The organism is Methylobacterium sp. J-068, assembly GCF_022829445.1.
GTDB lineage: Bacteria > Pseudomonadota > Alphaproteobacteria > Rhizobiales > Beijerinckiaceae > Methylobacterium.
The window spans coordinates 55,891-99,841 of record NZ_JAKSXY010000073.1 but is presented as its reverse complement, the minus strand read 5'-3'; the positions used below and the strand labels follow the sequence as shown (position 1 = coordinate 99,841).

At 70.5% G+C, this 43,951-nt stretch carries 41 protein-coding genes and 2 pseudogenes (1 of these 43 cut by a window edge); 28 read left to right on the top strand and 15 right to left on the bottom strand.

Annotated elements, in window-relative coordinates:
• Nucleotides 1-231: pseudogene (locus MKK54_RS11530) on the top strand (IS110 family transposase); the annotation flags it as partial.
• A 300-nt stretch (nt 232-531) separates the two neighbouring features.
• Nucleotides 532-1,647, top strand: a complete 1,116-nt coding sequence (locus tag MKK54_RS11525; RefSeq protein ID WP_244010934.1) for a DUF2125 domain-containing protein — start codon at nt 532-534, stop codon at nt 1,645-1,647.
• Here MKK54_RS11525 and MKK54_RS11520 read toward each other — a convergent pair.
• Entirely contained in the window at nt 1,641-2,606 is a 966-nt protein-coding gene (locus tag MKK54_RS11520; RefSeq protein ID WP_244010931.1) for a prephenate/arogenate dehydrogenase family protein, read from the bottom strand. The genes MKK54_RS11525 and MKK54_RS11520 overlap by 7 nt on opposite strands.
• Nucleotides 2,599-3,717: a pyridoxal phosphate-dependent aminotransferase gene (locus tag MKK54_RS11515; RefSeq protein ID WP_244010930.1), complete on the bottom strand. Its 1,119-nt coding sequence runs from the start codon at nt 3,715-3,717 to the stop codon at nt 2,599-2,601. The genes MKK54_RS11520 and MKK54_RS11515 overlap by 8 nt, the downstream gene beginning before the upstream one ends.
• Before the next feature lie 530 nt (nt 3,718-4,247).
• On the opposite strand from MKK54_RS11515, the gene MKK54_RS11510 reads away from it, so the two are divergent.
• On the top strand, nt 4,248-5,246 hold the full coding sequence (locus MKK54_RS11510; protein WP_244010928.1) for a Hint domain-containing protein: 999 nt from the start codon (nt 4,248-4,250) through the stop codon (nt 5,244-5,246).
• A 37-nt stretch (nt 5,247-5,283) separates the two neighbouring features.
• A complete protein-coding gene (locus MKK54_RS11505; RefSeq protein ID WP_244010926.1) occupies nt 5,284-6,189 on the top strand; it encodes a methyltransferase domain-containing protein in 906 nt (301 codons plus the stop codon).
• Nucleotides 6,190-6,238: 49 nt separating this feature from the next.
• On the opposite strand, the gene MKK54_RS11500 is transcribed toward MKK54_RS11505, so the two are convergent.
• Nucleotides 6,239-7,102 (bottom strand): chorismate mutase, encoded by an 864-nt coding sequence (locus MKK54_RS11500; protein ID WP_244010924.1) that lies wholly within the window; start codon nt 7,100-7,102, stop codon nt 6,239-6,241.
• Between the two features lie 334 nt (nt 7,103-7,436).
• On the opposite strand from MKK54_RS11500, the gene MKK54_RS11495 reads away from it, so the two are divergent.
• The gene (locus MKK54_RS11495) at nt 7,437-8,648 is read left to right on the top strand and encodes a homoserine O-acetyltransferase (protein ID WP_409564164.1); all 1,212 of its coding nucleotides are present in this window, start codon (nt 7,437-7,439) and stop codon (nt 8,646-8,648) included.
• Nucleotides 8,649-8,659: 11 nt separating this feature from the next.
• Entirely contained in the window at nt 8,660-9,346 is a 687-nt protein-coding gene (gene metW, locus MKK54_RS11490) for a methionine biosynthesis protein MetW (protein ID WP_409564166.1), read from the top strand.
• Nucleotides 9,347-9,378: 32 nt separating this feature from the next.
• On the opposite strand, the gene MKK54_RS11485 is transcribed toward metW, so the two are convergent.
• The gene (locus MKK54_RS11485; protein ID WP_244010919.1) at nt 9,379-10,146 is read right to left on the bottom strand and encodes a methyltransferase domain-containing protein; all 768 of its coding nucleotides are present in this window, start codon (nt 10,144-10,146) and stop codon (nt 9,379-9,381) included.
• A gap of 11 nt (nt 10,147-10,157) precedes the next feature.
• Nucleotides 10,158-11,408 carry an amidase gene (locus MKK54_RS11480; RefSeq protein ID WP_244010955.1) on the bottom strand — a complete coding sequence of 417 codons (1,251 nt, stop codon included), beginning with the start codon at nt 11,406-11,408 and terminating at the stop codon, nt 10,158-10,160.
• 142 nt (nt 11,409-11,550) lie between these two features.
• Between MKK54_RS11480 and MKK54_RS11475 the strand changes: the two genes are divergently transcribed.
• The 7 genes from MKK54_RS11475 (at nt 11,551) to MKK54_RS11445 (ending at nt 16,949) form a co-directional block, all read left to right on the top strand.
• Nucleotides 11,551-12,612 carry an extensin family protein gene (locus tag MKK54_RS11475; protein ID WP_244010918.1) on the top strand — a complete coding sequence of 354 codons (1,062 nt, stop codon included), beginning with the start codon at nt 11,551-11,553 and terminating at the stop codon, nt 12,610-12,612.
• Nucleotides 12,613-12,748: 136 nt separating this feature from the next.
• Nucleotides 12,749-13,216, top strand: coding sequence for a hypothetical protein (locus tag MKK54_RS11470; protein WP_244010917.1), 468 nt, complete (start codon nt 12,749-12,751; stop codon nt 13,214-13,216).
• A gap of 71 nt (nt 13,217-13,287) precedes the next feature.
• Nucleotides 13,288-13,893, top strand: coding sequence for a ribonuclease T2 (locus tag MKK54_RS11465; RefSeq protein WP_244010953.1), 606 nt, complete (start codon nt 13,288-13,290; stop codon nt 13,891-13,893).
• 65 nt (nt 13,894-13,958) lie between these two features.
• Complete coding sequence (locus MKK54_RS11460; RefSeq protein WP_244010916.1) at nt 13,959-14,804, top strand: 23S rRNA (adenine(2030)-N(6))-methyltransferase RlmJ; 846 nt, start codon at nt 13,959-13,961, stop codon at nt 14,802-14,804.
• A 1-nt stretch (nt 14,805) separates the two neighbouring features.
• Nucleotides 14,806-15,504 (top strand): spermidine synthase, encoded by a 699-nt coding sequence (locus tag MKK54_RS11455; RefSeq protein ID WP_244010915.1) that lies wholly within the window; start codon nt 14,806-14,808, stop codon nt 15,502-15,504.
• Nucleotides 15,505-15,866: 362 nt separating this feature from the next.
• Nucleotides 15,867-16,592 (top strand): peptidoglycan-binding protein, encoded by a 726-nt coding sequence (locus tag MKK54_RS11450; protein WP_244010914.1) that lies wholly within the window; start codon nt 15,867-15,869, stop codon nt 16,590-16,592.
• Nucleotides 16,593-16,628: 36 nt separating this feature from the next.
• Nucleotides 16,629-16,949: a hypothetical protein gene (locus tag MKK54_RS11445; protein ID WP_244010913.1), complete on the top strand. Its 321-nt coding sequence runs from the start codon at nt 16,629-16,631 to the stop codon at nt 16,947-16,949.
• Nucleotides 16,950-17,159: 210 nt separating this feature from the next.
• Here MKK54_RS11445 and MKK54_RS11440 read toward each other — a convergent pair whose 3' ends face one another.
• Nucleotides 17,160-18,593 carry an FAD-linked oxidase C-terminal domain-containing protein gene (locus MKK54_RS11440; RefSeq protein WP_244010912.1) on the bottom strand — a complete coding sequence of 478 codons (1,434 nt, stop codon included), beginning with the start codon at nt 18,591-18,593 and terminating at the stop codon, nt 17,160-17,162.
• 302 nt (nt 18,594-18,895) lie between these two features.
• On the opposite strand from MKK54_RS11440, the gene MKK54_RS11435 reads away from it, so the two are divergent.
• Nucleotides 18,896-19,258 (top strand): c-type cytochrome, encoded by a 363-nt coding sequence (locus tag MKK54_RS11435; RefSeq protein WP_244010911.1) that lies wholly within the window; start codon nt 18,896-18,898, stop codon nt 19,256-19,258.
• A gap of 239 nt (nt 19,259-19,497) precedes the next feature.
• Here MKK54_RS11435 and MKK54_RS24520 read toward each other — a convergent pair.
• Nucleotides 19,498-19,980, bottom strand: a pseudogene (locus MKK54_RS24520) (MarR family winged helix-turn-helix transcriptional regulator); the annotation flags it as partial.
• 190 nt (nt 19,981-20,170) lie between these two features.
• On the opposite strand from MKK54_RS24520, the gene MKK54_RS11425 reads away from it, so the two are divergent.
• Nucleotides 20,171-20,593 carry an organic hydroperoxide resistance protein gene (locus MKK54_RS11425; RefSeq protein WP_244010910.1) on the top strand — a complete coding sequence of 141 codons (423 nt, stop codon included), beginning with the start codon at nt 20,171-20,173 and terminating at the stop codon, nt 20,591-20,593.
• A 25-nt stretch (nt 20,594-20,618) separates the two neighbouring features.
• Here MKK54_RS11425 and hisS read toward each other — a convergent pair whose 3' ends face one another.
• From hisS to secB, 4 genes are all read right to left on the bottom strand, one after another.
• Entirely contained in the window at nt 20,619-22,127 is a 1,509-nt protein-coding gene (gene hisS, locus MKK54_RS11420; RefSeq protein ID WP_244010909.1) for a histidine--tRNA ligase, read from the bottom strand.
• Nucleotides 22,128-22,207: 80 nt separating this feature from the next.
• Complete coding sequence (locus MKK54_RS11415; RefSeq protein ID WP_244010908.1) at nt 22,208-22,699, bottom strand: DUF3429 domain-containing protein; 492 nt, start codon at nt 22,697-22,699, stop codon at nt 22,208-22,210.
• Nucleotides 22,700-22,769: 70 nt separating this feature from the next.
• Nucleotides 22,770-24,035 carry an MFS transporter gene (locus MKK54_RS11410; protein WP_244010907.1) on the bottom strand — a complete coding sequence of 422 codons (1,266 nt, stop codon included), beginning with the start codon at nt 24,033-24,035 and terminating at the stop codon, nt 22,770-22,772.
• Between the two features lie 169 nt (nt 24,036-24,204).
• Nucleotides 24,205-24,717 carry a protein-export chaperone SecB gene (gene secB / locus MKK54_RS11405; RefSeq protein ID WP_244010906.1) on the bottom strand — a complete coding sequence of 171 codons (513 nt, stop codon included), beginning with the start codon at nt 24,715-24,717 and terminating at the stop codon, nt 24,205-24,207.
• 528 nt (nt 24,718-25,245) lie between these two features.
• Between secB and MKK54_RS11400 the strand changes: the two genes are divergently transcribed.
• From MKK54_RS11400 to MKK54_RS11360, 9 genes are all read left to right on the top strand, one after another.
• Complete coding sequence (locus MKK54_RS11400) at nt 25,246-25,977, top strand: Tim44/TimA family putative adaptor protein (RefSeq protein ID WP_244010905.1); 732 nt, start codon at nt 25,246-25,248, stop codon at nt 25,975-25,977.
• Nucleotides 25,978-25,999: 22 nt separating this feature from the next.
• Nucleotides 26,000-27,190 carry a murein transglycosylase A gene (locus tag MKK54_RS11395; protein WP_409564163.1) on the top strand — a complete coding sequence of 397 codons (1,191 nt, stop codon included), beginning with the start codon at nt 26,000-26,002 and terminating at the stop codon, nt 27,188-27,190.
• On the top strand, nt 27,187-27,813 hold the full coding sequence (locus MKK54_RS11390) for a Smr/MutS family protein (RefSeq protein ID WP_244010904.1): 627 nt from the start codon (nt 27,187-27,189) through the stop codon (nt 27,811-27,813). Before MKK54_RS11395 ends, MKK54_RS11390 begins: the two co-directional genes overlap by 4 nt.
• Nucleotides 27,814-28,095: 282 nt before the next feature.
• The gene (gene rho, locus MKK54_RS11385; protein WP_244010903.1) at nt 28,096-29,436 is read left to right on the top strand and encodes a transcription termination factor Rho; all 1,341 of its coding nucleotides are present in this window, start codon (nt 28,096-28,098) and stop codon (nt 29,434-29,436) included.
• A 198-nt stretch (nt 29,437-29,634) separates the two neighbouring features.
• Nucleotides 29,635-30,963 (top strand): tRNA uridine-5-carboxymethylaminomethyl(34) synthesis GTPase MnmE, encoded by a 1,329-nt coding sequence (gene mnmE / locus MKK54_RS11380; protein ID WP_244010902.1) that lies wholly within the window; start codon nt 29,635-29,637, stop codon nt 30,961-30,963.
• A 144-nt stretch (nt 30,964-31,107) separates the two neighbouring features.
• Nucleotides 31,108-32,991 (top strand): tRNA uridine-5-carboxymethylaminomethyl(34) synthesis enzyme MnmG, encoded by a 1,884-nt coding sequence (gene mnmG / locus MKK54_RS11375; RefSeq protein ID WP_244010901.1) that lies wholly within the window; start codon nt 31,108-31,110, stop codon nt 32,989-32,991.
• Nucleotides 32,981-33,619 (top strand): 16S rRNA (guanine(527)-N(7))-methyltransferase RsmG, encoded by a 639-nt coding sequence (gene rsmG / locus MKK54_RS11370; RefSeq protein ID WP_279597306.1) that lies wholly within the window; start codon nt 32,981-32,983, stop codon nt 33,617-33,619. The genes mnmG and rsmG overlap by 11 nt, the downstream gene beginning before the upstream one ends.
• Nucleotides 33,616-34,464, top strand: coding sequence for a ParA family protein (locus MKK54_RS11365; protein WP_244010900.1), 849 nt, complete (start codon nt 33,616-33,618; stop codon nt 34,462-34,464). Before rsmG ends, MKK54_RS11365 begins: the two co-directional genes overlap by 4 nt.
• A gap of 66 nt (nt 34,465-34,530) precedes the next feature.
• Nucleotides 34,531-35,430 carry a ParB/RepB/Spo0J family partition protein gene (locus tag MKK54_RS11360; RefSeq protein WP_244010947.1) on the top strand — a complete coding sequence of 300 codons (900 nt, stop codon included), beginning with the start codon at nt 34,531-34,533 and terminating at the stop codon, nt 35,428-35,430.
• A 37-nt stretch (nt 35,431-35,467) separates the two neighbouring features.
• On the opposite strand, the gene holA is transcribed toward MKK54_RS11360, so the two are convergent.
• From holA to leuS, 3 genes are all read right to left on the bottom strand, one after another.
• Nucleotides 35,468-36,496 (bottom strand): DNA polymerase III subunit delta, encoded by a 1,029-nt coding sequence (holA, locus tag MKK54_RS11355; RefSeq protein ID WP_244010899.1) that lies wholly within the window; start codon nt 36,494-36,496, stop codon nt 35,468-35,470.
• Between the two features lie 25 nt (nt 36,497-36,521).
• A complete protein-coding gene (gene lptE / locus MKK54_RS11350; RefSeq protein WP_409564162.1) occupies nt 36,522-37,082 on the bottom strand; it encodes an LPS assembly lipoprotein LptE in 561 nt (186 codons plus the stop codon).
• A 141-nt stretch (nt 37,083-37,223) separates the two neighbouring features.
• Nucleotides 37,224-39,830, bottom strand: coding sequence for a leucine--tRNA ligase (leuS, locus tag MKK54_RS11345; RefSeq protein ID WP_244010898.1), 2,607 nt, complete (start codon nt 39,828-39,830; stop codon nt 37,224-37,226).
• A gap of 256 nt (nt 39,831-40,086) precedes the next feature.
• Between leuS and MKK54_RS11340 the strand changes: the two genes are divergently transcribed.
• On the top strand, nt 40,087-40,797 hold the full coding sequence (locus tag MKK54_RS11340; protein WP_244010897.1) for a YggS family pyridoxal phosphate-dependent enzyme: 711 nt from the start codon (nt 40,087-40,089) through the stop codon (nt 40,795-40,797).
• Nucleotides 40,798-40,800: 3 nt separating this feature from the next.
• Here MKK54_RS11340 and MKK54_RS11335 read toward each other — a convergent pair whose 3' ends face one another.
• Nucleotides 40,801-41,229 carry a MarR family winged helix-turn-helix transcriptional regulator gene (locus MKK54_RS11335; RefSeq protein ID WP_244010896.1) on the bottom strand — a complete coding sequence of 143 codons (429 nt, stop codon included), beginning with the start codon at nt 41,227-41,229 and terminating at the stop codon, nt 40,801-40,803.
• Between the two features lie 126 nt (nt 41,230-41,355).
• On the opposite strand from MKK54_RS11335, the gene MKK54_RS11330 reads away from it, so the two are divergent.
• The 3 genes from MKK54_RS11330 to MKK54_RS11320 form a co-directional block, all read left to right on the top strand.
• Nucleotides 41,356-42,666 (top strand): MFS transporter, encoded by a 1,311-nt coding sequence (locus MKK54_RS11330; RefSeq protein WP_244010895.1) that lies wholly within the window; start codon nt 41,356-41,358, stop codon nt 42,664-42,666.
• Between the two features lie 327 nt (nt 42,667-42,993).
• Nucleotides 42,994-43,716, top strand: coding sequence for an amino acid ABC transporter permease (locus MKK54_RS11325; RefSeq protein ID WP_244010894.1), 723 nt, complete (start codon nt 42,994-42,996; stop codon nt 43,714-43,716).
• A 40-nt stretch (nt 43,717-43,756) separates the two neighbouring features.
• Nucleotides 43,757-43,951, top strand: partial view of an amino acid ABC transporter permease gene (locus tag MKK54_RS11320; protein WP_244010893.1) — the start only. 498 nt of this gene lie beyond the right edge of the window; only the first 195 of its 693 coding nucleotides appear in the window; it begins with the start codon at nt 43,757-43,759; its stop codon lies off the right edge, out of view.

Here is a 43,951-nt window from a genome sequence, read left to right as displayed (position 1 = left end):
CATCCCGGACGCCACGCCATCGCGGGCGGCCGACCGTGTCTGCGCACCGCGTTCTACATGGCCGGCATGGTCGCGGCCCGAACGTGCCCGGCCTTCAAGGCCCCCTACAGGGCCATGCGAGACGCCGGCAAACCCGCCAAGGTGGCCATCGTCGCCACCGGCCGCCGCCTCGTCGTCCTCGCCAACGCCCTCATCCGCGACGACAAAACCTTCGCCGAAAGCCACCTTATCGCTTGACCCGCAATACAGTCGCCGCTTGATCGAAGCGGAGACAGTCTCGCTCAGCCCGCGTGGCGCCTGAGCGAAGCCCAAATCCGCCATCCCGAAGGGATCGAACGGATTTGGTACGAACAGACTGTCGACGCCGCGAACTGAGCGCGGCGTTTCTCCTCCGCGCCTCGGGCGCGTGATCGATGTTCGAAGGGCCTGGCCGCCATGCTTTCGCCGTCGAGACCCTGCCAAGCCTTGTGAGCCGGAACGCCCTGAGGCAGGGCGTGACCTCCCTCAGGCGACGCAGGATACGAATACCCGATGGCGCAGAGTCCGACCCCGGCCCGTTCCCCTTCCGGCAACTCTCCTTCCGGCAAGTCTCCTTCGCGCAAGGGGCTGTTCCTTCCCTACATCCTCCTCGGCACCCTGGTGATCGCTTGGTCGATCGGCTGGTTCTACATCCGCCACCGGGCCGCGACCGAGATGGATGCCTGGCTCGCGCAGGAATCGGCCGCGGGACGGACCTGGAACTGCGCCGACCGCTCGATCGGCGGATATCCGTTCCGGATCGAGCTGCGCTGCGCTTCCCTCGCCTTCACCCGCTCCGACAGCCACTTCACCCTCGGGCCGGTGACGGCGGTGGTGCAGGTCTACCAGCCGCGACAGGGCATCCTGGAAGTCGGCGGCCCCTTCCATGTCGAGCAGGGCGACCTCACGGCGGACGCGACCTGGACCTCCCTGGAAGGCAGCTTCCACGGGGCTGCCGACGGTTTCGTGCGGGCGTCCCTGGTGGTGGACGGGGCGAAGGGCAGCGTCCACGGCGCCGGGGCGGCGCCGATCGATTTCGACACCCGGCACCTCGAATTCCATGCCCGCCCGACGCCCGGCCGCTTCGACGCGGACGGTGCCGTCGACACCAGCCTGCGCGTGAGCGAGATCCGCCTGCCGCTCGCCGACGCGGCCCTCGGCAACTCCGACCTGGCCGACCTCGCCCTCGACGCCACGATCAACCGCGCCACCACCCTGCGCACCGGCACCGTGGCGCGGGAACTCGAGGCCTGGCGCCGGGCCGGCGGCAGCCTCGACCTCGCGCTCCTGTCGCTGGCCAAGGGCGAGCGGCGGCTCCAGGCGAAGGGCACGCTCGACCTCGACGCGGCGCATCGGCCGCAGGGCCAGCTCGACCTGCGCGCGGCCGGGCTCGAGGCGCTGGTCGGTCAGGTCATGGGGCAGCGCTTCGGCGCGGAGAAGGGGGCGCTCATCGGCAACCTCGTCGGCCAGCTCCTCGGCGCACGCCGGGACCGGGCCGGGACCGAGCCGGGTGCCACGGCCCCGAACGAGGCCGCCCTCAAGGCCCTGCCGCCCTTACGCCTCGCCGAGGGCCGGGTGACGCTCGGACCGTTCCCGATCCCGAACGTGCAGCTTCCGCCGCTCTATTGAGCGGCGCCGGGCTTCGGGGCTTCGAGGCTTCGGGCTCGCTCGGGCTCGCTCGGGCGGGCACGCCCGAAATCGGCCTCCGCCGTCTCCTGGCCCATGGCGACGATGCCCCGGCGGATGGCGCGAGTGCGGGTGAAGAGGTCGTGCAGCGCGTCGCCGTCGCCCCAGCGGATGGCGCGGGCGAGCGCCGCCAGATCCTCGTTGAAGCGCCCCAACATCTCCAGCACCGCGTCCTTGTTGGTCAGGAACACGTCCCGCCACATGGTCGGGTCGGAGGCGGCGATGCGGGTGAAATCGCGAAACCCGCCGGCGGAGAACTTGATCACCTCGGATTGCGTCACCGCCTCCAGGTCGGCGGCGGTGCCGACGATGTTGTAGGCGATGAGGTGCGGCACGTGGCTGGTGATCGCCAGGACGAGGTCGTGATGCTCCGGCGTCATCGTCTCGACGATGGCGCGCAGGCCCTCCCAGAACCGGGTCACCCGCGCCGTGGCCTGCGCGTCCGCGTCCTCGGCCGGGGTGAGGATGCACCAGCGGCCCGAGAACAGGGTCGAGAACCCGGCATCGGGGCCGGAATACTCGGTGCCGGCCACGGGGTGCGCGGGCACGAAATGCACGCCCTCCGGCAGGTGCGGCGCCACGGCCGCCACCACCGCGGCCTTCACGGAGCCGACGTCGGACACGATGGCGCCCGGCTTCAGCGCGGGCCCCAGGGTCGCCGCGACCGCGCCGACGGCGCCCACCGGCACGCACAGGATCACGAGGTCGGCCCCGGCGGCCCCGGCCCCGAGGTCGTCCGTGGCGAGATCGGCGAGGCCGAGGGCGCGCACCCGCTCCAGCACGGACGCGTCCCCGTCGATGGCGACGATGCGCCGGGCGAGGCCGAACTGGCGGGCCCCGCGCGCGATCGACGAGCCGATCAGCCCGAGGCCGACGATCGCGAGGGTGTCGAACTCAGGCACCGGGCTCGCCCCGCGTGAAGGCGGTCAGGGCCTCGAGGAAGGCCGTGTTCGCCGCCTCGCTCCCGATGGTGACGCGCAGGGCGCCGGGCAAACCGTAGGAGGAGACGCGGCGCGTGATGACGCCCCGCGCCGTGAGGAAGCCGTCGGCCGCCTCGGCGTTGCGTCCGGGCGCGTCGGGGAAGTGGACGAGGATGAAGTTCGCGACGCTCGGCGTCACGCTCAGGCCGAGGCCCCGCACCGCTTCCGTCATGCGGGCGAGCCAGGTGTCGTTGTGCGCCACCGCCGCGGCCACGTGCGCCTCGTCCGCGATGGCCGCGGCCCCCGCCGCGATGCCGGCGCCCGACAGGTTGAACGGCCCCCGGATGCGGTTGACCGCATCGATCACCTCGGCGGGGCCGACCATCCAGCCGATCCGCAGGGCCGCGAGACCGTGGATCTTGGAGAAGGTCCGGGTCATCACGACGTTGGCGGATTCCAGCACGAGGTCGAGCCCGGCGCTGTAATCGTTCGCCCGCACGTACTCGGCATAGGCCCCGTCGAGGACGAGGAGGACGTGGGGCGGCAGGCCCGCGTGCAGGCGCCGCACCGCGTCGAAGGGCAGGTAGGTGCCGGTCGGGTTGTTGGGGTTGGCGAGGTAGACGATCTTGGTGCGCGGCGTGAGGGCGGCCAGCAGCGCGTCGACATCGGCGCGCAGGTCGCGCTCCTTCACCACCACGGGGGTGCCGCCGGCGGCCAGGATCGCGATCCGGTAGACCAGGAAGCCGTGCTCGGTGAAGATGCCCTCGTCGCCCGGGCCCAGATAGGCGTAGGCCAGGAAGGACAGGAGCTCGTCCGAGCCCGCGCCGCAGACGATGCGCGCCGGATCGAGGCCGTAGCGCGCGGCGATGGCCTCGCGCAGGCGCGTCGAGGTGCCGTCCGGGTAGAGCGCGAGCTTGGCGGCTTCCGTCCGCATCGCCTCCACCGCCTTCGGGCTCGGGCCCAGGGGCGTCTCGTTCGAGGAGAGCTTGTGCACCGTGGCGAGGCCGGGCGCCCCGCTCTTGCCGGGCACGTAGGCCTCGATGGCGAGGACGCCGGGGCGGGGCACCGGGCGCGGGGACGTGGAAGAGGACATGGTGGCGGCCGGTTGGTGGGCGAAGCGCCCGTCTCATGAAGCGCCCGTCTAACAAAGCTTGCCCGGCTTTGCGAGCACGGGGCACCGCGATCCTGGGCGGCTCGGGCGACGGGCGGCACGACCGTCGCGAGGCTTCGGGCACCGTCGCGCGTCGGGCTCGACGGGCCCGCGCGACTCTCTTGCCCGGTCATCCGTTTGATCCCTTCGATCAAGCGGAGACGGTCTCGCGCGTACTGGGCGGCAATTGTCCGAAACCTATGGCGTGATGAGGGCCCGTGTCCTTGATCGGAACGCTGCAAAAATGGCACATCACTGCGGAAAGCGGGGACGATGCTTTGCATCGTCCCGACAAAGACCCTGTTCGGGCAAATCCGGCAAATCGATCGGGGAGTTTCGCCATGGACGCATCAGGGCGTTCGCAACATAAAAACAGGGCCGATGACGGGTGCCGGATCGTCCAGATGCGCACGAATGCGCACGTTCCTCCGTCGCGAACCCATCGTTGAAATGCCTGTTTGGAGGAACGGATCGTGGCGATTAACTTCAGAAACACCGTCTACGGCGCGGGCTTCGTCGGCACGGACGACGGTGCTCCGGCCGCGTCCTTCGGCATCGACGATGTGTCGACCTCCGCGATCACCGTGAATGGAACCGTGAACGCGGTCGGCGACACCGTGACGGCGACGGGCATCTTCCCGGCGGAGTCCACCTCCACGACGAAGACGCTGTACGCCACGCAGTACGATTCGACGGGCATGATCCTGTTCTCGGACAGCCCGAACGCCGCCAACGCCACGACGCGGTACGTGCTGTCCAACACGGCGCTGGCCGCGCGCCAGCGCGTCACCTTCGACAGCAACAACACCGTGGGTGACTATGCTCCGGTCTGCTTCGTCACCGGCACCGGCATCCGGGTGATCCGCGACGGGATCGAGGCCGATGTGGCGGTCGAGGACCTGCGCGTCGGCGACCGGGCCGTCACCGCCTCGGGCGCGATCCGGCCGATCACCTGGATCGGGCACCGGGATCTCGACGGGCGGGGCCGCGCGCTCGCCCACAGCCAGCAGCCGATCCGTGTGCGCGCCGGTGCCTTCGGCCCCGGCCTGCCGGCCCGCGACCTCTCGCTCTCGCCGGGCCACCCCGTCCTGGTGGGCGCCGAGGCCGGCGCGCAGGGCGGCCACCTCGTGCCGATCATGTGCCTGATCAACGGCACCAGCATCGCGCGCGAGCCCGTCCAGGCCGTGACCTACTGGCACGTTGAGCTCGACGCCCACGACATCCTGCTGGCCGAGGGCCTGGCCGCCGAGAGCTACCTCGACTGGGGCGATCGTCCGTTCTTCGAGGAGGGTTCCGACCACGCCCTGCACAACCCGGACTTCGTCGTGCCCGGCCTGACGGCGCGCTGCCGGCCGGTGGCGGTCGACGGCCCCATCGTCGAGGTCGAGCGGATGCGTCTCGATGCCGTGTTCGCGGGCGAACTGGCGGCGCATTGCGCCTGGGACGACGCCGACGCCCTGATGGCCGGTTGAGGCCGACGGGCCGTCGCCCCGCCGAGGGAATGAATCCATGGTCGGCGATCCGCTCTCGCTCGATGCCTTCCTGGCACGACGCGGCGCGGATCGCCGGCTGGCCCGCTTGACCCACGACCTGCCCCTCCCCGAGGCCGTGGGCCTGGAATTCGGCCCCGGCGACAGGCCCACGGCCCTCCCCGAAGGCGTGCGCGTCGCCTATGTCGACCGTAACCCTGACGCCAATGCCGGATTGCCGGGGGCTCCACCGATCGACCACGCCTGGACCGGCGCGGGCTCGCTCGCGGCGGCTCTGGGCGACCGACAGGCGCCCAAGGGCTTCGACTTCGCCATCGCCGCGGGGGTTGCGCAGTTCGTCCCGAACCTTCTCGGCTGGCTGCGCGGCATCCACGCGGTGCTCCGGCCGGGCGGAGTGTTCAACCTGTCGCTCCCCGACCGGCGCTTCATGCGCGATGTCGGCCGATCGCGCAGCACCACGGCCGAACTGGTCGAGGCCGACCTGCTCGGCCTGACCCGGCCGAACCCGCGCCAGCGCTTCGCGCATCTCTTCGAGAGCCGCATCGTCTCGACCGACGGGATCTGGGCCGGCGAGACCACCGCGACGGCGCCCCGGATGGCCGGGCCGGAGGCCCTCGCCGAGGCCTACGCCCGGACGCGCGACGCGCTGCTCTCGGACGCGGACGAGCCCTGCCATTGCTGGGTGTTCACGCCGCGCGTGTTCCTCGATCTGGTCGCGGACGCGACGCGCCTCGGCCGGTTTCCCTACGTGCTGAACAACGTCTCCTCGACGGAGCCGGGCAAGAGCGAGTTCTTCGTGTCGATGCGCCGGGACGTTCAGGAGGAGCCGGACGCGCTGCGCGGGCTGCAGGAGGCGGCGCTCGGCCATCTGCGTGGGGTGCTCGACCGGCAGGCCCGCAACGCGGCGCAGATCGCCCGGCCTTGAGGCCCTGTCCCCCGCTGGGCCGGGCGGCCCGCACCCTGAAAGCTTACCGCTAGACCCGGAACCGGGCGGCGTGGCTGCCGATCTCGTCGAGGGCCTGCGGCGCGGCGCCGGCGCGGGTCAGCGCGTCGTGCAGCTGCCGGGCACCGACGCCGCCCGGAACGGCGAGGAGCAGGCAATGGTCGTCCCCGCGCGCCGCGCGGGCCACCACCTCGCCGTAGAGGTCCTGCAGGGCGCGGGCCGCCTCCGGTGCCCAGGCGCTGACGCGGGTGGCGTGCAGGACCCAGTCGCGCTGGGCCGCCGCCGGATCGTCGAGGGGGTTCGAGACCACGAAGACGGGGGTGCCCGCCGGGTGCGTCGGCCGCTCGATGAAGGGCAGTCGGGCGATGACCTTGGGCCTGCCCGCGCCGACGAGGCCCTCCCACCACGGCGCCGCCTCGGAGGACGCGCCCGAACCGTCGGGATCGAGGCGGAAGATGCCGAGGTCGCCGCGCGAGGCCGCCACCGCCTCGATCACCGCGAGGCAAGTCGGGTGCGGCCGGTAGGGCACCGTGAAGCCGAAATGGAAGCGGGCGGAATCGCGCATCGGCGCGTCGCCGCCCGAGATGTCGGCATGCACCGAGAACGGCGCCTGGACGTAGGTGAAGGTGGCGATGATGACCCGCCAGATGCCCTCCACGGTATCGAGCGGCAGCAGCCCGCGATGGCGCTCGGCGACGCGGCGCATCATCGAGGCCTCGCGTCCGGGCCGGAAGGCCGAGCCGCTGGCCGAGGTGCGCTTCACCGCGATCAGCCGGTCGATGATCGAGCCGCGCTGGATCAGGAGCGCGTGCATCTCGGCATCGATGCGGTCGATCTCGGCGCGCAAGTCCCCGAGGTTGTCGAGGGGCGGCGCGGGTCTCGTGGTGAAGCGCATGCTGGGCTCGCGAGGGTCCGGGGGTTAAGATCGGCAAGACCGGCAACGGGGTCTCGCCTCCCCGTCATCGCCGTCCGGTCTACGATCGCACGCGCCGAAGGGCCAGAGCCGTTTCCGCCAGAGCGCGAACGGCGGCCGGGTTTTGAAGGGGGGGCCCCGCGCCGATGCGCCTCCGGAGCCGGCATGCCGGCACCGCCCTTTCGTTGACGCGCGAGGGTGCGCACACTACCTCAACGCCTCGGGTCGCATGGTCCTCCGGCGAATGGCATACCAAGCCGGCCGCCCGTCTCCCGGCTGGATCGACGCACCGCCTCCTCCAACCCGTTTCATGACCATGTCGCTGGATACCGCCCTCAAGCCAGGCACGCCCGAAGACGAATCGGCGCGCGCCGACGCGCCGGGCGTGGAGGTGTCCCAGGCCCGCGAGCCGAAGGGCTCCGTGGCGCGGTTCGGCCCGGACGAGCCCCTGGCGATGGATGCGGGCGTGCAGCTCGCCCCCTTCCAGATCGCCTACCAGACGGCGGGCACCCTCAACGCGGACCGCTCCAACGCCGTCCTGGTCTGCCATGCGCTGACGGGCGACCAGCACTTCGCCCACACCCATCCGGTCACGGGCAAGGGCGGCTGGTGGGAGTCCCTGGTCGGACCGGGCAAGCCGGTCGACACCGACCGCTACTTCGTCGTCTGCTCCAACGTCATCGGGTCCTGCATGGGTTCCACCGGCCCGGCCTCCATCGATCCGGCCACGGGCCGGGCCTACGGGCTGGACTTCCCCCTGGTGACGATCCGCGACATGGTCCGCGCCCAGGCGATGCTGCTGGACCGCCTCGGCATCCGCGATCTGTTCCTGTGCATCGGCGGGTCGATGGGCGGCATGCAGGTGCTGCAATGGGCCGCGAGCTACCCCGAGCGGGTCTTCGCCGCGATGCCGATCGCCACGGGCCCGCGCCACTCGGCGCAGAACATCGCCTTCCACGAGGTCGGACGGCAAGCGATCATGGCCGATCCCGCTTGGGCGGAAGGGCGCTACCTCGAGGCCGGTACCCGGCCGGCCAAGGGGCTCGGCGTCGCCCGCATGGGCGCGCACATCACCTACCTGTCGGAGCCGGCGCTGCATCGGAAGTTCGGCCGGCGCTTCCAGGGTGGCTCGGCGCCGACCTTCTCGTTCAACGCCGACTTCCAGATCGAGAGCTACCTGCGCCACCAGGGCTTGAGCTTCGTCGAGCGTTTCGACGCCAACGCCTACCTCTACCTGACCCGCGCGATGGATTACTTCGATCTCGCCGCCGACAAGGGCGGCGTCCTCGCCAACGCCTTCAAGGGCAGCAAGACCCGGTTCTGCGTGATGTCCTTCACCTCCGACTGGCTGTTCCCGACCTCGGAATCCCGCGCCATCGTGCATGCGCTGAACGCGGCCTCCGCGCCTGTCGCCTTCGTGGAGGTGGAGAGCGACAAGGGCCACGACGCCTTCCTGCTCGACGAGCCGGTGATGTTCGCCGCCGCGCGCGGCTTCATCGACGCCGCCGCCCGGGCGCGCGGCCTGTGACGCGACCCGAGATTTCCGCTCACCGGCCCTGGGAAGTGGCCGAGACGCTGCCGCATGCCGAGGCCGGCAGCACCCGCGTCGATCACCTCGTCGTGCTCGACCTCGTGCCGCCGAACGCTCGCGTCCTCGATATCGGCTGCGGCGACGGCGCCCTGCTGGCGCTGCTGCGAGACCGGCGCGGCGTCGACGGGCGCGGCATCGAGCTCTCACGCGAGGGCGTGAATGCCTGCCTCGCCCGGGGCCTGCCGGTGATCCAGGGCGATGCCGATACCGATCTCGCCAATTACCCCGACGACGCCTTCGACGTGGTGGTCCTGTCCCAGACCATCCAGGCGACGCGCAACCCGCGCATCGTGCTGGAGCACCTCCTGCGGATCGGCCGGCAGGTCATCATCTCCTTCCCGAATTTCGGCCATTGGCGGGTGCGCTCGGAACTGGCTCTGCGCGGGCGCATGCCGGTCACGGCCCTGATGCCCGAGGAATGGTACGAGACCCAGAACATCCATCACTGCACGATCCGGGACTTCGTCGGCCTGTGCCGGACGGTGAACGCCGCGATCGAGAAGGCCACCGCCCTCGACGCGCGCGGCCGGCCGATGCGGTTCTCGATGCCCTGGTGGGTCTGGAACCTGATGGGCGCGCAGGGCGTGTTCCTTCTGCGTCGCGGGCAAGCGACCGACGGCAAGCCGGGCGCCTGACGCGAGTGCCCCGCCGTTGCACGTGAAAACCCTTAACCCTGTTCGCGCCGCCGGATGAGCAGGGTCGCGACCTCGTAGGTCACGCGGGCACCACCCGCCTCGAAAAGCCGCAGGACCCGGCGCAGGGCGCCCGCCGACAGGATGTCGCGGGTCCCCGGCGTCCCGGCTCCGATCGCCCGCAGGGCGCCGAGAAAGGCGCGGCCATCGGCGTGGACTTCGATGACGGGCTCGCCGGACACCGCGAGCGTGCAGCCGGGCAGCGACAGCCCGGCCAACTCCGCCAGCGCCGGGTAGCGCGGCGTCGCGGCCTCGAGACCGAGCGCCGCGTGCGCGGCGCGCCACTCGGCGAAGGTCCCCTCGGCCAGCGTCGCCACCGCCATCAGGCCGCCGGGCGCCAGGAGCGCGGAGAGGCGCGCGAGGGTCCCCGGCAAATCCTCGAACCATTGGGCCGCGAGGCTGGAGGCGATGAGATCGAAGCCGGGCGCGAGGCAGGGCCGCTCGGCGTCCATCACCGTGACATGCAGGTTCGCCGCACCAGTGAGCCGGGCGCGGCAGCGCTGGATCATGGCGGGGGCGATGTCGCTGGCGACGAGGATGCCGCGGCCCCTCTGCCGCGCCAGGGCGGCGGTCAGCAGCCCCGTGCCGCAACCGACCTCCAGGATGCGCGGTGCCGCCGCGCGCGACGCGCCGGCGATGCGCTCGGCCAGTCGCGCGGCGACCTCGGCCTGGATCGCGGCCGCCCCGTCATAGCCCTCGGCCGCGTCGAAGGCCCGGGCCACGGCCTGCTTCCAGGATTGCATGGCGGCTCTCGTCAGGCGCTCAGCGCCGCCTCGATCATGCGTGCGACCGCGAGCGCCCGGCCGTCGTCGCCGAAGCGCGCCACGACCTGCACGCCGAGGGGCAGCCCGTTTCCCGGGACCGGAACGGTGACGCAGGGCACGCCCATCAGGGTCCAGAGCCGATTGAAGCGGGCATCGCCCGTATCATCGAGGCCGGCCGGGGCGCGGCCCGGGGCGGAGACCGTCAGGATGGCGTCCATCTCGCGGAACAGGTCCTTCAGGACGCGCCGGGCGCGATGCGCGCTGCGGCGGGCGTCGTCGTAGGCGGAGGCCGGGAGCGCCTGGGCCGCGTCGAGCTGCGCGCCGAGTTCCGGGCTGAGCCGCGCCCGATGGTGCGCGTATTCCCAGGCCAGAGCCTGGCGCGCCTCGAAACGCTGGATGACGGGCTGGCGCGCCCAGGCTTCCGGCAGCGGCGCCGGGAGGGTCAGATCGGTGATCCGGGCGCCGGCGGCTTCCACCGCGCGGGCGGCCTCGTACAGGGCCGCGAGCGCATCCGCGTCGGGCGCGCCCCCGAAATCGTGAAAATCTTGGAAGTCTTGGAGGCACAGGCCGATGCGCGGAGCGCCCGGTGATCCGTCGAGATCGATGGCCGGCCGGTCCGCGATCAGGCTCAGGGCCCGGGCGATGTCCGGAATGCCGGCTCCGAACAGGCCGAGCGTGTCGAGGGCCCAGGAGACCGTCTTGACGCCGACCGTGGGCAGCAGGCGGAACGAGGGCTTGATCGCCGCGACCCCGCAGAATGCGGCGGGCCGGATCACCGAGCCCCCCGTCTGGGTGCCGACCGCCAGCGGCACCATGCCGGCGGCGACAGCGGCGGCCGAACCCGCCGAGGACCCGCCGGGCGTGTGCCTGGGATCGCGCGGGTTCACGGTGGCGGTGGGGTCGTGGCCGGCGAAGGGCGAGGTCGTGGTCTTGGCGAGCGGCACCGCGCCCAGCGCCCGCAGCCGGGCGACGATGGCCGCATCCGCCTTCGGCTGCCAGCCGGCATAGATGGCCGAACCCATCTGCGTCGGCAGGTCGGCGGTGTCGATGATGTCCTTGATGCCGACCGCGATGCCGGCGAGCGGACCCGCCTCGGAGACCGCCGGGTCCGGGTGCCGGCAGACGAGCGCGCCGACCGCCGGCTCGCGTGCCGCGATGGCCTCCTCGGCGAGGCGGATGGCGCCCGCGGGATCGAGGCGGCCGGCGTCGATGCGGGTGCGCAGATCGACGAGGGACTGCATATCGGGAGGCGTTCGCATGGCCGCTTGGTCCGGCCCGACGCGTCCCCTGTCAACACCCTTCCACAGCCCGCAGGCACAAGGTGTCGGTCTCGCGCCGCATCGTTGACGCATCGTTTACGGAAAGGCGCGCATCCTCCCCACCATGTGGCGTAGCGTATTCGCGTTCTCGGCCCTCACGCTGTTCGGCGCGGGCCTCACCGGCTGTGCACTCAACAAGTTTGAGCAGCGCGAGCCCTGGCGCGACCAGACCGAGCAGGCCTGCAACGCCAAGCGGCTCGTGGAGACGACGGAATTCGTCACGCCCGCCAAGGAGATCAGCGGGCCGGGCGTCTGCGGCATGCTGCAGCCCTACCGCGTGACGCGGCTCGGCAAGGGCACCGTGGCCCTGAAGCAGCGCGTCACCCTGGCCTGTCCGGCGCTCGCCGAGGCCGAGGCCTGGCTCGCCGACACCATCCAGCCGGCCGCGAACCTGTATTTCGGGCAGCCCGTGGCCGAGATCAACGCGGGCACCTATGCCTGCCGGGGCCGCAACAACCAGGCCGGCGCCAAGCTCTCGGAGCATTCCTTCGGCAATGCCGTCGACGTGATGTCGTTCAAGCTGGCGGACGGCTACGTCATCACCGTGAAGGGCGGCTGGCGCGGGACCGAGGCCGAGCAGGGCTTTTTGCGCGAGGTCTTCCTCGGGGCGTGCCAGCGCTTCAGCACGGTGCTGGCGCCCGGCTCCAACGTCTTCCACTACGACCACATCCACGTCGACCTCGCCCGGCACGATCCGCGCGGCCTGCGCCGCATCTGCCAGCCGCTGATCAAGTTCGCGCCCCAACTCGGGGCCGACGGGACACCGCGCGCCACCGCCCGGCCGCGTCCGCCGGAGCGACTGCCGGCGCCGCCCCAGGCCCCGATCGACGTGGAGGAGGACGATCCCTACGGCGTGACGCCGATGTCGGCGCGGCAGCCGGCCCGGCCGGCGCCCTCGCAGATCGCCCGTGCGCCGGCCCATCCGGCGCCCTCGCAATTCGGCCTGGCGCCCCCCCGTCCGCCCGCGCCCCCCGTTGCCTACGCCGCCGCACCGCGTCCGCCCGCCTCGCGCTTGCCACCGTCCCGCGTCGCCACTGCCCATCCTCAGGAGAACCTTGCCCCGGAGGATTACGCCTCCGAGCCGCTCTCGCTCGCCGCGCCCGGTCTCAGCGATCCGATCTACTGAAGGTCCGGCCGGGAGGTGTGCCCGGCGAACCCCAGGGGCGCGGGAAAGCGACGTGACGCCCGGCCACGCGCTTGACAGGCCGGGCCGAGCCGCCATCGTCCCGGAAGATCTACGGACACCAGCGGAAGACGCCGGCATGCGCCCGACCCCCCTCTCCACCGCCTTCGCCCTCGGCCTCGTCCTGGCCGGTGCCCTCCAGCCGGCGCTGGCCCGCTCCGGCCGCGAGGAGATCACGCCCGCCGAGGAGCGCGAGTTCAACTTCGAGGCCGACATCCCCGGCTGCCAGGCGCCCGAGGTGCTGGAGCGGCTCTCGTCGCACTTCGCCGAGAAGGAGGCGAAGTTCTGGAATTCCTCCCTCACCATCCTGCGCTACGAGCACATCGAGCGCACGGCCTGGCGGCCCTGGGGCCTCGACTACTACCCGCGCCGCTTCTGCAGCGCCGTGGCCACGACCTCGGACGGCGTCCGCCGCAAGGTGGATTACTCGGTGCGTGACGGGCTCGGAATCATCGGGGCCGATTGGGGCATCGAGTTCTGCGTCCACGGCCTCGACCGCAACCTCGCCTACGCCTACGCCTCGGCCTGCCGCGAAGCCCGTCCGTGAGCCGCGCGCCCCGGCGCGCCCTGCGCCTCGTTCTCGCCGGCCTGACGCTCGCGGTCACGGTTCCGGGGGTGATGGCGCAAGGCTTCGAGCGCGGCGGCACGCCGGGTTCGTTCGACTTCTACGTCCTCGCCCTGTCCTGGTCGCCGACCTATTGTGACGGCCCCGGCGCCCAGCGCGAGGCGCAGGGGCAGTGCCGGCCGGGGCGCGGCCTCGGCTTCGTCGTGCACGGCCTCTGGCCACAATACACGCGCGGCTATCCGTCGAACTGTTCCTCGGTCGAGCGCGCCCCGACCCGGCAGGCCATCGCGGTGGCCGGCGAGGTCTATCCGAGCGAGGGGCTCGCCCGGCACGAGTGGCGCACGCACGGCACCTGCTCGGGCCTCGATCCGGTCTCCTATTTCCAGGCGGCGCGCGAGGCCCGCGCGGCGGTGACGATCCCCGAGGCGTTCAAGGCGCCCGAGGGCGGGACCCGCATGGCGCCGATCGAGATCGCCCGGCAATTCGTGGCCGCGAACCGGGGCCTGCGGCCCGACATGATGTCGGTCACCTGCCGGAGCGGGCAGCTCCAGGAGGTGCGCATCTGCTTCTCCAAGGACCTGCGCGGGTTCACCCCCTGCCCCGAGGTGGCGCGCCAGAACTGCCGCGCCGGCGAGGTGGCCGTCGAGGCCGCGCGCTAGGACCTTTCCGCGATCCATCCGCAGGCGCGGTGGCGGACGCGGATCCATCAGACGGGCCCCGAGCCATGAACTACCGCCACGCCTTCCACGCCGGCAACTTCGCCGACGTCCTGAAGCATCTCGTGCTCGCGCGCGTGCTGGCGCATCTCTGCCTGAAACCCTCGGGGTTCCGGGCGATCGACACCCATGCGGGCCTGGGCTTCTACGACCTGACCGGGGACGAGGCCGGCCGCACCGGCGAATGGACCGAGGGGTGGGGCCGCCTCGCGACCCCGTTTCCCGAAGCCGTCGAGGCGCTGCTCGCCCCCTACAGGGCGGCGGTGGCGGCGACGCGGGAGCGGCACGGGGCGCACACCTATCCGGGCTCGCCCGCCATCATCCGCGAGTTCCTGCGCACCATCGACCAGGGTGTGTTCGTGGAACTGCACCCTCAGGACGCCGAGACCCTGCGGGCGCGCTTCAACCAGGATTCGCTCTCGAAGGTGATGCATCTCGACGGCTGGACCGCGCTCAACGCGCTGATCCCGCCCCCTGAGCGGCGCGGCGTGGTGCTGATCGACCCGCCCTACGAGGAACTCGGCGAGATCGACCGCCTCGGCGCGTCCCTCGCCCGGGCGGTCGCCAAGTGGCCCACCGGCATCTATCTCGGCTGGTATCCGATCAAGGACGTCGCCAAGGTCGACCGCATGGTGGCCGAACTCGATCGCGGCCTCGCGCGGCCGGCCCTGCGCCTCGACCTGATGGTCTCCGAGCCCGACCCCAACCGCCTCAACGGCAACGGCCTCATCGTCATCAATCCGCCCTGGCGCCTGGCCGAGGAGGCCTCGCTGTTCCTGCCCGCTTTGGCCGAGCGGCTGGCGCGGACCGATTACGGGGCCTATCGCTGCGAGGCCTTCGGTGCGGACGCGTAAGATGACCGCCCCGGCGCAGCCGTCCGCGAACGGCCCATGGATCGCGCTCGACAGCGCCGTCATTCCCGGCACCGGCAAAGCGATGCGCCTGCTGCGATGCGACGACGCCTTCTCGATCGAGGTCGAGGCCGGGGAGCTGATGAACGACCGCGACCGCGGCTCCGAACAGGCCCTGGCGACGCGCACCTGCGCGCGGCTGGCGGACCACGCCGCCCCGAGGCTCCTCATCGGCGGCCTCGGCATGGGCTTCACCCTGCGGGCCGCCCTCGATGCCCTCGGCCCCGAGGCCGAAGTGGTGGTCGCCGAACTGATGCCGGCGGTGATCGGCTGGGCCCGTGGCCCGCTCGCCCATCTCTTCGCCGGCAGCCTCGACGATCCGCGCGTCACCGTCGTCGCGGCGGACGTCAACCGTCTGATCCAGTCGGGACCGGCCCGCTTCGACGCCATCCTGCTCGACGTCGACAACGGCCCGCAGGGCATGGTGCGGCGCGAGAACGACCGCCTCTACGATGCCTGGGGCCTCAAGCGCGCCCGCCACGCCCTTCGGCCGGGTGGCCTCCTCGCCGTCTGGTCGGGCGGCCCCAACCGCCGGTTCAAGGCGCGTCTGCGCCTCCACGGTTTCGCGGTGGAGGAAATCCGCTTCGCGGCCCGTACGCCGGAGGGCAGCCGACACGTGCTGTGGATCGGAAAGCGGGCGTAGGACCGGGCCGCGATCGGCGCGACGCATCGCGGTCCGTCCGCTCGGCCGCGCCAGCGGGGCTTGATGGCACGCCGTTCGGCGCGGCCCTCGGCGTTCGGGTTCGCCGGTCGGCCCTCCGGGGTGGAACCAGCCCCCCGCGATGCCCAAGGACGCGGGACCAGCTTCGGGGGGGGTATTTCTAAACCTCAAGTTTATTATTGCTAACAAAATAAATCTATGGTGAGTTTTGGTCTCGCCGGGTCGATCGGATACGCGGCGATTCTCGGACGAGAGCAGCCATGTCCAAATGGACCGAAACCATTCCCTTGGACGCGTCGCGTCGAGACCTGAACGGCCCGCTGCGCGGCGCGCGAAATGCGACCATGCTCAAAGTCCTGGGGGCTCCGAGGGCGCATTACACGCAGCAATGTCAGGACCCGACCAATCCCGACCTGATCGAACTCGTCGTTCGTGAGGATGTCGGTCCGTTCAAGGTCAAAGGCTTGCGGCCGGCGGTCGAAACCCTGCGCACCATCCTGGCGGAGGTGAAGGTCGACCAACCCGAGATCTACGGATTGCTCGGCCATGTGGGGATGCTGTGCTGCCGCTACGTCCGCAACAGCACCAGCGCCATCAGCAACCATTCCTGGGGAACGGCCATCGATCTCACCATAGACGGCGTCCTCGACAAGCGTGGCGACGGGCGGGCGCAACGGGGGTTGCTCGCCATCCATCCGATCTTCAACAAGCACGGATTCTACTGGGGTGCCGCCTTTCCCACCGAGGATGCCATGCATTTCGAGGCGTCGGACCAGTTGATCCGGGACTGGCACGGGACCGGCCGCCTCATCGCCGGACCCGCGCATGCCAACTCCGCCGATGCCGGGGACGGCGTGGTCGAATTCGGCGACCGTGGACCCGAAGTGGTCGAGGTCCAGCGCCGGCTCGCCCAAGCGATCTCGGGCGAGATCGACGCCGACGGCATCTTCGGTGCCGCGACGCGCGCTTCCGTCATGGAATTCCAGCGCCGCAACGGACTGACGATCGACGGCATCGTCGGCGACGCCACCCTGGCCCTGTTGCGGCGATCGACCCCCGACCCGGCGTGAACCTCCGGTTCAGGCATGAGCGAAGAGGAGGCGGACATGGCTGAAGCGCGTTCGGTGGATTACATGGTCAACGCGGTCCTGGGCGATCCGGCGACCAAGGCGAGATTGGTGCAGGACCCGGACGATGTCCTGCGCACGGCCGCCGCGCAGGCCAAAGTCGCGATTCCGATCCTCGGCGACAAGATGGTCTACCGCATGGTGGTCGGCTTCCTCGGCGGCGTCGTGGTCATCGTCGCGGTCGGCCTGATCGTCCTGGCCTATGCGGGCAGGACGGGGACGCCCGAGGGGCTGATCGCGCTCGGCTCCGCTGCCGTGGGCGCCCTCGCGGGCCTGCTGGCGCCGGCCCCGTCCCGCTGAAGCCGACCCGGACCCTCAGACGGCGGGCGCTCGATCCGCGCCGAGATCCGCAGGGCGCGGTCGTCGGACCGAGTCCCCGTCACGACCCCGCCGCATCGAACCGTCCGCGCGCGCCCGCGTTCGTTGAAGCGGCCCGCCCGCCAGCACGATCGGCACCAGCGTCGTCCACGTGTCGCCGATGCGGTCGAGGACGTCGCGCGCCGGGGGCCCTCAGGCGGCCACCCGGCCTTCCAGCGGAAAGACCTTGGCGGGGTTCATGAGCCAGCCGGGGTCGAAGACGTTCCGCACCCGCATCTGCTGGTCGAGATCGGCCTGGGCGTACTGGAAGCGCATGAGCTCGCGCTTCTCGATGCCGACGCCGTGCTCGCCGGTGAGGCAGCCGCCGACCTCGACGCAGAGCTTGAGGATCTCGTCGCCGGCCGCCTCCGCCTTCTGCAGCTCGCCCGGCTTGTTGATGTCGAACAGGATCAGCGGGTGCAGGTTGCCGTCGCCGGCATGGAACACGTTGGCGACCCGCAAGCCCTTCTCCGCGCAGATCGCGCCGATGCGCTCCAGGACCCGGGGCAGCTGGCCGGTGGGGATCGTGCCGTCCATGCAGATGTAGTCGGAGATCCGGCCCGTGGCGCCGAAGGCCGATTTGCGGCCCTTCCAGATCGCGGCGCTCTCGGCCTCCGACTTCGAGACCCGGAGGCTTGTGGGGTTGAAGGCGCTGGCGATGGCCTCGATGCGGGCGAGCATGGCCTCGCACTCGGAATCCGAGCCCTCGACCTCGATGATCAGCATGGCCTCGGCGTCGCGCGGGTAGCCGGCCTGCGCGAAATCCTCGGTGATCAGGATCGCCTCCCGGTCCATGTACTCGATCGCCACCGGGATGATGCCGGCGCCGATGATGGCGGCCGTGCAGGCGCCCGCATCCTCCACCGAGCCGAAGCCGACCAGCGCCGGCCGCGCGCCCTCGGCGCTGCGCAGGATGCGCACGGTGGCCTCGGTGACGATGCCGAGCTGGCCTTCCGAGCCGCAGACGAGGCCGAGGAGGTCGTAGCCGGCGGAATCGAGGTGCTCGCCGCCGATCTCCACCACCGTGCCGTCGTTCATCACCAGGGTGACGCCCAGGAGGTTGTTGGTGGTGACCCCGTACTTGAGGCAGTGCGCGCCGCCGGAATTCATCGCGATGTTGCCCGCGATGGTGCAGGCGAGCTGGCTCGATGGGTCCGGCGCGTAGAAGAAGCCCTCGTGGCTGACCGCGCCCGAGATGGCGAGGTTGGTGATGCCGGCCTCGACCCGGGCCGTGCGGTTCTCGTAATCGACGTGCAGGACGCGGTTCATCTTGGCGACGCCGAGGATCACCGCGTCCTCCTGGGCGATGGCGCCGCCGGCGAGCGAGGTGCCGGCGCCGCGCGGCACCACCCGCACCCCGTTGGCGTGGCAATAGGCCATCACGGCCGAGACCTCGGCGGTGGTGGAGGGCAGCACCACGGCCAGCGGCATCTTCCGGTAGGCGGTGAGGCCGTCGGTCTCGAAGGCGCGGCGCTCGTCCTCCGTGGTCACGAGGGCCTCCGGCGCCACCAGGGGCGCGAGCCCGGCGATGATCGCGTCGCGGCGGGCGACGATGCCGGCATCGGGGACGGGAAAGGCGATCGACATGGCGCTCCTCCGAACGGTTCGCCGCTTCAGCATCCGCTCATCCGGCACCGCCTATAGAAGGGCGGCGGAGGAAGGACGAGCGATGGGCGGCCGGTTGGACCGGAGTGTAGGACAAACCCGGCCCCGGCGCACCCGGTGCGCGCATCGCGTCGGCCGAGGGAACCGAACGCCGCCCGGAGAGCTTCCTTTCGCCGCAGCCCGCGCCACCAACGTTCGGACGTTCTTAGTCTCGATCTGTTCTAAACGCGCAAGCTCTGCCATAAGCCCAGGCGGCTGAAGCCGCTCCACGGAGGAAACATACGATGCGTCATCTCATCCTCGGCGCCGCGCTCGCGATGCTGCTCCCGATTTCCGCCCAGGCCGAGGGCGATGCCGCCGCCGGCGAGAAGGCGTTCGCGCCCTGCAAGGCCTGCCACAACTTCGAGAAGAACGGCGTCGGCCCGACCCTGAAGGGCGTCGTCGGCTCGAAGGCCGGCGAAGGCGCCGACGGCTACGCTTTCTCGGCGGCCATGAAGAGCTCCGGCATCACCTGGGACGAGGCCAATCTCCACGAGTGGCTGACCGACCCGAAGAAGAAGGTGCCCGGCACCAAGATGGTCTTCCCCGGCATCAAGGATCCGAAGAAGGTCGACGACGTGATCGCCTACCTCAAGACCAAGTCCTGAAAGACCAAGTCCTGAGATCGCGAGGCCCGATCGCGATCCGGTCTGTCCGTCACGCGCGGGCCGACCGGGTCGGGTCGGACCCGCTCACGGCGCAACGGAATCCGTTTCGTCGCCGGGCCTGATCAGGAAGCCGTTCCCGCCCGCGCGGGGGCGGCTTTTTTCGTGGGCCCCTTCGTCATCGCTGCCTTCGCCCCGGACGGCCCCGGATCGGAGTCCGCGGATGGCGGCTCGCCGTCGTCCAGTCCGGCATGCAGCGCGCCCCGCAGGTTGACCAGGATGTCGAGGAGGGCCCGGCGCCCGTCGAGATCGAGACCGGTGAGGCCGCCGGCCTCGTTCGGGACGCATTCCATCCGTCCCCGCAGGTCGCGGCTCTTCTCGGTCAGGAAGATGCTCACCTGACGCTCGTCGGCCCGGTCGCGGGCGCGGCGGACATGCCCGGCCCCCTCCAGGCGCTTGAGCAGGGGCGTCAGGGTGCCGGAATCGAGGAACAGGCGCTGACCGATCTCCTTGACCGTCAGACCCTCCTCCTCCCAGAGCACCAGCAGGACGAGATATTGCGGGTAGGTCAGGTCGTGCCCGGCCAGGAGCGCCCGGTAGGCTCGCCCGAAGGCATGGGCCGCCGCGTAGACCGCGAAGCAGAGCTGGTTGTCGAGGCTGAGGGCATCGGCGGCCCGCGTCTCCTCGAGCGTGGGTTCGAGCGGGCGGGTCTGCCGTCCCGGCATGGCGCGGTGTCCTTCCTTGGGGGTCGACCGGGCGGAACCGGCAGCGTGTCATGATCTTATGCAATATTCATATTGCGCACAATCGAGTCCTGTGCGACAAGAAATCAAGATTGTGCGCAATCGATATTGGCCCGATCACCGCCGGGCCGCCGCGTCCGATCCCCCTTTTTCGACGAGCAGGAGAGCGAACATGAAGGCACTCTACACCGCACACGCCCATGCCACGGGTGGACGCGAGGGCTCCGCCGCCACCGACGATGCCAAGGTCGACGTCAAGCTCTCCACCCCGACGGAGCTCGGCGGTGGCGGCGGCGCCGGCACCAACCCCGAGCAGCTCTTCGCGGCCGGATACGCCGCCTGCTTCCTCGGCGCGGTCAAGTTCGTGGCCGGCAGGGACAAGATCAAGGTGTCCGAGGATTCGAAGATCGAGTCGAGCGTCGGCATCGGCCCGCGCGATGACGGCACCGGCTTCGGCCTCGTCGTCGCCCTCAAGGCGACCCTGCCGGGTCTCGACCGGGCCGTTGCGGAAGACCTCGTGAAGCGCGCCGACGTGGTGTGCCCGTACTCCCACGCCACGCGCGGCAACATCCAGGTCGACATCTCGGTGGCGTAAGCCGCCTCGGCCGCGGGGCGGGACGTCAGAAGTGGCGTCCCAGCACCTCGCGCACCCGCTCGACCATCTCGGCGACGGGCACCGAGAACTGGGCCGGGCGTGCGGCCTTCCACTCCGCGTTGCTGGTGATGGCCGCCGCCGCCCTGGCGCCTTCGATCAGATCCTTGATCTGGACCTCGCCGGCCTCGCGCTCGTTCGAGCCCTGGATGATCGCGCACGGGGCGCCGCGCCGGTCGGCATATTTCATCTGCGCCTTCATGCCCGAGCCGCCGAGATAGAGTTCGGCCCGGATGCCGGCCTCGCGCAGGGCCGTGACGAGGCGCTGGTAATCGGCGACGTTGTCGCGATCCAGGACGAGGACGACGACGGGGCCGGGCTTGGCGATGCCCTCCAGGAGCGGGCTCTTCACGAGCTGCAGCGCCGAGAACAGGCGCGAGACGCCGATCGAGAAACCCGTGGCGGGCACGGGCTCGGAGCGGAACCGCCCGACGAGGCCGTCGTAGCGCCCACCCCCCGAGACCGAGCCGAAGCGCACGGTCTGCCCGTCCTCGTTGGTGACGGGGAAGGTCAGCTCCGCCTCGTAGACGGGACCGGTGTAGTATTCGAGCCCGCGCACCACGGAGGGGTCGATACGGATGCGCCCCTCGTAGCCGGCCGCCGTGAACAGCGCGGCCATCTCGGCGAGTTCGCGCACCCCGTCCGAGCCGACGGCGCTGCCCGACAGGGACGTCTCGAAATTGCCCAGGGTGGTGGCGTTGTCGGCGGGCGCCGACCCGGCTCCGGTCCAGCCCGTGAAACCGAGGACTCGCGCGATCGCATCCTCCGCCAGCCCGGCGCCCTTGGTGAAATCGCCGCTCTCGTCCTTGCGGCCCGCGCCGAGAAGTTCGCGGACCCCGGCGTCGCCGAGCCGGTCGAGCTTGTCGATGGCGCGCAGCACGGTCAGGCGCTGGCCGGCCTTGTCCGGGCCCGCGAGGCCGATCGATTCCATCAGGCCGTCGAGCACTTTCCGGTTGTTGACCTTCACCACGTACTGGCCGGTAAGCCCGAGCTTCTCCAGGGTGTCGGCCATCAGCATGCAGATCTCGGCATCGGCCGCCACCGAGCCGGCCCCGACGATGTCGGCGTCGAACTGCATGAACTGGCGGAAGCGGCCCGGCCCCGGCTTCTCGTTGCGGAAGACGTAGCCGGCGCGGAAGCTCCGATAGGGCTTCGGGATCGCGTCGAAGTTCTCGGCCACGTGCCGGGCGAGCGGCGCGGTCAGGTCGTAGCGGAGCGAGAGCCAGGATTCGTCGTCGTCCTGGAACGAGAACACGCCCTCGTTCGGCCGGTCGAGATCGGGCAGGAACTTGCCGAGCGCCTCGGTGTACTCGACGAAGGGCGTCTCCAGCGCCTCGAAGCCGTAGAGTTCGAAGCTCTGACGGATGGTCTCCAGCATACGGTGCTGGGCAGCGATCTCGTCCGCGCGCCGGTCGACGAAGCCGCGCGGCAGGCGCGGCTTCAAGGTGTCGGCCTTCTGGGAATTGGCCTTGGCCATGGGAATGCGTGTCCGTCGGGGCTGTTCGGGGTCCCGGGGGCTCTATCGCGGGTGGCCGGGGGCGGCAAGCGCTTGACCCGTCAGAGCTTCAGGACGAGGAGCGCCGAAAGTCCGAGGATCGCGAGCGGGATCTGCGCCGGGCGCAGGCGCGCGAAGAACAGCGGCGCCTCGCCCCGCCGGGCCGCGATCGGATCGAGCACTGTGATGCCGGCGAATCCGAGGATGAGCAGGATCAGCGCGGCTACGGCTTGGTCCAGGGTGGCGAACACCAGGGCGGTGAAGCCGAGGCCGAACAGCCCGAGCATGGTGGCGATCTGAGCCAGCGTCGCGCCGCCCTCGGTGCGGAAGCTGACGCCACGGCGCACGCCCGAGAGGAACAGCAGGATGGCGCAGCCCCACAGGATGGTGAGGGCCGAGGCCACCTCTGCGAGCGCATCGCCCGGCCGAAGCCAGGCCACGGCGGCGCCCGCGAGGAAGGGCAGCATCGGCCCGTAGCCGAACACGATGCTGAGCCAGGGCACGGCGCGTGGCTCGGTGACGCGCAGCGTCCGGCTGTCGGGGTGGTCATCCATCGCGGTGCGGGTCCTTGCGTCTCGGTCTCCCCGCCAACCGCGGCACGGCCGGCCTGTTCCGGCGACCGGATCAGGCGCCGTGCGGACGAGGCGCAGACGCGTCGCCACGCTTCGGCGGCGCCGCGTCATCGGCGGCGGCCTTCCCCTTACCGCCCCGACTCTCGGCGGTGGTGTCGAGCCAGAGGACCAGGGCCAGAGCGACGAGGGCGGGAGTGCCGAGCGCCAGGAAGGCGCCGGTCCAGCTGAGCACGGACTGGGCGAGGCCGCCGTACCAAGCCGAGAGCGCGCCGCCGATGCCCTGGATGGCGTTGAGGGAGCCAAGCGCCGTCTGGGTCCGGCCGGACCCCCAGGTCAGATCGGCGACGATCACTGGCACCGCGACGCCGATGATGCCGGAGGCGACCCCGTCGAGGATTTCCGCCGAGATCAGCCAGAGGGGATCGTCGATGAAAGCCGAGAGCGCGGCGCGGACCGGTAGGACCGCGCAGGCGGCGAGGAGCAGTTGGCGCCGGCCGCGCCGGTCGGCCAGCGAACCGGCGAACAGCGCGACGGGGATCATCACGAGCTGCGCCACCATGACGTAGCGGGCGGTCCAGCTCGTGGCATCGGCCGCCGTGGCGACGAGCTTCTGGCCCAGGAGCGAGAGCATGCCGCCATTGCCGAGGTTGAACAGGGCGAGCGCCACGGCGAGGACGAGGAGCTTGCGGTTGGCCACGATGCTGCGCAGGCCCGCGCGCTCCGGCTTATCGTCCGTATCCTCCTGCCAGCCGACGGCGCGGCGTTCGCTGTAGCACCGGGCCGGCGTCGTGAGCGTGGCGACGATCGCCAGCACCGCCATGCCGCCCAGCACCCAGAAGGCTATGGCCGGGCCGAACCAGCCGGTGCCGACGCTGATGCCGCCGGCGGCGATCAGGATGCCGAGATGGTTGAACGCCTGGTTGCGGCCCTGCTGCTTCGGGAAGCGGTCCTTGCCGACGATGCCGAGGGTGAGGGCGGTGACGGCCGGCAGCAGCAGCGTTCCGCCCGCGGCCGCCAGCATCTGCGCGGTGAAGACGCTGACGGAGCCACGGGCCGGCAGAAGCAGCAGGGTGCCGCACAGGATCGCCCCGCAGGCCAGGGCGATCAGCAGCCGGGGACGTCCGAGCCGGTCCACCAGGGCGCCGAAGGGGCCGCTGAGCAGGAGCGAGCCGATCCCCACCAGGGTGGTGACGAAGCCGACCCGCGCCGGGCTCCAGGATGCGGCTTCCGCGAGCCAGGTACCGAGAAACGGCCCGAGTCCGCCCTGGATGTCGCCGGTGAAGACGTTGATCAGGGCGAGGTGATGCGTGGCGAGCATGCGATCCTGGTGCTGGCGTGTCCGGCCGGCCAGGAATCGAGAGACGAAGGACCCGGGCCGGGTGCCGATAACGGTCAGGCCTCGGGTTCCGATCCGACTCGGATTTCGATCCCCGCGCGGCCGCCGCGCGGGGCTAACCCGCCATCCGGCGGGGGGGGCGGCGTGCGCCTCAGGAAGCGAGCGGACCGCCGGCTTCGCCCTGGGCCTGGGCTTCCATCGCCTTCTGGCGGTAGAGGCCGACGAAGTCGATCGGGTCGATGTAGAGGGGCGGGAAGCCGCCGTTGCGCACGGCCTCGGCGACGATCTGGCGCGCGAAGGGGAAGAGCAGGCGCGGGCACTCGATCATCACGGCCGGGTGCAGCTGGTCCTGGGGGATGTTGCGCATGCGGAAGATGCCCGCATAGGTCAGCTCGAAGGCGAACAGGACCTCGCCGCCGATCTTGGCATCGCCTTCCAGGGTCAGCTCGACCTCGAAGTCGACATCGGCGATCTGCTTGGCGTTGACGTTGACCTGGATGCTGATCTGCGGGCCGCTCTCCTGCGGCTGCAGCGAGCGCGGCGCGTTCGGGTTCTCGAAGGAGAGATCCTTGGTGTACTGCGCGAGCGCGTTGATCGTGGGGGTTCCGTCGTCGGGCTGCGCCGTGGCGCCACCGTTGCCGTTCGGTGCCGGGTTGTCGGCCATGGCGTTCTGTCCTCTTCCTGGATCTTCGGGCGCCGGAGATCTCGGGGCGCCGGAGGGGCGGTGTCGTGCGAGTCGACGTCTTGCTTGCGTCGAGCCTCGGCCGACGTGACGCATCGCGGTGACGCGCCTGCCGGTGAATCGCGCCTGACGCGAGCCGCGACGATGCGATCACCCGGCGGGCGCGGAAAGCGCGCTATCATGCCCGCCTGGACGGAACAAGGACAAGGCCCCGCGCGGCGCGGCCGGGCGATGGAGGCCGATCCGAAACCCGTATCTCGCCTGGAACCGCTCGGCGGGATGCCCCATATCCCCCGTGACGCCGGAGGCTCGGGCCGGCTCGCGACGGCGTCTCGAGATCGCTCGGTCCGAGACGACCCGGCTCGATCCTTGCGCGGCACTCGGCTAAAGCGCGATAGGGTCGGGCGTGTCGGCCGGATCCGCCGGTCGGGCGTTTCAGCCGAGCGCCGGGCCGGGTTTCGGAGCCCGTTGGAACAACGTATTCGTGCGACGGCCACGATCGGATCAGTGATGCAGGACTCCTTCGACTTGACGACCCTGATCTTTCTCGCGCTGGCGGTCTTCGTGATCTGGCGGCTGCGCTCGGTCCTGGGACAGAAGACCGGTGCGGAGCGCTCGCCGTTCAAGCCGGTGGATCGCAGCCGCACCGAGCCGCCGGCCGCCCGCGGCGACGGCGACAACGTGGTGCGCCTGCCCGGTGCCGACCGGGTCCAGCCACCGGCCGATCGCGGCCAGACGGCGGTCAAGACCGAGGCCCGGGACTGGCGCGGCATCGCCGAGCCCGGCTCGGCCATCGCGCAGGGGCTCGAGGCCGTGGTGCAGGTGGAGCCGAACTTCGATCCGCGCGCCTTCGTGGAGGGCGCCAAGAGCGCCTACGAGGCCATCGTGATCGCCTTCGCCAAGGGCGACCGCAAGACCCTGCGCAGCCTGCTCTCCCGCGAGGTCTGCGAGGGCTTCGAGCGCGAGATCGACGCCCGCGAGGGCCGGCGCGAGACGGTGGAGACCACCTTCGTCTCCCTCGACAAGGCCGAGATCGTCGCCGTGGACGTGAAGAACCGCGTGGCCCAGGTCACCGTGCGCTTCCTCTCCCACCTCATCACCGCCACCCGCAACGCCCAGGGCCAGGTGACGGACGGCAGCGCCGAGGCGGTGGTGGAGGTGCCCGATGTCTGGACCTTCGCCCGCACGCTCGGAACCCGCGATCCGAACTGGCAACTCGTCGCCACGGAAGCCGGCGCCTGAGCCCGAGACGGCCGGCCCCCGCGTGACCCCCGTCCGTGCGGCCGCCGTGGCCGCCCTCATCGCCCTGAACCTCCCCTGCCCCGGCTCGGCCGCCTTCGCGGCCGAGCCGTTTCGCGTGGGCGAAGCCGTTCTGGAGCCGGTGGAGGCCGCGGCCCTCGCGGGTTTCCCCGGAGCCGACCCGGGCCCCGCCCTCGCGGCCTTCCGCCGGACATGCTCGAGCCCGCCCTCCACGCCGCAGCCCGCCGGTGTCATCGGCTCGGTGGAGGGTCTGCGGGCCGCCTGCCTCCGCGCGGCCGCGACGCCCGAGGCCGAGGCGGCCCGCTTCTTCGCCGAGGCCTTCGACGCCTATCGCGTCGTCCGCCCCGCCACGGAGGGGATCCCAGAGCGGCGCACCGGCTTCCTGACGGGTTATTTCGAGCCGGAACTCACCGGGTCCCCGGTCCCCTCCCCCGATTTCACCGCCCCCGTGCTGGCCCGGCCCGACGACCTCGTCGGCCTGGAGCCCGGCGAGACGCGCCCCGGCCTCGACCCCGCCCTGCGCGCCGCGCGCCGGGTCGGCGACGCCTTCGAGGCTTATCCCGACCGGGCCGCGATCGAGGACGGGGCGCTGGGCGCGCGGGCGCGTCCCCTCCTCTATCTGCGCGACGCGGTCGATCTGTTCGTGCTCCAGGTCCAGGGCTCGGGGCGGGTCCGCCTCCCCGACGGACGCGCCGTGCGGGTGCTCTATGACGGCCGCAACGGACGGCCCTACACCTCGATCGGCAAGCTCATCGTCGGGGAAGGCCACCTTCCCCTGGAGGGGCTGACCCTGGCGCGCTGGACCGGCTGGCTGCGGGCGCACCCCGAGCACGCGCGGCGCCTGATGCGGGCCAACGCCTCCTACATCTTCTTCCGTCTCGCCGAGATCGAGGACCCCGCCCTCGGGCCGCCGGGTGGGGCGGGCGTGCCCCTCAGCCCGGGCCGGAACATGGCCGTCGACGCGACCCTGTGGCGCTACGGATTGCCGTTCTGGCTCGAGGGGCGGATCGACGGTGCCTCGGCGCCGGGCCGCCTCGTGGTGGCGGCCGATACCGGGTCGGCGATCGTCGGCCCGGCGCGGGGCGACCTCTACCTCGGCACTGGCGCCGAGGCCGGCGCGCGGGCCGGGAACCTGCACGACGCGGTGGGCTTCGTCGTGCTGCTGCCGAAGGCGGCGGGCTCTGGTACGCCATGAAGCCGCCACGACGCCCGCGCGGCCTCTCGGGAGAGGACGCCTATCTGTGGGGTGAGATCGCCCGGCTGATCACGCCCCTGCGCGGGCGCGCCAAGCCGGCCGTACGCGCGCCGGCGGCCGAGGCGCCGCCCGCCCCGAGGCAATCTCCCAAACCTCCGCCCACGAAGGCTCTGCCCGCAAAGCCGGCGCCGCCCAAGCCGATGCCGAGGACGCTCGCCAAGCGCGCCGCGCTGAAACCGGCCTCCCCGCCGCCACCCGTGGTGGCGCCCGTTCCGCCCCCCGCCCCCGGCCTGGAGCGCCGCGTCCGCCTCGCCCTGCGCCGGGGCGCGCTTCAGGTCGATGCCCGGATCGACCTCCACGGCCTGTACCAGGCCGAGGCGCACGGGGCGCTGATCGGTTTCCTGATGCGGGCGCGCGCCTCCGGCCACACCCATGTGCTCGTGGTCACCGGCAAGGGCGGCCCGAGCTACGACGATGCCTTCTCGGAGCGGGGCGTGCTCCGGCGCAGCGTTCCGCACTGGCTGCGCTCACCGGACCTGCGCAACGTCGTCCTCGGTTTCGAGGAGGCGGCGCGCCACCATGGCGGCGCCGGCGCGCTCTATGTGCGCCTGCGCCGCCGGTGACGGCGCTCGATGCCGGTGCTCGATGCCGGTGCTTGCGAAACCTTGAAAAACGCGCTAGCGATGAGGTCTCTCCTCGTTACGCCGTGCTGCATCCGTGAGCCCTGAGGCTCCGCAAAGACGATGCGCGGAGCCGTTTTCCACGAAACGGTCCGACTGACTGGCGCCGAAAAGGCGCCCGGCGATCAACTCCCCGAACGACCCGATTTGAACACGACCTCCCCCATCCGCGAAACCTCCGTTTCCCTGCCCCGCCTCGCCCCTTCCGCCGGTTCCGAATCTCCCATGACGTCACAGTACGATACCCTTCCCGTGGACGAATCGGCCGAGGGCGGCATCGTCGCGGCCGATCTCGATGCGGTGCGCGAGGTCAAGCTCCAGGACCTCAAGTCCAAGACGCCCACCGAACTGATCGCCTTCGCCGAGGAGGTCGAGGTCGAGAACGCCTCGACCATGCGCAAGCAGGAGCTGATGTTCGCGATCCTGAAGCAGCTTGCTGCCAAGGAGGTCGAGATCATCGGAGCGGGCACCGTCGAGGTGCTGCAGGACGGCTTCGGCTTCCTGCGCTCCTCCGACTCGAATTACCTGCCGGGCCCCGACGACATCTACATCTCGCCGACCCAGATCCGCCGCTTCGGCCTGCGCACCGGCGACACCGTCGAGGGGCCGATCCGCGGACCCAAGGACGGCGAGCGCTACTTCGCGCTGCTGAAGGTGAACACGATCAACTTCGAGAATCCGGAGAAGATCAAGCACAAGGTCCATTTCGACAACCTGACGCCGCTCTTCCCGACGCAGCGCTTCAAGCTGGAACTCGACAATCCGCCCAAGAAGGATTTCAGCCCGCGGATCATCGACATCGTCGCCCCCATCGGCAAGGGCCAGCGCGCCCTGATCGTGGCGCCGCCGCGCACCGGCAAGACTGTGCTGATGCAGAACATCGCGCAGTCGATCACCATCAATCACCCGGAATGCTACCTCATCGTTCTGCTCATCGACGAGCGCCCCGAGGAGGTCACCGACATGATCCGCTCGGTGAAGGGCGAGGTCATCGCCTCGACCTTCGACGAGCCGGCCACACGCCACGTGCAGGTCGCCGAGATGGTGATCGAGAAGGCCAAGCGCCTCGTGGAGCATGGCCGCGACGTGGTCATCCTGCTCGACTCGATCACGCGTCTCGGCCGCGCCTACAACACCGTCGTCCCCTCCTCCGGCAAGGTGCTGACGGGCGGCGTCGATGCCAACGCGCTCCAGCGCCCGAAGCGCTTCTTCGGCGCGGCCCGCAACATCGAGGAGGGCGGCTCGCTCTCGATCATCGCGACCGCGCTCATCGACACCGGCTCGCGCATGGACGAGGTGATCTTCGAGGAGTTCAAGGGCACCGGCAACTCCGAGATCATCCTCGACCGCAAGGTCTCGGACAAGCGCATCTTCCCGGCGATCGACATCACGCGCTCGGGCACCCGCAAGGAGGAACTGCTGGTTCCGCCGGATTCGCTCAAGAAGACCTACGTGCTGCGCCGCATCCTGAACCCGATGGGCGTCACCGACGCGATCGAGTTCCTCATGGACAAGCTGCGCCAGACCAAGAGCAACAACGACTTCTTCGACTCGATGAACACCTGAGGCGGGACGATCGGGGATGCGGGCACCGGCGCGCATCCCCGAGACGTTTTTACCTCGAAGGCAGGCCGGGACCCTTCAAGGCTTCGCCCGGCAGCTTCCCTGCAAGCCCGAAAATAAAAACTTTCCTGTCGAAACTGGAATTTGCGCCGGCTTAGTAAATCGATCTGCGCGGCGGACGCGTCTTAACGGAACCGCCCGATGACGAACGGCACCACCATCTACGCCCCGGCGACCGGCTTCGGTCGCGCGGCCGTCAGCGTGATCCGGATCAGCGGCCCGGCCTCCGGCCCCATCCTCCGGTCCCTGACCGGTACCCTCCCCGCTCCGCGCCGCCTTTCCCTCAGAACCCTGAAAACGTCGGACGGCGATGTGCTGGACGAAGCCCTCATCGCCTGGATGCCGGGACCCGGCACCTTCACCGGCGAAGACATGGCGGAGCTTCATCTTCACGGCGGCCTCGCCGTACGTGCGGCGGTGTTGCGCGCCCTCGCCACGATCCCGGATTGCCGCCACGCCGAGCCCGGCGCCTTCACGCGCCGCGCCTTCCTCAACGGCCGCATGGATCTCACCGAAGCCGAGGGCATCGCCGACCTGATCGATGCCGAGACCGAGGCGCAGCGGCGCCAAGCCCTGCGCCAGCTCGATGGTGCCCTCGGCCGGCAGGTCGCGGATTGGCGGGCCCGGCTGATCGACCTCCTGGCGGGCGTGGAAGCGGCGCTCGACTTCTCCGATGAGGGCGACGTCGACGAGACCGCCCTCGATGCGGCCCTGATGCAGGAGGCCACCGCCCTGCGCGACGAGATCGCGCGGGCCCTCGCGGATGACCGCCGCGGTGAGCGGCTGCGCGACGGGTTCACCGTGGTGCTCGCGGGCCCGCCGAATGCAGGCAAATCCACCCTCCTGAACGCCCTGAGCCGACGCGACGCCGCGATCGTCTCGGAGACGCCCGGCACGACGCGGGACGTCATCGAGATCCGCTGCGATCTCGGCGGCCTGCCCGTCATCCTGGTCGACACGGCGGGCCTGCGGGAGGCAACCGACGCGATCGAGGCCGAGGGCATCCGGCGTACGCAGGCCCGCGTGGCGCAGGCGGACCTCGTCCTCCTGCTCGCGGCTCCGGGCGAACCGGGAGATGATCGCGCCGTGGAAACATCGCCGGGCATACCGGTGATCCGGATCCTGACGAAACAGGATGTCGTCTCGGCCTCGCCTGGTCCGGGCGATAGGCACGCATTGCCCATCTCGGCTCATACCGGCCTCGGCCTGGATTCGCTGTTGAACCTGATCGAGGCGCAGGCGACGGCGGCCTGCGGGGTCGGGGATGCCCTCGTCACGCGCGTCCGTCACCGCGAAGGTCTCACGCGCTGTCGCGAGCATCTCGACCGGCTGCTACGGGGAAGCGCCCTGCCCGAACTCGCGGCCGAAGACCTTCGGCTGGCTGTTCGCGCCCTCGGCGAGGTGGCGGGTCATGTCGGTGTCGAGGAAATGCTGGACCGCCTGTTCTCCGGCTTCTGCATCGGAAAATGAGCCGCGTGCGGGCGATGGAATCGCAGCGCGATTCGCAGCCGCCCTGTGTTCGAGGCACCGCACAAGCCCCTTGTTTCACGTGGAAACAGGCTTCTTCGCATCGCGCACGTTGACCGCGCGGACGGCGCCCGCGTAATCAAACTCATGCTTCACACACCTGATTCCTACGACGTGATCGTCGTCGGCGGGGGCCACGCCGGCGTCGAGGCGGCGGCGGCCGCTGCGCGGATCGGCGCACGGACGGCTCTCGTCACCCATCAGGCGGCGACCATCGGCGCCATGTCCTGCAATCCGGCCATCGGTGGCCTCGGGAAGGGCCACCTCGTGCGCGAAGTCGACGCCCTGGACGGCCTGATGGGCCGCGCCGCCGACGCTGCCGGCATCCAGTTCCGCCTCCTCAACCGCCGTAAGGGACCGGCGGTGCGCGGGCCGCGCACGCAGGCCGATCGCAAGCTCTATGCGCGCGCCATGCAGGCCGCCCTGGCCGAGACCGCAAACCTGCGCGTGATCGAGGGCGAGGTCGCGGATCTCGTCGTCACGAACGGACGCGTCGCCGGCGCGATCCTCGCCGATGGAACCACACTCCACGCCGCCGCGATCGTTCTCACCACCGGCACCTTCCTCCGGGGCCTGATCCATATCGGCGAGACCCAGATCCCGGCGGGACGCGTCGGGGAGGGCCCGTCTGTCGGTTTGGCTCGGACCCTCGACCAGCATGGCTTCGCCCTCGGACGCCTGAAGACCGGCACGCCCGCCCGGCTCGACGGCCGCACCATCGCTTGGTCCGGCCTCGAGATGCAGTCGGCCGATGACGAGCCGGTGCCGTTCTCGACCCTGACCGAACGCATCACCACGCCGCAGATCCAATGCGGGATCACCCGGACGACGCAGGCGGTCCACGATCTGATCCGGGCGAACCTGCACCGCTCGCCCATGTATTCCGGCGGCATCGCCAGCCGTGGCCCGCGCTACTGTCCTTCCATCGAGGACAAGGTGGTGCGCTTCGGCGACCGCGAAGGCCATCAGATCTTCCTCGAACCGGAAGGCCTGGACGACCCGACCGTCTATCCCAACGGCATCTCGACGGCGCTGCCGGAGTGCGTTCAGCGCGCCGTCATCGCGCTGATCCCCGGATTGGAGCGGGCCACGATCCTGCGCCCCGGCTACGCGATCGAGTACGATTACGTCGACCCGCGCGAACTCGATGCGACACTCCAGGCCAAGCGCCTGCCGGGCCTGTTCCTCGCCGGTCAGATCAACGGAACGACCGGCTACGAGGAGGCGGCCGGGCAGGGGCTGGTGGCGGGCATCAACGCGGCCCGGCTCGCCGGTGGCTCCGCGCTCTCGGCGTTCGATCGGGCCGAGTCTTATCTCGGCGTGATGATCGACGATCTCGTGACGCATGGCGTCAGCGAGCCCTATCGCATGTTCACATCGCGCTCCGAGTATCGCCTCTCCCTGCGCGTCGACAACGCCGACGAGCGGCTGACGCCACGGGGGGCCGCGCTCGGATGCGTCGGCCGCCATCGCGCCGCGCATTTCGCGGCCTCGCAGGAGGCCCTGGACGCGGCACGGTTCAAGGTCGAGGCCTTGAGCCTGACGCCGAGCCAGGCTCGCGCGGTGGGGCTCGACCTCAATCAGGACGGCATCCGGCGGAGCGCATTCCAGCTTCTGTCCTATCCGGACATCACCTGGGAGCGCCTTGCCGCGATCTGGCCGGAACTCAAGGCCGTCTCGCCGCGCGTCGCGGAGCGGCTCTGCACGGATGCGACCTACGCGGTCTATCTCGATCGCCAGCGCGCGGACATCGCGGCATTTCGCCGTGACGAGGGCGTCAGCCTGCCGATCCGCCTCGATTACGCGGCGATCCCCGGTCTCTCGAACGAGATGCGGGCGAAGCTGGAGACGGTCCGGCCCGGTACGCTGGGACAGGCCGCACGCATCGAGGGCGTGACCCCGGCCGCCCTGACGCTCCTCGCCGCTCATGCCCGCCGGGCCGATCGACGGGACGCGGCCCATGGGCATTGAGCCCGACCGGGACCGTGTCCTCGCGCAGGCCGATGTTTCACGTGAAACGGCGCGTCGTCTCGATCTCTACGTGGCCCAGCTTCGGCGCTGGCAGGGCGTGAAGAACCTCGTCGGGCCCGGCACGCTCGACGCGGTCTGGACCCGTCACATCGCCGATGCCCTCCAGCTTCGCGCCCTGGCGCCCGATGCCGACACCTGGCTCGATCTCGGAGCGGGAGCCGGCCTGCCGGGCCTGATCCTGGCGATCGCCGGGCACGATCGTCCGGGGTTTCGCGTCGATCTCATCGAGAGCAATGCCCGCAAGTGCGCCTTCCTCATGGAGACCGCGCGCCTCACCGAGGCCCCCGCTCGAATCCACAATGCGCGGATCGAAGGGGCCATCGCCGCTCATCGGGGTGTGGCCGTCGTCTGCGCCCGTGCGCTGGCTCCCCTCACCCAGCTTCTCGCCTGGGCGGAACCGCTGTTGACCACCGGGACCATCGGCCTGTTTCCGAAGGGACGCGATGTCCAATCGGAATTGACCGACGCGGCGCGACAGTGGAAATTCGTTTACGATCTCGTGCCGAGCCGAACCGAGTCGGATGCACGGATCGTCCGTGTCACGACCCTATCTCGCGTGGATTCATGACAAGCGATCCGACATCCGTCCCCGCCGCCGGAGGCAATCCGGAGCGGCCGCTGCGAATCCTGGCCCTGGCCAACCAGAAGGGTGGCGTCGGCAAGACGACCACGGCGATCAATCTCGGGACCGCTCTCGCAGCGATTGGCGAGACCGTACTCGTCGTCGATCTCGATCCGCAGGGGAATGCCTCGACGGGCCTCGGCATCGACCGGCGCCAGCGCAAGGTCTCGACCTATCACGTACTGGCGGGCGAGGCGTCCCTCGCCCAGGCCTGCGTGCCGACCGCCGTGCCGCGCCTCATGGTGGCGCCCTCCACCATGGACCTGCTCGGCCTGGAACTCGAGATGGCGAGCGCGCCGGACCGGGCGCACCGTCTGCGCAACGTCCTCAAGGGTGTCGGCGAGACCGGCGCGACGGCCGGCGTGACCTATGTGCTGATCGATTGCCCGCCCTCGCTCAACCTCCTGACCATCAACGCGCTCGCCGCCTCCGATGCGGTGCTGGTGCCGCTGCAATGCGAGTTCTTCGCTCTCGAAGGCCTGAGCCAGTTGCTCCGAACCGTGGAGCAGGTGCGCGGCGCGCTGAATCCGCGTCTCACTATCCAGGGCATCGTGCTGACGATGTTCGACCCGCGCAACAATCTCTCCGCGCAGGTCGTGGCGGATGTCCGCAGCTTCATGGGCGAGAAGGTCTACGAGACCATGATCCCGCGCAACGTGCGCGTGTCCGAGGCGCCCTCCCACGGCAAGCCGGTGCTGCTCTACGATCTCAAATGCGCCGGCTCGCAGGCCTATCTGCGCCTAGCCTCCGAGATCATTCAGCGTGAAGGTCGGCTGCCCGTCGCGGCCTGACGTCTTCGAGGGCGCCCTGCCCTCGCTCGATCCCCTAGATGCGTTCCGGAGTTGAAGCAGGTGGCGATGGCGGATGATGTGGTGCGGCCCCGGCTCGGGCGTGGCCTCGCGGCCCTGATCGGCGATTTCGGCGACGACAACGCGGAGGCGAGCAAACCTCAGGCGCAGCGCAAGGTTGCGGTCGAGTTCCTGCGCCCGAACCCGCGCAATCCGCGCCGGCGCTTCAACGAGGCCGATCTGGACGAGCTCTCGGCCTCGATCAAGCTGCGTGGCATCATCCAGCCCATCGTGGTTCGGGCGCTGGCTGGCGTTCCCGACACTTTCGAGATCGTGGCGGGCGAGCGGCGTTGGCGCGCAGCCCAGCGCGCTGGTCTCACAGACGTGCCGGTGGTCACCGTCGAGATCGACGACCGGACCTCGCTGGAATTCGCGATCCTCGAGAACGTCCAGCGTACGGATCTCAACGCCATCGAGGAAGCCGCCGGCTACGAGCGGTTGATGAGCGAGTTCCAGTACAGCCAGAGCGAACTCGCCGAGATCCTCGGCAAGAGCCGCAGCCACCTTGCCAACACCCTGCGCCTGCTTCAGCTCTCCCCCTCGATCCAGGATCGCGTGATTGCGGGTGAGATCACGGCGGGCCATGCCCGTGCGCTCCTGGCGGTGCGGGATGCCGAGGCCGTGGCGCGCCGGATCGTGGAGGAGGGGCTCTCCGTCCGCGAGGTCGAGGCGTTGGCCTCCGCCGAGGTACCGGAGGGGGATGGCCCCCGCCCCGGCCGGCCGCGCCGCGCCGCCGAGAAGGACGCCGAGATCCGCACCCTGGAGCAGGCCATGGCGCGCGCGCTCGGGGTCACCGTCGCGCTGAAATCGAAGGTGGCGGGCGCTGGCGAGATCCGTATCCGCTACGAGAACGCGGCCGAGCTCGATGGTCTGTGCCGCCGCTTCCGGGTGAGCCTGCCCGAGGCCTGATCCTGTCTCCGCTCGATCGAAGCGGAGACGGTCTCGCTCAGCGCCGCCGGGCGGCCTCGGTGGCGATGCGCAGCAGCGCGCTCGACGCATGCGCATGCGCCAGTTCCGGGTCTGCCCGGCGGCAGGCCAGCACCGAGTCCTGCAACAGCTGGACCGCGTGGCGCAGGGCCTGCGGGGACCAGCGTGAGAGCTGCGTTTCCACGAGGGCTTTGCGCCGGAAATGCAGCCCGCGCCAGTTCGCCACCATCTGCCCGGGGCTCTGGCCCTCACCGGCCACGCGCGTCGCCAGCAGGGTGAGAGCGTGGCGCAGGGCCGAGCCCAGCATCACCGAGGGGTCCATGCCCTCGTGGCGAAAGCGCCGGTAGTCGCGCTCGACCTCGCCGCTGCGTCCCGCGAAGGCGGCGTCGATCAGGGAGTTCAGGACGCTGCCGGCCACATCGCTGACGATCGCCTCGACGTCGTCGAGGCTGACCGCGCCCTGGTCACGGGCGTAGAGCGCGAGCTTCTCGATCTCCGACAGGCTGGCGCCCCGGTCGCCGCCGAGGCTCGCGGCCAGGACGTCGCGGGCATCGCGGGCGATGCGCAGGCCCTGCTCCCCAAGCGTTCGGTCGATGAGGTCGGCGAGCGCCCGGTCATCGTCGGGATAGCAGGGGAGGGCGAGCGCCTTCGGAGACTTCTCGCAGAGCGTGCGCAGCGGCGCGGACTTGCCGAGATCGCCCCCTTCCACGACGATGCGCGCGTTGGTGATCTCGGCCTTCAGCGCGGCCTCGATCGCGGGCGCGTAGTTGCGGCTGCCCGCGCGAACCCAGATGGTGCGGTTGCCTCCGAAGAGCCCGACCGTGCCGGCCTCGTCGACGAGGCGCCCCGGGTCCTGCGCCAGCACGTCGCCGTCGATCTTGACCATCGCGAACGGATCGCCGGGGTCCTGGACATAGGCTTCCGCCAGGGCCTTGGCCCGCTGGAAGACGAGCCCGGTATCGGGCCCGTAGACGAGCAGGATGGCGATGCGTGGATCGGGCCCGCGCCGGATCAGGGCGTCGACATCGCCGGCCTTGACCGCGGTCATGCTGCGCTTCCCAGAGCCGCTACCCTCAGGGCTTGGTCACCAGCACCGAGGCGATGCGCGTCTTGATCTGTTCCGCCAGGACCTTGGCGAGCCGGATCTCGGCGTCGCGCGCGGCGCGCAGGCTGGCGAAGCGCTGGATCGAGCGATCGTAGGTCGCCGTCGATGTGGCCACGCCCTCGCTGATGATCTTCGTTCCGCTCAAGTCCTCCAGCGCGTACTTGATCGTGCCCACGATCGTGCCCGCCTCGGCGCGCCCGGTCTGCGAGGACACGATCGGGGTCTGCACCGATTCGCTGCCCTGCATCTTGAGGCGGTAGCGCTTGGGCGCGGTCTGGCCCGAGCCGTCGAGATCGAAGATCAGCTCGCTGCGCAGGTAATGCCCCAGGCGCTCCTGCCCTTGCGCCATCAGCACGTCGTCGACCTGAACCGATGCCAGCAGGGCCGCCATCGGCTCGCCAGAGGCGGTGGGGCCGTAGAGTGGACGGAAGCAGGCGGAGAGGTTGAGCGCCAGCGCCGAGACCAGGGCCACGCGCGCCGCCCGGCGGACACGTTCGCCCGCTGCCACTCTCAATGCCAGACGCATCATGCCCGCCGCAATCCCGCTTGCTCGTACCGCCCGCTCTGTACGGCGAACCGAAGTCCGACGACAGCCCAATAAGTCCGGCGACAGCCTAATCCGCCTAAGCTTTACGATCCCTATCCGGCAGGATCATGGTGCAGTGCTGTCCTAGACGACGAGGTTCACGATCCGGCCCTGAACCACGATCACCTTCTTCGGCGCGCGCCCTTCCAGGGCCTTCTGAACCGCCTCGTCGGCCAGCACGAGGGCCTGCACCGCCGCAGTGTCGGCGCTGCGCGGAACGGTGACGTCCGCCCGCTTCTTGCCGTTGAGCTGAACCGGCAGCGTCACCTCGTCCTCGACCAGAAGGGCGCGCTCGACCGTCGGCCAGGCGGCCTGTGCGGCCAGACCCTCGCGCCCGAGGGCTTGCCAGCACTCCTCCGCGAGGTGGGGCATCATCGGAGCGATCAGTTGCGTCAGGATGCCGGCGGCTTCCGCCGCGACCATCGGGGAGACGCCACCGCGCAGGGCCTCGTCCAGGGCGTTGGCGAGGGTGTAGACATGCGCGACGCAACGGTTGAAGCGCAACCGCTCCACATCCTCCTCGACGGAGGCCAGGGCCTTGTGCGCGGCCTTGCGCAGGGCCGCATCCCCCGCGCTCGAACCGTCCTCGACGGCGACGGCCAGTGAGATGAGGCGCCAGACGCGCTGCACGAAGCGCGCGGCACCCTGCACGCCGTCCTCGGTCCAGATCACGTCGCGCTCGGGGGGCGAGTCGGAGAGCATGAACCAGCGCGCGGTATCGGCGCCGTAGCTCGCGATGATGTCGTCCGGATCGACGACGTTCTTCTTCGACTTCGACATCTTCTCGATGGCGCCGATCGTGATCGGCTCCGCCGTTTTCACGTGAAACGCCTCGCGCGTCCCGGACTCGGCCGCGATGCGGATGTCGGCAGGCGGCACCCAGGCGCCGGTCGCGTCCTTGTAGGTTTCGTGGACGACCATGCCTTGGGTGAAGAGGCCGTCGAACGGCTCGGACACGCCGGACCAGTCGGTGGCCTTCATCGCCCGCATGAAGAAGCGCGCGTAGAGCAGGTGCAGGATCGCGTGCTCGATGCCGCCGATATACTGGTCGACGGCGAGCCACTGATCGACCGCCGCGCGGTCGGTGGGCGCGTCCTGCAGCCAGGGCGCGGTGAAGCGCGCGTAGTACCAGGACGAGTCCACGAAGGTGTCCATGGTGTCAGTCTCGCGCCGCGCGGGTTGGCCGCAGGTGGGGCAGGGGACGTTGCGCCAGGCATGGTCGCGCTCCAGCGGGTTGCCGGGCACGTCGAACGACACCGTCTCGGGCAGCTTCACCGGCAGATCGGCCACCGGCACCGGCACGGGGCCGCAGGACTCGCAGTGGATGATCGGGATCGGGCAGCCCCAGTAGCGCTGGCGCGAGACGCCCCAGTCGCGCAGGCGGAACTGCACCTTGCGCTGCGCCACGGGCTCCCCGTCCAGGATCTCGGTCTCCAGGCGGTTGGCGACCGCGTGGAAGGCTTCCTGCGTGGTCATATCGTCGAGGAAGCGTGAGTTGATCATCCGGCCGTCGCCGTCATAGGCGCTGTCCGTGACGACGAAGCTCGCCGCGTCCTGGTCCTCCGGGCAGACCACGGGCGTGTTGCCCAGGCCGTACTTGTTGGAGAAGTCGAGGTCGCGCTGGTCGTGGGCCGGGCAGCCGAAGACGGCGCCGGTGCCGTACTCCATCAGCACGAAATTCGCGACGTAGACGGGCAGCAGCCAGGACGGGTCGAGGGGGTGGCGCACCTTGAGCCCGGTGTCGAACCCGAGCTTCTCGGCGGTGTCGATGGCGGCCTGGGCCGTGCCCGTGCGGCGGCATTCCTCGATGAAGGTCTGAAGCGCGGGCCGCGCGGGCGCGAGGGCGGCCGCGACGGGGTGATCGGCGGCGATGGCCAGGAACTTCGCGCCGAACAGGGTGTCGGGACGCGTGGTGTAGACCTTGATCTCCGGAGCCAGATCGGCCGGTGGCGCATCGATGGCGAAGCGGACCTCGAGCCCTTCCGAGCGGCCGATCCAGTTCTTCTGCATCACGCGAACTTTTTCCGGCCAGCGCTCCAGGCCGTCGAGTGCATCGAAAAGGTCCTGCGCGAAGTCGGTGATCTTGAAGAACCACTGGGTCAGTTCGCGCTGCTCGACGAGGGCGCCCGAGCGCCAGCCGCGCCCGTCGATGACCTGCTCGTTGGCGAGCACGGTGTGGTCGACGGGGTCCCAGTTCACCTTCGCGGTGCGGCGCGTCACCAGCCCCTTGTCGAGGAAGTCGAGGAACATGCGCTGCTGGTGCTTGTAGTAGTCGGGATCGCAGGTCGCGATCTCGCGGCTCCAGTCCAGCGACAGGCCCATGCTCTGCAACTGGCCCCGCATGGTGGCGATGTTGGCGTAGGTCCAGTCGCGCGGGTTGACCTTGCGCTCCATGGCGGCGTTCTCGGCCGGCAGGCCAAAGGCGTCCCAACCCATCGGGTGCAGCACGTTGAAGCCGCGCGCGCGCTTGTAGCGGGCCACCACGTCGCCCATCGCATAGTTGCGCACGTGGCCCATGTGGATGCGCCCCGACGGGTAGGGGAACATCTCCAGCACGTAGTATTTCGGGCGCGGATCGTCGTTGCGCGTGGCATAGATCCCGGCCGCGTCCCAGGCCTGCTGCCAGCGCGGCTCGGTCTCCTTGGCGTTGTAGCGCTCGGGGGCAGGGGGGCGGCTCGAAGGCGTGGTCATGGGGCGGGGCGCCGGGGTTCGCTAGGAGTGAGGGGCGGGCCGCGCGTGGGCGTGGGGCTCGCCGGGGGATTTGAGGGTCGGACTACCACGGCAAGGGGAGGGGTCAACACGGCTCCGGAGCAGGGCTGCTCCTGCCATGGCCGGCGCCTTGCGCGGGAGCCTAGCGCGGGAGCCTCGTGTTGGAGCCTCGTCTTGCCCCCCGCGTTCGGAATGGTAGTTCCGGGCCGAACCCACCGGCAGACCGATCCGAGGCACCATGGCCGACACATTTCCCGACGACGCTCCCGCCAACGCCGCCGACATCGTGGCGGGGCTGGAGGCGGTGCGCCACCAGATCGGCCAGGCGGCGGAGGATGCCGAGCGCGATCCGGCCTCGGTCGCCCTCGTGGCGGTGTCGAAGACGATTCCGGCCGAGGGCATCCTGCCGGCGCTGGAGGCCGGGCAGCGCCTGTTCGGTGAGAACTACGTGCAGGAATCGAAGGCCAAGTGGCCGGCGCTGCGTGAGCGCTATCCGGATGTCGAACTCCACCTCGTCGGTCCGCTGCAATCGAACAAGGCGCGGGAAGCCGTGGAGCTGTTCGACGTGATCCACGGCCTCGACCGGCTCTCCCTGGCGGCCGCCCTCGCCAAGGAGATCGAGCGGGTCGGGCGGACGCCGAAACTCCTGATCCAGGTGAACACCGGCGACGAGCCGCAGAAGGGCGGGGTCTCCCCGTCTCAGGTCGATACATTGCTCTCCGAGTGCCGCGAGACGCACGGCCTCGCGATCCAGGGGCTGATGTGCATCCCCCCCGCCGAGGCCCCGCCCTCGGCGCATTTCGCCCTGCTCGCCCGGATCGCGGAAGCCCACAACCTGCCGATCCTCTCGATGGGGATGAGTGCCGATTACCCGGCCGCGATCCAGATGGGCGCGACGCATGTCCGCGTCGGGACGGCGATCTTCGGTGCGCGCCCGCGCAAGGCGTGAGGCTCACACCGCCTGGACGACCCGCGCCAGGGCGTCGCAAAGCCGCGCCGCGTCCGCCGCGCCGTAGCGTGCCTCGAACGCCGTCTGCGCCGTGCGCCAGAGGGGCTCGGCCTCGGTGATGCGGCGGCGGCCCGCCTCGGTGAGGTCGAGGGCTCGCGTGCGCCCGTTCGGACCCGGGCCGACGGCCAGGAGACCGTCGCGCTCCAGGGGCTTCAGCGCCCGGCCCATCGTGGTGCGATCCATCGCCATCGCGTCGGCGAACCCGTTGATCGAGATCGGTCCGAGCCGTCGCAGGCCCACCAGCATCGAATATTGCGACGTGCGCAGGCCCGCCGGGGCGAGATGCCGGTCGTAGAACTGCGTCACCTGCCGGGCGCCCTGGCGGATCGCGTTGCAGTGGCAGGTGACGGATCGGGGTGAGAGCTCGGCCACGGAACACTCCGGCGCTGCATCGGGCCAATTCTTGGGTTTGTCCTATCTTGGGCTTGTCTTACACGTGCATATGCGCCTATTCAAGCGAGGGCGTCGGCGGAACGCGGCGCCTCGGAGCGAATCGGCATGGCCATGCACTCCACCCTTCGCCTGTCCGACGCGGTCGCGGCCGGCCTCGCTCGCCGGGGCATCCATTACGGCTGGGCCGTCGCCGCCACGACCTTCCTGACGATGCTGGTGACGGCGGGCGCGGTCGGCGCGCCCGGCGTGCTGATCCTGCCGCTCCAGCGGGAATTCGGCTGGGACACGGCGACGATCGGCTCGGCCCTGGCCGTCCGCCTCGTCCTGTTCGGCCTGATGGGCCCCTTCGCCGCCGCCCTGATGAACCGCTACGGCCCGCGCCGGATCGTGCTCCTCGCCCTCGCACTGATCGCGAGCGGCCTCCTGGCGTCCCTCGGGATGACCGAAGTCTGGCAGCTCGTGCTGCTCTGGGGCGTGGTGGTCGGCATCGGCACGGGGCTCACGGCCCTGGTCCTCGGCGCCACCGTGGCGACGCGCTGGTTCTCGCACCGGCGCGGCCTCGTCGTCGGGCTGCTCACCGCGAGCTCGGCCACGGGCCAGCTCGTCGTACTGCCCCTGCTCGCCGCGCTCACCGAGGCCCTGGGCTGGCGCGCCGCGCTCCTGGTCATCTGCGGGCTTCTCCTCACGGCGGCTCTGGCCGTGCTCGCGCTGATGCGTGACCGGCCGGAGGATCTCGGACTGGTGCCTTACGGCGAGACGGCGCCGGCCTCCGCTCGGAGCGTGCCGGGCCCGAGTGCCGGCGGTGCGATCGCGGCTCTGCGAGAGGCCGCCGGCACGCGGGTGTTCTGGGTGCTGTTCGCCACCTTCTTCATCTGCGGCGCCAGCACCAACGGGCTGATCCAGACCCACTTCATCCCGCTCTGCGCCGATTACGGCATCGGCCCGGTCCAGGGCGCCAGCGTGCTCGCCATGATGGGCGTGTTCGACTTCGTCGGCACGGTCGCCTCGGGCTGGCTCTCGGACCGCTACGACAACCGCTGGCTCCTGTTCTGGTACTACGGCCTGCGCGGCCTCTCGCTGATGTTCCTGCCGTTCTCGGACTTCTCCTTCGTCGGCCTGTCGCTGTTCGCTGTGTTCTACGGCCTCGACTGGATCGCCACGGTGCCGCCGACCGTGCGCCTGACGGCGGCGCGGTTCGGGCGCGAGCGTGCCAACCTCGTCTTCGGCTGGGTCTTTGCCGGGCACCAGCTGGGTGCGGCCGCCATCGCCTACGGCGCCGGGCTCTCCCGCACGGCCCTGTCGAGCTACCTGCCGGCCTTCTTCGCCGCCGGGGCGCTCTGCCTCGCGGCCGCCCTGCTGATCCTCAGTCTCGGCCGGCCCGCCGCGAAGCCCGCCGCGGTGCCGGCCCGCGCCTGACGCGTCACGACGTCCTCCGGGCCGGACAAGCGCAGGCTCTGGTCCGGATGATGCTAGGCGGGCGCCACAGATGCCTCGCCCCCGCGCCGATTCTTCTCGACCGATTGCCGACGACGCCTCCGCTTCCGGCGGAGCGCGCGTCGTCGCGCGTGTCGAGCCCAAATCTGCCTCGAAAAGCGGCAAACCTTGGGAAATGTCAGTGCGCGATGGCGGCGTGGGCTCCGAAGCCCTGGACCTTCTGGTCAAGGTCTCGGCACTGTCCGACACAGCACCGCCACATTCCGCGGGCGCCCGCCCGTACGCCCGACGACAGGGGACCAGGACGCGATGAATTACAACTGGAACTGGGGCATCTTCTTCGAAGCGTCCCCGGAAGGCACCGGCACCTACGCGGACATGCTGCTCTCCGGCCTGCTCTGGACGGTGGTGACGGCACTCTGCGCCTGGGTGATCGCGTTCTTCCTCGGCTCCCTCATCGGCGTCATGCGCACGCTGCCCTCGAAGCCCGCCAACGCCATCGGCACGGCCTATGTCGAGCTGTTCCGCAACATCCCGCTGCTGGTGCAGATGTTCCTCTGGTACTTCGTCCTGCCGGAAGTACTGCCCGAGTCCTGGGGCGGCTGGATCAAGCAACTGCCCAACGCGCCCTTCTACACGGCGGTGGTGTGCCTCGGCTTCTTCACGGCCTCCCGCGTCGCCGAGCAGGTCCGCGCCGGTATCCAGGCCCTGCCGCGCGGACAGAAGAACGCCGGCACCGCCATGGGCCTGACCGTGAGCCAGACCTACCGCTACGTGCTGCTGCCCAACGCCTACCGGATGATCCTGCCGCCGCTCACCTCGGAATTCCTGAACAACCTCAAGAACACCTCCGTGGCGCTGACCATCGGCCTGCTCGAACTCACCGCGCGGGCCCGCGCCATGCAGGAATTCTCGTTCCAGGTCTTCGAGGCCTTCACCGCCGCCACGATCCTCTACGTCCTCATCAACATCGTGGTGATCTTCACCTCCGGCTGGATCGAGCGCCGCGTCGCCGTACCGGGCCACCGCTGAGGGGCCATCCTTCGCGTCTCCGTTTCAAGGATAGCTCCCGATGCTCTCGAATTTCGATTTCTCCGTCATCACCTCCGCGCTGCCGTACCTCTTCCTCGACGGCATGCGCTTCACCCTGACGCTGACGGCGCTCGCCGCCTTCGGCGGCATCGTGCTCGGCACCCTCATCGCCATGATGCGGCTCTCCAGCCTGCCGGTGATCCCGCTGGTGGCCAAGGGCTACGTCAACCTGATG

Coding starts and splice junctions, on each gene's coding strand:
- MKK54_RS11525 (WP_244010934.1), top strand. CDS start 532: ATGGCGCAGAGTCCGACCCCGGCCCGTTCCCCTTCCGGCAACTCTCCT.
- MKK54_RS11515 (WP_244010930.1), bottom strand. CDS start 3,717: ATGTCCTCTTCCACGTCCCCGCGCCCGGTGCCCCGCCCCGGCGTCCTC.
- MKK54_RS11505 (WP_244010926.1), top strand. CDS start 5,284: ATGGTCGGCGATCCGCTCTCGCTCGATGCCTTCCTGGCACGACGCGGC.
- MKK54_RS11500 (WP_244010924.1), bottom strand. CDS start 7,102: ATGCGCTTCACCACGAGACCCGCGCCGCCCCTCGACAACCTCGGGGAC.
- MKK54_RS11495 (WP_409564164.1), top strand. CDS start 7,437: ATGTCGCTGGATACCGCCCTCAAGCCAGGCACGCCCGAAGACGAATCG.
- MKK54_RS11485 (WP_244010919.1), bottom strand. CDS start 10,146: ATGCAATCCTGGAAGCAGGCCGTGGCCCGGGCCTTCGACGCGGCCGAG.
- MKK54_RS11480 (WP_244010955.1), bottom strand. CDS start 11,408: ATGCAGTCCCTCGTCGATCTGCGCACCCGCATCGACGCCGGCCGCCTC.
- MKK54_RS11475 (WP_244010918.1), top strand. CDS start 11,551: ATGTGGCGTAGCGTATTCGCGTTCTCGGCCCTCACGCTGTTCGGCGCG.
- MKK54_RS11470 (WP_244010917.1), top strand. CDS start 12,749: ATGCGCCCGACCCCCCTCTCCACCGCCTTCGCCCTCGGCCTCGTCCTG.
- MKK54_RS11465 (WP_244010953.1), top strand. CDS start 13,288: ATGGCGCAAGGCTTCGAGCGCGGCGGCACGCCGGGTTCGTTCGACTTC.
- MKK54_RS11460 (WP_244010916.1), top strand. CDS start 13,959: ATGAACTACCGCCACGCCTTCCACGCCGGCAACTTCGCCGACGTCCTG.
- MKK54_RS11455 (WP_244010915.1), top strand. CDS start 14,806: ATGACCGCCCCGGCGCAGCCGTCCGCGAACGGCCCATGGATCGCGCTC.
- MKK54_RS11450 (WP_244010914.1), top strand. CDS start 15,867: ATGCTCAAAGTCCTGGGGGCTCCGAGGGCGCATTACACGCAGCAATGT.
- MKK54_RS11445 (WP_244010913.1), top strand. CDS start 16,629: ATGGCTGAAGCGCGTTCGGTGGATTACATGGTCAACGCGGTCCTGGGC.
- MKK54_RS11440 (WP_244010912.1), bottom strand. CDS start 18,593: ATGTCGATCGCCTTTCCCGTCCCCGATGCCGGCATCGTCGCCCGCCGC.
- MKK54_RS11435 (WP_244010911.1), top strand. CDS start 18,896: ATGCGTCATCTCATCCTCGGCGCCGCGCTCGCGATGCTGCTCCCGATT.
- MKK54_RS11425 (WP_244010910.1), top strand. CDS start 20,171: ATGAAGGCACTCTACACCGCACACGCCCATGCCACGGGTGGACGCGAG.
- hisS (WP_244010909.1), bottom strand. CDS start 22,127: ATGGCCAAGGCCAATTCCCAGAAGGCCGACACCTTGAAGCCGCGCCTG.
- MKK54_RS11415 (WP_244010908.1), bottom strand. CDS start 22,699: ATGGATGACCACCCCGACAGCCGGACGCTGCGCGTCACCGAGCCACGC.
- MKK54_RS11410 (WP_244010907.1), bottom strand. CDS start 24,035: ATGCTCGCCACGCATCACCTCGCCCTGATCAACGTCTTCACCGGCGAC.
- secB (WP_244010906.1), bottom strand. CDS start 24,717: ATGGCCGACAACCCGGCACCGAACGGCAACGGTGGCGCCACGGCGCAG.
- MKK54_RS11400 (WP_244010905.1), top strand. CDS start 25,246: ATGCAGGACTCCTTCGACTTGACGACCCTGATCTTTCTCGCGCTGGCG.
- MKK54_RS11390 (WP_244010904.1), top strand. CDS start 27,187: ATGAAGCCGCCACGACGCCCGCGCGGCCTCTCGGGAGAGGACGCCTAT.
- rho (WP_244010903.1), top strand. CDS start 28,096: ATGACGTCACAGTACGATACCCTTCCCGTGGACGAATCGGCCGAGGGC.
- mnmE (WP_244010902.1), top strand. CDS start 29,635: ATGACGAACGGCACCACCATCTACGCCCCGGCGACCGGCTTCGGTCGC.
- mnmG (WP_244010901.1), top strand. CDS start 31,108: ATGCTTCACACACCTGATTCCTACGACGTGATCGTCGTCGGCGGGGGC.
- rsmG (WP_279597306.1), top strand. CDS start 32,981: ATGGGCATTGAGCCCGACCGGGACCGTGTCCTCGCGCAGGCCGATGTT.
- MKK54_RS11365 (WP_244010900.1), top strand. CDS start 33,616: ATGACAAGCGATCCGACATCCGTCCCCGCCGCCGGAGGCAATCCGGAG.
- MKK54_RS11360 (WP_244010947.1), top strand. CDS start 34,531: ATGGCGGATGATGTGGTGCGGCCCCGGCTCGGGCGTGGCCTCGCGGCC.
- holA (WP_244010899.1), bottom strand. CDS start 36,496: ATGACCGCGGTCAAGGCCGGCGATGTCGACGCCCTGATCCGGCGCGGG.
- lptE (WP_409564162.1), bottom strand. CDS start 37,082: ATGATGCGTCTGGCATTGAGAGTGGCAGCGGGCGAACGTGTCCGCCGG.
- leuS (WP_244010898.1), bottom strand. CDS start 39,830: ATGACCACGCCTTCGAGCCGCCCCCCTGCCCCCGAGCGCTACAACGCC.
- MKK54_RS11340 (WP_244010897.1), top strand. CDS start 40,087: ATGGCCGACACATTTCCCGACGACGCTCCCGCCAACGCCGCCGACATC.
- MKK54_RS11330 (WP_244010895.1), top strand. CDS start 41,356: ATGGCCATGCACTCCACCCTTCGCCTGTCCGACGCGGTCGCGGCCGGC.
- MKK54_RS11325 (WP_244010894.1), top strand. CDS start 42,994: ATGAATTACAACTGGAACTGGGGCATCTTCTTCGAAGCGTCCCCGGAA.